The organism is Arthrospiribacter ruber (assembly GCF_019343195.1).
GTDB classification, from domain to species: Bacteria; Bacteroidota; Bacteroidia; order Cytophagales; family Cyclobacteriaceae; genus Arthrospiribacter; species Arthrospiribacter ruber.
Window position 1 is genome coordinate 519,043 of sequence record NZ_RPHB01000002.1, and the last position, 57,671, is coordinate 576,713.

Here is a 57,671-nt window from a genome sequence, read left to right on the forward strand (position 1 = left end):
ACGATTTACGAGGCCTTTCAATAATAACGCAAAGCCCAAATCTTCAATCTTAAATCTTAAATCTTAAATCTTAAATCTTTAATCTTCAAAGTCTACAATCCAAACTCCCTATCCACCACCTCCGGAATATCTTCTACATAATGACTCACATAGATCAAGGTCACGGGAGTCAACTCACAGATTCTATTTACTGTTTCCTTAAAAATCCTTCGCTGCATCATATCCATTCCTTGAGACGCTTCGTCCAGCACCAATAAATCAGGTTTTTTGATCAAAGCCCTGGCAAGCAGGATAAAGCGTTGGTTTTCTAAGGAAACTTTACTCAACAATTTATCCGAGGTATCCTCCAAACCAAAATATTGCAACCATTGCAGGGCCAACTTTTCCTGTTCAGAACTGACTTTTTTGAACAGGCCCATGGTATCAAAGAGACCTGAAAGTACCACTTTCAAACAGGTCTGATTGGCAGGAAAAAACCTACCCAGTTCTGGAGCCACGAATCCTATCCTTTTTTTAATGTCCCAGATACTTTCTCCTGTCCCTCTTTTCCTGTCAAAAAGGAATATTTCATTGGCATAAGCCTGTGGATTTTCACCCAAAATCAAGCTGAGCAAGGTAGATTTTCCGGCACCATTTTGCCCTTTCAAACTCCATCTTTCTCCTGATTCCACTTCCCAATTGACATTATGAAGAATTACCTTGTCTCCATAACGGACATGAACGTCCTTCAGCCTGATAATGGAATCATATTCCGGCAAGGGGTAAGGAAGCAATAATTTGATCAAATTGGCTTCCTCAAAGGTATTGACCTTCTCATTGTCAAATTCCAACTTACTGTTCTCTGAAGAAGGAAACACTTTGGCCATCTTTTTCTTCCCCAACACCCCTACATTTGTAATACAAGGGGGAATTTCTCCGGGATTGCTTGTCATCAATAAGTGGATGCCTGACGCAGTGATTTCTTCCAATATTCCGCCAAAATCCTCTCTGGTCTGTACATCCAGACCGGTAAGCGGCTGATCCATTAATAGTAAACTTGGGTTTTGCATCAGTGCCTTGGCAATGGCCAACCTTCTGGTTTCGCCATTGGATAGTTTGATGAGTGATTTGTCCCTCAGTTCCTCCAAGCGCATCAGTTGCAGTACCCTTTTCAATGACCAATCTCCCGTGACCTTCACTTCTATACTTTCCAGAAAGTCTTCCACAGTAGCCGCTTCCTCTGATTCCATGGAATTGAAACGCTGTTGATAATAAAAATTCTGGAGATTGGACTTGTTCCTGAAAGTATATTGCTGCGAAACTACCGCTATCAAGTCCCGAAAAGAATTGACTTTCCCCTCATCAGCCATTTGATTGCGGTAAGCATTGGAAAAAGGACGGTTTATACTTCCGGCTGTGACCATGCTTCTTCCCAGAAGCGTTTCCAAAAATGCCGTCAACTCGGCTCCTGAATTCCCCACCACGGCCCAATGTTGCCCTTCTAGCCAGGTAAAATCCAGCCCTTCAAATACCACCTTGTCCAGGTGTCTTACTGTAGCTTTTGATATGTGGATAAGGTTTGACAATACTTTTTACTACATTTTATTTTTGGAATCTATGATAATGGTGACTGGACCGTCATTTACCAAGGAAACTTTCATATCTGCTCCAAACTCCCCTGTTTCTATTTTTTTACCCAATTCTGCTTCTATGGCCAAAATAAATTTTTCATACATAGGTATGGCAAAATCAGGTTTAGCTGCCCTAATATAAGAAGGACGGTTTCCCTTTTTGGTGCTGGCATGAAGGGTGAATTGAGAAATCAGCAATACATCCCCACCACTGTCCAAGAGACTCCTGTTCATGACTTCATTTTCATCCGGAAAAATCCTGAGGTTGACAATTTTTTTGCTGAGCCAATCTATATCTTCCTGGGTATCCGAGTCCTCAATTCCCAATAGCACCATCAGGCCTTTTCCTATCTGCCCTATGGTTTTACCATCTACTTTCACGGATGATTCTGAGACTCTTTGAATGACTGCTATCATGCGTTAAAAGTCTTGCATGTCCTTGGAAGGAATTACTTCCACTTTCACTTTTTTATCTACATTGGCGTGATGGATCATGGCCTTTGCAACCTGATAATCATAGATCGGCCTGTATTTTTTAGCCAATTTGAGCCACACCAAAGGCTTGGAGACAATTTTGGCCACCTCCTCGCCCAATCTGAATTCATTTCTGTTACCCAGAAGCAAGGAAGGCTCAAACAGTCCCAAATATTCAAAAGGGACAACTTTAAGGTCTTCTTCAATCTCACCTTTGACCTGATTGTAAAAAACATTCGATTGGGGATCAGCACCCAGTGCACTGACATAAAGAAATTTTTCCGCACCTTGCTGCTGCGCCCAAATGGCAAAGTTGACCACATAGTCATGGTCAATTTCATAAAACTTTTCTTTTGATCCGGCAGATTTGATAGTGGTACCCAAAGAACAAAAAGCATGGATACTGACAGACTTTTCTTTGAGTGCCTCAATCAGTGGAAAATAAGTCCCACCCATGTCCTCTTCTCGGAGTTTGGACTCCAGGTTGAGCGTACGGATATTTTTGAAATCCACTTCAACCTGTGCCAGCTTACCGTGTTTGAGTGCAAGCTTGCGTCTTCCAAATGAAATGATCATATCATACTCCTCATGTTGAATCAGCTGATGTAAAAGCTGCATTCCGACCAGTCCGGATGTACCTGCCAAAAAAGCTATTTTTTTCATCGTGTTATTGTTTTTAAAACAACTTGGATTTTTCCCATTTTCTAAAGTCCTCCACTTCATCTTTTACCGTGTTGAATACTGCCAGAAGTACGGAAAGGTCATCTACATATCCGATCACAGGAATAAAATCCGGAATAATATCAAGTGGAGTCACAAAATAGACCAGTCCCAACACAATCAATCCCAAAGTCCTGTTGGACACTTTGAATTCCTTTCGCCTATGGGCGATGATCATTCTTTTAAAAACCAGGATAGGTTCCAATGCTTCCTGAATCTTAGGGTTATGGGATACCTGATCCAGCCTCATCCTGACCTTCTCCACCAGTTTTTTCAACTTCCCATCTTCTCCTGCGATTTCCTGTGCCTTTTGCTGATAAAGCAATTTTGCTTTGGTAAAAAAATCAATTGATCTGTCTCTAAATGTACCCATAATGTCTTTTTTGTTTAGAAAAATATCCTGATCTCGTCCTTAACTCTCGTAAGGGCTTTCTGAATGGTGTCAGACTTTTGATCCAGGGATATTTGGAAAATTTTCTTGGCCAAATCAATCCCTCGTGCCTCATCAGGCATTTCCTGCATGGCCTGATTGACCATAGTGATGACACTTTCCACTCCCCTTCTCACACTTTCCCAAGTCTCGTCCGAAAAATAAACCTGTTGGGACAGGTTATGGTTAAATTCTTCCCTTACTTCATGCAGCAACTGATGGTAAAGGTCTCTGGCAGAATACTCCGGACTGTTGACACGCCTTACCAGATTGTTGGGGGTGATCCTTTCCAACAGCAGACAAATCCTCTCCCCGGCCTGAAGCCGAATGGGCAAGAGGGTATTTGTATTTTGTGTTTTTAGGTCCACCAGCATTTTTTCTCTCTCTTTTTTGAGGAAGCTCATGATGGTAAGGTACATCCCGTAGATGACTAAGCCGGCCGGCAAGATGATTTTCAACAAATCAGCCAAGTACTCCATATTGTATTGATTTTTATTTTTTCTTGTTTGACAAAGTTATCAAGGATTATGACTAATTGAGAGTATTGAACTCAAGTAAATCATTTTTCTAAAATACCACCTTTAGGGATTTTGTGCACCACAGCATATGGAATTTAAGGCAATTAATCCCAAAACAGCTCTCACTTTCAGGTCAGAACTTATTTCTGTTTGACAATTAGAACTAAATTTGAACTCAAATACCCGAATTTACATTCAATAGTCATGCTAATTCCTATTCAAATTACACCGAAAGCACAAGAAGAAATCAGAAATATCATTTCGAACAAGAATATCCCTGCTGACTATTCACTAAGAGTAGGGGTCAGAGGAGGCGGATGTGGAGGAATGTCTTACATGCTAGGTTTTGACAAAGCAAAAGAAGGTGATCAACAATTTGAAATCGACGGGATTCCCGTGTTGATCGAAAAGAAACACTACATGTTTCTTATGGGAATGCAGGTGGATTTTTATGAAGGCAATGAAGCCAGAGGCTTCACTTTTATCAACCCTGACGTACCCAAAAGACACGACGTGGAATAATTCAGGTATTTCTGATTTTCAACTCTTCTACCATTCTTCTCTCATCGGACTTAAGTTTTAGGAGACGGATTATCCTATCAGGAGTTGGTTTGCCCAAGGAGAAAAACACCAAAGCCACTGCGAAAGAAATGGTGTATCCTGGATTATTATACACCAACAAACCACCTGCACAGATAAAAACCACTACGAATAAAACCCAAAACCTCCTCATTGTAGCCTGAGCGTACCTTGTGATTTTTTCTTCCAGGCTGGCGGAATGGTTTCTTGCTGTCTTGATGGCTTTTTGAAAATTGATATAATGCAGCCCAAGCATCACGATGACCAAAGTGAGCAAAATGGTATCCAAAATCAAAGGCAATTGGGGCGCCTGATATGAAATGGTACTGCTGGTGGTCACCAAATAGGCTAGTGCGAAAAAAGGAAGCGGAATGGCCATCATGATGAGCGCATTCCGTTCCAATCTGTCGAATGTTTTTCGGATATATGTTTTGTCCAAGATTTCTTTATTCTATAATGATTTTGATGTCTGAACTCGCAGGCTTTGAAGAACAGCACAAGATATACCCCTCAGCTATTTCTCCTGGGCTCAGGCCTGCATCTTCGATCATATCCACTTTTCCCGAAATCAACCTTCCTCTACAGGCCGTACAAAGCCCACTTTGACAGCTATACGGCATGTCTACATCTTCGTCCAGGCCTGCTTCCAGGATGGTTTTGCCAGCAGGAACCTCAAAAGTAAATGTTTCACCTTCTACCGTAACTTCCACTTCTCGGGTGAGTTCTGGTGAAAGCTTCCCTGCCTCCTTGAGTTCTTTTTCTTTTGCTTCTAGGTCGTTGTAAAAGCTTTCTTCAAATACCTGATCATTAGGAACCCCAAGAGACTCCAATGTCTGCAAAGCGGTATCCATCAGGCCTTCTGGACCACATACATAAAACCTATTGGTCAAAAGCCCTGAAGTGACGGTGCTATCCAAAACATCCTTGATTTTTGAAGCATCCAACCTGCCCTGAAGCCCTGTCCAATTGCCGGAAGGCTGACTCAGGTTGTGAATCACCATAAAGCGCCCCTCATATTTTTCTTCCAACTTCTCCAACTCTTCCCTGAAAATGATTTGCTCCTCGGACCTGCTGCAATAGAGCAAGGTGACCATAGACCCGGGTTCATTCACCAAAACAGACTTGGAAATACCCATGATCGGGGTAATGCCCGAACCGCCTGCAATCATTACAAAATGTCTCTTGTTTTGGGAATGATACTCGGAAGTAAAATTGCCCAGAGGCTTCATGATTTCGATGGTTTTTCCCGGACGAATCTGATCATTGAGGTAATTGGAGACAAGGCCACCTTTTACTCTTTTGACAGTAATCCCAGGAAAAGGATCCACAAATGGCGAAGTGCACAGACTGTAAGACCTTCTTTCTTCTTTACCGTTGATGTCCAAAATTACAGTCATGTATTGGCCTGCTTTGTAATCCAAGTAAGGCTCTGGCTGCTCAAAAAATATGGTGACAGTGTCCGGGGTTTCTTTGACAACCTCCCTGACCTTGATGGATAAGTACTGATCACCTTTGGTATTTTCTTCTTTTTTCTTCTTAAATAAATTAAACATTCCCTCTTTCCTTTACACGTTGATCCAGTAGGTAAGCTTCAAAATTAATGCACGGTTTTTAATTTGTAAGCTCTCCGGATGATAATTGTCTGTGAAGACAACAAATAAATCCGAAACTGGTTTGAACCTCCATTGAAAACGCGTATTGATGTTGACGTTATCGATTTGGCTGTTGTATTGGACAAAGGTACTCAGAAACAATTTATCGGTAAAGGATACATCCATTTTAGGACCTATTAGCCAAAGCCTGGCATCATTATAGGGCTCAGGCATGTCTATTTTGTTGTATTCTGCAAAAAGCGAAATATTGCCATATGGCTGAAAACGGTAATTGATGTTGGTATTGACAAATAGCCTCTCTCCATTAAAATATTCTCCTGCATACACAGTACTGGAATAATTGAAAAGCTTTCTGGCATCTGAAGTAAAGGTCAACCCTGCTCGGGTGTAAGAATAGTCCGTGTCAGCTGCCAGCCTTTCTCCACCTGTACGGGTAGGATCAAAAGGGAAAAAGAGGTAGGTATATTCGTTGAAAAGACGAAATTGAACTGTAGAGGTATTTTTGAAATAAAGTCTGTAGGCAAATGTCATTCTTTCATCGGTTTTTAGCCCGAAACTTTCGTCTGTATACACATCATAGGCTAGCTGGAAAGTCTGTTGAAATACCTGCTTTCCATTGTTCACCAGTCTGTACATGACGCTGGGCTCAAACCTCCAATACGAAGACCTAGGCACGAAACCAACTTCTGCATTGTAGTTTTCCCCAACGTATTCATGGTTCCATCTGGCTATCCATTTTTTGGTGTTATAACTCAGGTGACTGGCATGGGCTTTGGAATCTCCGGTCACTTCTGGACTGAAGGATTGATGGTAAAAAAACTTTCCGTTCCACTTATTGTCCGCAGAAGCAAGGTTATAATCCAATCCCAAGACCCTATTGTAAGCGGAGATTTCTCTACCAGGCTCCGTGACCACACCCGTAGTCTGTCTATTGACAAATATGCCTGCAATGCTGGATCTACTGAAAACTTTCCTCTGTGCCGTAGCTACTGTATAATTTTGTCCCGGATATCCAATGGCATTTTCGGTATCCGTCTGCATATTCAATAACCCCACCCTTGTATTGTCCCCTACATTTCCATTGAGTCTGGCACCGTAAAGTATCCTGTTGTTGGAACTTCGCCCCATGCTGTCTGTGGCAATTCCGATTCTTCTGGAGAAAAAGGGCCTTATGCTAGAAAATCCATAATCCGCAAATAGGTCTGCATTTTCCAGAAAAAACTGTCTTCTCTCAGGGAAGAACAGCTCAAACCTGTTGAGGTTTGTCTGCTGCTGATCTACTTCCACAGTAGAGAAATCAGGATTGAAAGTCAGGTCCAGGTTCATGGAAGGACTCAATGCTACTTTTGCATCAAATCCTGCGGCTAGACCTGAATTGACTCCATCCTCTGTTCTGTAATCTTTTGATGCATTTCCGGCGGTATAGGGTATGACCGCTATATTTGATCCAGGCTTTTTCAATGGTCTGTCCCAATTGAGATAACCTGAAAAGGCAATCCCTTGTATACGCTGGTTTAATGGCACGGGCACCCAGGAAGACCTCTCAAAATTTTTCCTGTCATTCCTAAGAAAGTTCACCCTCCAATAAGTCGATCCTTCTGTGAACCTCAATGTCTTGAACGGGATGGCCATCTCTACCTCCCAACGGTCATCGTATCTTTTGACGGATGAAAACCACTTATTGTCCCAGACATCCGAGACCCTATCCCCGTGGTGGACAAGACCTTCCATTTGAATATTATATGGATTTACTGAAAACATAAATCCGTTATTGCCATCATCATAAGGACCAAGCACTACAGCGAAGGCATCGTTTTCATAAAATCTAAAATCTCTCTTTAAGGATGAAACAACATATCCGCCGGGAGTTTTTTGGTACAGGGTAGCTGCTATGTACAAAAAATCATCATCGTACTTGACCCTTACTTCTGTTTTTTCGGTTGCTGCCATTCCTTCATTTGGAATCTGCTGGACAAATCCCGAAATGATCTCCGCATCATCCCACTCTCCTTTTTCCAAAACACCATCCAGATTGACAGCTTTAAGAGCATAGCCGATTTCCAGGCCAAACTCTTCTTTTGAAGACGCTTTCTCTTTGGTTTCCTTGTCTTTACCATCTTTGGCAAAGACCAATAGGGGCATTAAAAGGGCAATTAAAATCAGTAAAGAATAAATAGGTTTCATTACGGCAATGATACGCCCCCACCACATTATTGGCTAACTGAATCTGTCCTAAGGTAAAAATCAGTTGCTGATCCTGAGGATTTAATTATAAATGGAAGGCAGGTTTTTCAATGTGATGGATTAAATTAGCAGACTCAAAACAAACCCAACCTATAATGGAATTGACACACCTCACTGCTGTATCCTCTGTAGATGGCCGATATGGCCCAAAAACAACTGATTTAAGGGCCTATTTCTCCGAATTTGCCCTGATCAAATACAGGGTACATGTAGAGATCGAGTATTTTATTGCTTTGTGCGAACTGCCACTGCCTCAACTTGCAGACTTCGATCAAAGTCTTTTTGCCCAACTTAGAAATATCAGCAGTGAATTCAGCCTTGATGATGCCAGTGTCATCAAAGAGACAGAAAAAACAACTAACCACGACGTCAAAGCCGTGGAATATTTTATCAAGGAAAAATTTGACGGACTTGGACTGGAAAAGTACAAGGAGTTTATCCATTTTGGACTGACGTCACAGGACATAAATAACACCGCTACACCACTGATGCTCAAAGAAGGCTTGGAGCAGGTTATATTACCCACTTTGGCCAAGGTCTTAGATAAGCTCAAGATCCAGTCGGCTGCTTGGAAGGATATTCCTATGCTGGCCAAAACACATGGTCAACCCGCTTCTCCGACAATGTTGGGAAAGGAAATACATGTGTTTGTCAACAGATTGGAAAATCAGCTGAATTTGCTCAAGCAGGTTCCTTACTCGTCAAAATTCGGTGGCGCTACCGGTAATATGAATGCACATCATGTAGCATATCCGGAAACAGACTGGAATGCCTTTGCGGAAAGTTTTGTAAAAAACTATCTTGGGCTTGAAAGAAGCTATCCCACCACTCAAATAGAGCATTACGACAACCTTGCAGCGTGCTTTGACGGTCTGAAAAGAATCAACACCATATTGCTAGATCTATCCAAAGATGTTTGGCAATATGTGGCGATGAATTATTTCAAACAAAAAATCAAAGCAGGAGAAGTAGGATCTTCGGCAATGCCCCATAAAGTAAATCCTATAGATTTTGAAAACGCTGAAGGGAATCTCGGAATCGCGAATGCATTACTGGAGCATTTGGCTGCTAAACTCCCAATAAGCAGACTACAAAGGGACCTTACCGACAGTACGGTCCTAAGAGTAATCGGTGTGCCTTTGGCCCACATGCAGATCAGTTTTGAATCCCTTATCAAAGGTCTTGGCAAGTTGGAACTTAATCAGGCTGCCATAGATGCTGATCTGGAAGAAAACTGGGCAGTAGTGGCAGAAGCCATTCAGACCATCCTCAGAAGAGAAGGATTTCCAAAGCCTTATGAAGCACTGAAAGAACTTACCCGTACCAATAGCAAAATCACCAAAAATTCTATAAGTGAATTTGTGGAAAATCTGCATGTCTCAGATGAAGTGAAGATGGAACTGAAAAAAATCAGCCCTTTCAATTACACTGGTATTTATTGATCTTTTTTTCACCCATCCAAGGTTTTGCTAAGGGTGGGTGTTTTTTACAGATTTAACGCCATCCTGGATTTAAGGTATAAATCAAAATTTCTCCTGATTGGCATACCAAACGACTAACCAAAGATATTAGCAGGGTAATATTTCCAGCTTTTTTTCAGGTGATGTCAATATTTAGTATCATTGTTAGTTTTGATTCCATATCTGCTTAAGGGGAAAGTCAATTTTAATATCAAAAAAAGTTATGAAACCTTCGGGGCAGTATTTTAAACACCTTGAAAAAGACCTTCCGGCAGGATTGGTAGTCTTCCTGGTAGCTTTGCCACTTTGCCTTGGTATTGCTTTGGCTTCTGGCGCACCTTTGTTTTCCGGTATAATTGCAGGAATCGTCGGTGGCATTGTTGTGGGTTTTATTTCAGGATCACACACCTCGGTTTCCGGACCTGCGGCTGGGCTGACGGTCATTGTTTTGAGTGCCATTACTGAGCTGGGTTCCTTTGAATTGTTCCTTTCTGCCGTTTTTTTGGCAGGGATTATACAGGTCATTTTCGGTGTGGTCAAAGCCGGAGTGATTGGGTATTATTTCCCAACAGCCGTTATCAAGGGGATGCTGGCAGGCATAGGGCTAATCCTTATCATTAAGCAGTTGCCATATGCCTTAGGCTTGAATGGAGAAAGGAACTTTGGAGAGTATTTTCACTTATCAGAAATCTGGAAAGCTGAAATCAACTTCAGTGGATTGGTAAATGACCTTCATTTTGGAGGAATTCTAATTGCGGGAATTTCCTTAGCTATTTTGATTTTATGGGAAAGACCGGAGATGAAAAGAGGCAAAATCACCAGTTTGGTACCGGGACCTTTGCTTGTGGTTATAATAGGCATTTTGCTAAATGAGGCGTTCAGAGAGTTCGTCCCATCACTATTTTTGAATGCTGCCAGCAAGGTAGAACTACCTATTTTGGAAAAAATCTCCAACTTCCCTGATCTTTTTACTTTACCGGATTTCAGTCAGGTATTTACTTCTGGAGTTTGGGTTACAGCAATTACCATTAGTATTATAGCAAGCTTGGAAACCTTGCTAAATATGGAAGCTGCAGATAAAATTGATCCTTACAAAAGGGTTTCGCCTCCCAATAGGGAGCTTTTTGCCCAAGGTTTCGGAAATATGATAAATGGTTTGATTGGAGGCCTTCCTGTGACTGCTGTGATCGTAAGGAGTTCCGCCAATGTATCTTCAGGCGCTAGGACGAAGACCTCCACCGTATTTCATGGAATTTTATTGCTGGTGTCGGTAATATTAATTCCCAAAGTACTCAACCTTATTCCGCTTGCCTGCCTAGCGGCCATTTTGATCTTGATTGGTTATAAATTGACTCGTATCTCCCTCTTCAAAACACAGGCAAAGTTAGGCTGGGATCAGTTTTTGCCTTTTGTGATCACCATATCCGGAATTTTGATCTATGACCTGCTCATAGGAATAGGCATGGGAATGGTGGTCGCTGTCTTCTTTATCCTTTTGAGAAATTACCAGACTTCCATGCTACTGATCAAAGGTTCCGGTCCAGAAAAAAATTCCCTAACCATAAAACTTCCCGAAGAAGTGAGTTTTCTTAATAAAGGCTCCCTGATCAAAAATCTGGAGGAAATTCCTGACGGTTCTCATCTGATTATCGACGGAAGCGATTCGAGAGTGATAGATTATGATGTTCTTGAGGTGATCGAAAACTTCAAGGTCACTGCTTCTACAAAAAATATCCTAGTAGAAACCGTCAATATCAAATCGATAAAAATCTCAAGCTTAGACTGAGGGAAGAAAAATCTCCGCCATCATACATCTTGCAGAACCTCCGCCTAGCTTTTCGATGGTGGACAGGTCAGGGACTAGCACATCTGTATATCTTTTGATAGCATTCAGCTGAACATCTCCGAGGGATTCAGAGGCAGATTTTGACATTACGGTGATTTTTGCTCCATCTTTATTCTTCACTTCAAGCATGTTGCCTGCAAAATTGAATTTTTGCTTTTCTGTGATCGGTATCATCTTCTTGCCGGTCTTTTCCAAGTGTTCCTGAAGCTTGAGTTTTTCGGTTGCCACCGAAATACTGTCCAAGCACACAATAGCCAATTCTGAACCTATGTGCATCATCACATTGGTATGGTAGATGGAAGTGACAATTCCATCTATAGTCTGAGCAGCATCAAACATGACCTTTTCATAACCCATCAACCTACAGAAGTAATCCATTGGCACCTCATGAGTTCTTACAGACTTACAAGCATAAGCTACTTTGTTAACCCTATCTAGTATCAGACTTCCAGTTCCTTCCAGAAATTGCCCATCTTTTTCAAAAAAAGTAAGGTCTACAATTTCATCAACCTGAAATCCTCTTTTCATAAGCAACTCCATGATGTCCATCCTTCTTTCTTCTCTACGATTGGGAGAAAACATGGGATACAGAACAACTTTTCCGTTTTGGTGGGTACTAAACCAATTATTGGGAAAAACCGCATCAGTTTTAGCGGGCGAAACAGTATCTTCCACTACTATGATATCTACGCCCTTTTGCTCCAAAAGTGAAACAAATGCGTCAAATTCCTTTTGGGCAGCAGTGTTGACTTCCTGGGCTGATCTCGCATCCCTTTTTTGGTAAAAATTACTTTCTGCTGTTTCAGGATTGAAACCAAAATTGGCTGGCCTGACCATCAAGATGGTAGAAGTCGTCTGTTGTGGCATATTGAGGTGTTTGATAGCCTAAATTAGTTATTTTTTGTCGTAACGGTACAAAACAGGCTCGATTTGAAACCTCTTTTCACTTAAGGTAAAATAGGTTTGGCCATTAGGATGAAAAGCTATAGCCTCTCCCTGAGGTTCTGGCTTATAAGGAAGTATCACAGGATTACGCATTAGCGCATCCGGAATGCTCTCTCCAGGATTTCTTTCCCAATAAAAGACCGCAAGGTAATTTTTAATCAGGATCTTAGTTCCATCAGCAGAAATATCTCCTGCTACCGACATGGTAAAATCCAAGCTCATAACTTTCTCCAGTTCCACTTTACCTTTTTTACCGAAGGATTCTTGTGTAGTCCTGTACAGTACATTGGCACTGTCCCGCTTGGAAAGAATGAAAATATCATGTGTAATAGGATCCACCATTAGGGTTTCTGCATCTCTTGGCCCATCAGGATATACTAAAGTTAGGATTTCCGGCTGGACCTTATGTGTTTTATCTATGCCCTTTGGCTCGGGAAATCTATGAATCTGAATTTCAGGGTATACGGCATTATTGTCTCCAATTTCCCCTACATAAATATATGAAACATCCTTCTGAGGCCCAGGTCCGACAGCAATATCTTCCCAATCTCTATTTCTCACTCCATCAAGAATGATTTTGCCCCGATCTTTTCCCAAAGTATCGAGCAGAAACACATGAGGGTCTCCTCCGCTATCATTGTGGGAATACAAAATGCCGGGATGTTTCTGGGAAGCTACCAGCCCACTTGCCTCATCTATGGCTTTGTTTTCCAGTTTACCTACTGTTTTCGGTCCACTAAAAAGAGAATCCTGATACATGGGTATCAGCGGCAAATATTTTGCCTGCGGAATCCTCTGGGAAATCAAAAAAGGCAAAGACACAAAAATCAGAAATGCCTTAAATAAATAATAGTTCATGCTGTTCATGTTTAGGGTCTACGCAAAGAGCAGACCTAATATGGATAAATAGCGGTTAAGTAATGTTAAATACAAGTTAATTTGGAGTTTAAAACATCATTTCTAAAATTGTGGGTCATTACATAAGTATAAACCAAAGTTTTGGTTGATTTAAACATCTGATGAAAAAAAATGAAAAATTTAATTTGTTTGTGTCTGATCATTATAGCTACATATACGCCTCTTTTTGCCCAGGAAGAAGAAGAAAAGAAGCCCAATAACTCATGGGATATTGGATTGGAAGGAATGGCCGGATTTTCTGTTGGCCCTAAGGTAGTAGCTTTCAATGTAGGAGGCCCAAGTCTTTTGTTGAGATTAAATGATAAGTTTAAAATCGGTGTAGGTGCTATTCCATCCTTCTTTTACCTGGAAGGAAGGCCAACTGCCAGGCTAGGAGTTGGTCCTAGGATAGATTATGGAAATTTTGCATTTTTCGCTCCATTCTTCCACAGAGACATTACGGACGAGTGGCTTTGGTCGGTAGGCTTAGGTTATAAATTTCATCGAAGGTAAAATTCCATTTAGTCATTTCAATCGTCGCTTAAATCAGGTTCAGGTAAAAGCAAGGATTTATAAACTGATCTGATGGAATTATCATTCTCAGCCAATATCAATAACTGATCACCTGCCTCTATTTCTGTTTGCCCATTTGGAGTAAGGTAGTTTCCCTTTCTTCTCAACATGGCAATGATCGCATTCTTAGGGAAACCTATATCCAATATTTTCCTTCCGATCACACTATTACCTTCAGGAATATTGACTTCAATCATAGAAGTTTTCGGAGGTTCATCCAGAAAATAATCCAAAGGAGACCGGGGCTTGACTTTTTCTGGCAGTGCTACTTTTAACCAATCCGCTACTTTAGATAAGGTAGTACCTTGTATCAAAACAGATGTTACCGAAATAAAAAACACTATATTGAAAATAGTATTTGCCTTGTCAATCCCAGCAATCAAGGGATATGTTGCAAACACTATTGGAACAGCCCCCCTCAAACCTACCCATGAAATATACCATCTCCTTCTCATTTTCATTTTGAAAGGAACTAAGGAGAATAGTACACCTATAGGGCGAGACACAAATATCAGGAACAATGCGATGGCAATACCTAGTCCAATCAATGGTATGATATCTACAGGATTGACCAATAATCCCAAAGTGAGGAAAAGAACTATCTGCATCAGCCATGCCAATCCGTCATATAGCTTGAGTATGGTTCGCTTATGAATAAGGTCCTGGTTCCCCAAATAAACAGCACATAGATAAACTGCCAAAAACCCGTTCCCACCAATCAAATCAGTAAAAGAAAAAGTGATAAACATCAATGCAATCACCAATACCGGATAGAGCCCTTCAAAACCAAGATTGATTTTGTTGATAGCTACCTTGCTCAGCCAGCCAAAAGATAAACCCAAGGTACCACCGATTACCATTTGACTGATGAAAAGAATAAAGAGATCAAAATATCCAAGATCGGGATTTGTGACCAGACCAAGGAAAGCTATGGTCAGCACATAGGCCATCGGGTCGTTACTTCCACTTTCAAGTTCCAGCGTAGATCTTAGCTTATATTTCAATGCAAGGCTTTTAGACCTTAGGATAGAAAAAACTGCAGCAGCATCCGTAGAAGAAACAATGGCGCCTAATAATAACCCTTCATAAATGGTAAAATCAGTAATCCACCAGACAAATACACCAACTGAAACTGCTGTCATCAACACCCCAACCGTTGAGAGCATGATACCTTGGCCCAGTACAGGCTTGATTGACCTCCATGAAGTATCCAGTCCCCCTGAAAAAAGAATAAAATTCAGGGAAACAATGCCTATAAACTGTGCGGTGCGGGGGTTGTCAAATTCTATCCCGAAACCGTTGGTTCCAGCAGCCATTCCAATAATAAGGAACAACACCAATGTGGGCACTCCAAACTTGTAGGAAGTCTTTCCGGCAAGAATACTCACAAATAAAAGTACCGAGCCAACTAAAAGTATATTTTCGATCGTTAGGTTCATTTTTCCAAATTAGTGTAAAGTAATCCATATGAGTAATTCAATAATAGACTGAGTGAAAGAAATCATATAAATAGTCAAATATTCACGTCAGTCCAATATTAATGAATCAAGCAGAACATATCCTTATGACTTATTTTATTCGAAAATAATTCCTTATCATGGAATAAAAAACCAACTAATTCAGCTAATACCTGAAAAGAAATGAATCAAACCCAAACTTGCATAAATATACTGCATTGGAAAAGATTGTCCATTTGAAGAACTCCTGTTTTAGAACTCCTTTATTTTGCCAGCAATTTACTCTTTGATCTTGAAAAAAATAAAAACACGAATTGCAGCTTGAAAAATAGACTTTTTTGGAAATAAAGCTTGAAACCATTTAATTAATGCTATCTTGTTAAGTGGTGGAATAATTACTAAAACTCCGGAAATGACCATAAAAACGTACATAATAATCGGAAAAAAAGTCAAACTAGCCCATTACAAATGAATAAGCCAGCCTACTAATCCCCTGATAAGAATTGATTATGAAAATACTGAGAAGCTGGAGAGAACAAAAAGTTCTCCTAAAAAGAAGATTCCCTGTTTTGGAAGATCAGGATTTTGATTTCCAAGAAGGATATAGAGAAATTATGCTTGAAAAACTATCCGCTAAACTGTCAAAAACACGCTCAGAATTGGAAAAAATCTTTGCAGAGCTCCAACTTTTATGACTAAGTAAAATCTATACAATCCACCTCTCTTTTAGAACAGCCCCACAACACTTGAAATCATCGAGTAACTACAAATTTACTTGAACAAGACCATTATGTCCAGAAAAATAAAATTCGGGGAAAGCGATCAATCGCAATTTCTCCAAACAGTTAGAGAAAAGACAAATTCCTATTTCGATAAAAACAATTTATCCAAAAAAGCCAATTGGCAAATGGTCCTAAAATCCATTATCCTCATTGGACTTTTAGTGGGTCTTTACGGCCTACTGGTATTTGGCCATTTCCCCATTTTCATACACTTCCTGCTCGCAGCAGGGCTGGGGATCACCATGACACTTATCGGCTTCAATATCTGCCATGATGCACTACATGGGTCATTTTCAGATAAGAGGTGGGTAAATTCAAGCTTAGGATGGCTTTTCAACCTGATCGGTGCTAATGAGTATGTCTGGAAAATCACCCACAATCAAATCCACCATACCCTGACCAATATCGTAGACCATGATGCTGATTTGGAAGTAGCACCCGGTATCATAAGAATTAATTCTAATGAAGACTGGAAACCCATACACCAATATCAACAATTCTATTCTTTCATGCTGTATTCTTTATCTTCTCTTTCCTGGTTTTTCAAAAAAGATTATATGAAGTTTTTTGATGAGACATTAAGAGAAAAAGGGAAAAAACCTCCCAGATCAGAATACTTCAAACTATTTGGATACAAGGCACTGTATTACACTATTTTTCTTGTTATTCCCCTGATTGTAATGCCCTTTGCCTGGCATATTGTATTAGCAATTCTTTTGGTTATGCATTTGGCGGAAGGAATGGTTATGGGCAACATATTCCAATTGGCGCACCTTGTGGAGGAAACAGATATGCCTGAGCCACATTCCAACAAAAGTATCTCAGACCCTTGGGCTGTTCACCAAATGAAAACCACAGCAAATTTTGCTCGGAAAAACAGTTTCATCACTTCTATATTTGGAGGGCTAAATTACCAGATTGAGCACCATCTCTTCCCAAATATCTGCCATGTGCATTACCCTGCAATTTCCGACATAGTAAAGGAAACCGCTCAAGATTTTGGATTACCTTATCACGAAAACACCAACTTTTTCGGAGCTGTAAGGTCACATTACAATTTCCTGAAAAAAATGGGTAAAAAACCCCAAATGAAAAGGGTGTTGTCTTAATTCAAAGAGCGATTGAATTAAGAAAAAAGAGCATTATATATAAAACATAAAAGCGATCAGCAAATGCTGACCGCTTTATTACTAAAATCTGGTGTTAAACAACTTTACTCGGCTTTTTCCTTTTTGTCAACCTTAATGGTCAACTCCTCTCCTTCTCCTACATAATCAGCCGTAATCACATCACCATCTGACAATTCTCCCTTGAGGATTTCCTCGGCCAAGGCATCTTCAAGATACTTCTGGATCGCCCTGTTCAAAGGTCTTGCACCATATTGTTGGTCATAGCCCTTATCCGCAATGAAATCCTTAGCCTTATCCGTCAGCTTTATGGTATAACCTAAGTCGGTAATTCTACTGAACAGCTTATTCAAACTGATATCTATGATCTTATGAATATGTTCTTTTTCCAAAGAATTGAAAACTACCACATCATCCAGCCTGTTGAGGAATTCCGGACTAAAGGCTTTCTTCAAGGCGCTTTGAATGGTGGATTTCATCACCTCGTCCATGCTTTGTTGCTTGGCTTTGGAAGCAAATCCAATACCCGCTCCAAAGTCCTTCAGATCTCTCACCCCGATATTGGAGGTCATGATGATAATGGTATTTCTGAAATCCACTCTTCTTCCAAGACCATCAGTCAAAATCCCGTCATCAAGGACTTGAAGTAGAATATTGAATACATCCGGGTGTGCTTTTTCAATTTCGTCCAACAAGACTACAGAATAAGGCTTTCGTCTGACTTTTTCCGTCAACTGACCGCCTTCTTCATATCCCACATATCCCGGAGGTGCTCCTACCAGTCTGGACACGGAGAATTTTTCCATATACTCAGACATGTCAATACGGATCAAAGAATCTTCTTTGTCAAAAAGATAGGTTGCAAGAATCTTGGCCAATTCTGTCTTTCCCACACCAGTTGGTCCAAGAAAGATGAATGAGCCAATCGGCTTTTTGGGATCTTTCAGACCTACCCTTGTTCTCTGAATAGCCTTTGTGAGTTTTTTAATGGCCTGCTCTTGCCCAATTACCCTTCCTGAAAGTTCCTCGCTCATATTCAAAAGCTTTGCTCCTTCATTTTGGGCAATTCTTTTGGCTGGAATTCCGGTCATCATGGCGATCACTTCAGCCACATTTTCTTCTTCCACAGTGTAGCGCTTGGTCTTGCTCTCTTCCTCCCATCGGGTTTTGGCATTTTCCAGCTGCTCCAACAATTTCTTTTCTTTATCTCTAAGTTGTGCGGCCTCTTCATATTTCTGGCTTTTCACAACCCTGTTTTTCTCTACTTTGATGTCCTCTACTTCCTGCTCCAGTTTGAGGATTTCCTCAGGCACATGGATATTGTTGATATGTACCCTTGCTCCTGCTTCATCCAAAATATCAATGGCTTTGTCAGGCAAGAACCTGTCAGAGATGTATCTATCAGATAATTTTACACAAGCATCAATCGCTTCATCTGTGTAGATAACATTGTGATGATCCTCATATTTGTCTTTGATGTTGTTTAGAATCTGTATCGTTTCTTCAGGTGAAGTAGCGTCTACCATTACCATTTGGAATCTTCTTGCCAGAGCACCGTCTTTTTCTATGTACTGTCTGTATTCATCCAATGTGGTAGCTCCAATACATTGGATTTCTCCTCTGGCCAAGGCTGGCTTGAACATGTTGGATGCATCCAAAGAACCGCTTGCCCCTCCTGCACCGACAATGGTATGCAGCTCATCGATGAAAAGGATCACATTAGGTGATTTTTCCAGTTCATTCATGACCGCTTTCATTCTTTCCTCAAATTGTCCACGGTATTTGGTACCGGCCACTAGTGAAGCCAAGTCAAGCGTTACTACCCTTTTGTTGAAAAGCACTCTCGATACTTTCTTCTGTATGATCCTCAGGGCAAGACCTTCCGCTATGGCTGTCTTACCTACTCCCGGCTCACCGATCAGTATGGGGTTGTTTTTCTTTCTTCTGGAAAGAATCTGTGCTACCCTTTCAATTTCTTTTTCTCTACCAATGATAGGGTCCAATTTGTCATCTTCGGCCATTTTGGTGAGGTCTCTGCCAAAATTATCCAAAACAGGTGTTCTGGATTTTTCTCCTGATGTTTTGGATGAACTTCCGGAAGAGCTACCTGATGATGAACCGAAAAGCTTGGAACCATCCTCATCAGGATCATCTGCCTCTGCTTTGGACCTTGGTCCTGAATCTGTTTGGAATTCCAGCATCTCTTTTACCGAATCATAATTGGTGTCGAACTTGTGTAGTATCTGTGTAGCAATATTGTCTTCATCACGAAGTATGGAAAGCAACAAGTGCTCCGTACCTATCAGTTGGCTTTTGAAAATTTTTGCCTCCAGATAAGTAATCTTCAATACTTTTTCGGATTGTCTTGTCAAAGGAATATTGGCAAGATTTTTCACATTGTGATTGGCAGTGCCTTTTACAGCCCTCTCAATAGAATTGCGGAGCTCATCTAATGGAACTCCCATTTTTTTCAATATGGAAACAGCCACTCCTTCTCCTTCACGAATCATACCCAGCAAGAGGTGCTCTGTACCAATGTAATCATGCCCTAACCGTAGCGCTTCCTCTCGGCTTAGGGAGATCACCTCTTTGACCCTGTTTGAAAATTTTGCTTCCATTTATATCCTTTCTGATTTGATTTGAAATCTGTATTAATGTTACCTAATTTGTTTTAAAAACACAATCCATTTAACGAATGTTCAATCATTTTTTTTTGAAGCCCTAATTATTGAGGGTGCTTCCGGACCTTGACAAAACAACAAGTCGATAACACTCAAATTTGGTACAAAGTCTAGACCAAAAAGCTGATTGTACGGGGAAGGCCTGTAGATTTCACGGCTTTTGTAATCTTCTTTTGCCTTGATAACTCCCCTCAAATCCCTGAGACCATGATTTTCTCCTGCTTCACTCAATAGCTGCACCTGGATATTGGTCTTCAGTAATTTCAGACAAACTGTCAGTAGCTTCAAGTTTAAATCCATCAGAAAAGGCACATTTTGTCTGAATACCTGCTCGAAATAAGGAAAATAGAATTCAAAAAAAGGCGCTTTACCGTATGCGGATTGTATACCTCTCAAGTGAATATTGAGCCATTTTTGATGGTAATCTATCCTGATGTCTCTGTAAGGCTTTTGTTTATTGCCTTCATATACGGGAACGGAAAGTGTTTCGGTTTTATTGGCCAATAGCACAGAAGTTCTGTTTCTATAACTTTGTTTCCTGAAATTCTCACAATCGTCTATCACCAATACACCTTCCCCTTCTATGGCCGTAAAATACTCAATATTAGGCAGGTAATACAGTTCTGTTAAAATTCCCATTCTGTGTAATTTATTGGACAAATATCAATAAATGTCCTCTATAGGCCCTAGTCCTTCCCGCACTATTTCTATTGCCGGACCAGTGCAGTCCAACACTGTAGACGCTACGTTATTGCCATACCCTCCATCAATCACCACATCTACCAGGTCCCTATATTTTTCATAAATCAGTTCGGGGTCCGTACTGTACTCGACCACTTCATCTTCATCATGAATAGAAGTAGTCAAAATAGGGTACCCCAGTTCTTTCACCAAAAGTCTGGGAATCGAATGGTCTGGGACCCTGATACCAACGGTCTTTTTATTGCTGTTCAGGATTTTTGGAACCGAATTGTTTGCCTCCAAAATAAAGGTATAGGGTCCCGGAAGTGCCTTTTTCATAACTTTAAAAACCGGAGTACTCAGAGCACGGGTGTATTCCGATATGTTGCTCAGGTCATAGCAGATAAATGAAAAATTGTGTTTTTTGGGCTTAATCCCTTTGATCTGCGCGATCCGCTCTACGGCTCTTTGATTGTGAATATTACACCCCATACCATACACTGTATCAGTAGGATAGATGATCACTCCTCCATCTCTAAGTATTTCCACTATCCTTTCAATTTTTTTGATTTCAGGATTTTCGGGATAAAGCTTGATGAATTCTGCAGGCATAAGACTTGGATAAAAATTGAGAAAATAATGCTAAATGTAACCAAAATCCAGTTTTTGGCAATTGAAAACCATCACTTAAGATACAATTATTCAACTTAAAGAATCCCTAAAAAGTTTGATAAACTCCTCCACAATAGGGATATCTGCCTCTGCCCAATCAAGATTCAGTAGTTCAGAAGGTGATAGCCATGCCGCACTTTTATGTTCTTTTAAAGAAAGTTCTCCTCCCTTATAATGACACAGAAAAGGGATCAAAACAATTTTTTTCTTCTTGGGATACTGATGCACGTTGGGTGATAACTTTTCTAAGACATCAATATCCAAATTCAGTTCCTCTTTCACTTCCCGAATCAGGCATTCCTCCTCATTTTCAGAGGATTCCACTTTGCCACCGGGAAACTCCCATTTGAGTGAAAGATGCATTTTTTCGCTTCTTTGGGCAGCCAAAACCCTGCCTTTATGGACAATGATGGCACAGGTTACCCGTATTGGTTTTTCCATAGATTCAATTCTTGACTAGCCCCTTGAACAAAATTCTCTATTTTTGCCGTTATTCCTTTGGTTAAGCTAAAATTATGTTGGGAGATAAAAAAACCAAATTCCTGCTCATCTTTATTGTCACTTTCTCGGTACTGTTGACATCTTTATCCTTTTATTTTTATCAGGCTTTTTTCAGTCCCAATGCACTCGTGGACAAAGAACAGGGAAGAACCATTAAAATACCAAGTAATGCCACTTTTCAGATGGTGGTAGACACATTGTATCAAAATGACATCATCAACGACGTGGTATCTTTTAGCTTTGTCTCTAAAATGATGAAATACCAGGAAGCTGTCAGGCCCGGTCTCTATACCATTTCTCCAAAAACCAATAACATCAACCTGGTAAGGATGCTGAGATCAGGTCAGCAGACACCTGTAATGGTTACTTTCAACAACGTAAGGATCAAAGAGGAACTTGCCGAAAAAATCAGCCGCAATCTGGAAATCAGCGAGCAACAATTCATGGATTTGCTCACTGACTCTGTATATATCCGGAAATTCGGGTTTGAAGAAGAAACCATCATGTCCATGTTCATTCCAAACACTTATGAAGTATGGTGGAACACCTCAGCAGAAAAACTTTTTGACAGGCTTTACAATGAATACAATAAGTTTTGGACGGAAGAACGAAAAAACAAGGCAAGTCAATTGGGGTTGAACCAAACGGAAGTTTCTACCTTGGCCAGCATAGTACAAGCTGAAACCCAGATGGCTGATGAAAGGCCCAGAGTTGCTGGAGTCTACCTCAACAGGCTTAAGATCAATATGCCCTTGCAGGCAGATCCTACCTTGGTATTTGCTGTGGGAGATTTTGGTATAAAAAGGGTTCTCAATGTCCACAAAGAAGTAGACAGTCCTTACAACACTTACAAATACACAGGTTTGCCTCCCGGCCCTATCAACCTTCCTGAAATCTCCGCACTCGAAGCGGTACTCAATTATGAAGACCATACCTATCTATATTTCTGCGCCAAGGATGATTTTTCGGGCTATCATGCATTTGCTACCAGCTTCAATGAGCACCTGAGCAATGCCAGAAAATACCAGTCAGCCCTCAACCGATCCAAAATCTATTGATCATGTTTGAAGCCTCTACCCAAGTCCGAGTCAGATACGCCGAAACCGACCAAATGGCCTATGTTTACTATGGCAACTATGCCATGTATTTTGAAGTTGCAAGGGTGGAAGCCCTCAGAGCAGCTGGTTTTTCTTACAAACAAATGGAAGAGGACGGGGTTATCATGCCGGTATTGGAGCTGCATACTCAATTCATCAAACCAGGCAAATATGATGAGCTTTTGACCATCAAAACCCGAATCCCTGAAATGCCAGGAATAAGGATCAGGTTTGAATATGAAGTATTCAATGAAGCAAACGAACTGCTTACAAAAGGCTGGACTACATTGACCTTTTTGAAAAAAGACAGTCATAGACCCTGTAGACCTCCCCAATATTTACTAGATTTATTGCAACCGTATTTTGATTAATCGATTTTTCAGTGAAAAAATGGATACGCTTATTTTCCATCAAGTTTACCAGAAAGGCAAAGCTTTTGAGGAATATCCACTTTGGAAATCCTGATCAGAATGTCTATGATGTAAGTAAGATTTTCCTTGAGCAAATCAGAAAGGATGAAATCAATGAAAGAGCTGGCGCCATGGCCTTTAGCTTTACGGTAGCCATGTTTCCATTATTGCTTTTTCTACTCAACATCATTCCCTACATCGGTCTGTTTTTTAAAAATGTGACTACCCAAAACATCCTGATGTTTATCAATGAATTTATCCCAGAAAGCATCTACCAAGAAGCTGAAGCTACCATAATGGACATTGTCAGCAGGCCTCGGCAGAGTTTGCTCTCCATTGGTTTTTTCCTAGCACTTTTCCTGGCTACCAACGGGGTAGTATCCATGATGAATGCCTTCAATGCGGTATATAGGACCAAAGAAAACAGGAGTTTTTGGCAAACACGACTGATCGCAGTGAGTATTGTCACCGTATTGGTATTGGCCATTTGTGGCGCAGTAATCATCATGATATTGGGCAGTAGTGTGCTTTATGCCATTTCCGAATGGGAAATCGTTTCCAGCAACCTTTATTACTACATGTTGACGGCCTTCAGGTTTATTGTTCTCCTTTCTGTTTTTACAGTGGCCACAGCATACATATTTCGGTTTGCACCTGCTGTACATGACAAATGGAAATTTTTCTCAGTAGGCTCTGTTACAGCGGGTTTTTTGATCAATTTCGGCTTTTATCTTTTCTCTTTTTACCTGAATAATTTTGCCACATACAACAAACTTTATGGTTCCATAGGGGCGATGATTGCCGTCATGCTCTGGCTTTTTATTACCTCACTGATTATCTTAGTATGTTTCGAAATCAATGTCAGCTTGGATAAAGCTGCTGACAGAAGGTGGTTTTCCAAAGCTTTAAAAAGACAAGCGAAGTGATTTAAATCATATTTTCAGGTCATTTTCATCAGGAAAATCACCTTTGACCTCTCCTAATTTTGGGACCTCAAACAATACGTCTATGCAATCTAACAAAAGCATTTTTATAGCTACAGCAGAGCCATTCAGTGGCAAATCCATCGTCGCATTAGGCCTAGTTGACATGCTTCTGGCGCGCACCCAAAAAATAGGCTACTTCAAGCCCATCATCAATCAGGAACCAAGCGTAAAGCCGGACAGTCATATTGAAACCCTTATAGGACATTTCAATCTCCCATTACAAATAGAAAAAACCTTTTCTTATACCCGGGAGCAAGCTAATATCCTAGCACAATCGGGCATGCAAAATGAAATCATCGACACCATCATTTCCAAATTTAAAAGCCTGGAAGCTGATAATGATTTCACCATAATTGAAGGCAGTGATTTTTTGGGCGAAGGGACTGCTTTTGAATTTGATGCCAATTTGGCCATAGCAAAAAACCTAAACACACCTGTAATCATTGTAACCTCAGGCGACGGAAAGTCTATTTCACAAATTTGCAGTGCTGTCAATGTCACCATCAACAATTTTCTCCAGCGTAAAGTAAAGGTGATAGCTGTGGTAATCAACAAAGTAGACCAAGCTGATCTGGAGCAGGTAAAATCAGCCCTTATTCAACAAGTGAAACCTGAGATTCAGATCGCAGTGATTCCAAAAATAACAGCACTGAAAAGTCCCTCTTTAAGGGAAGTAAAAGAGCATTTGGGTGCTGAAATCATGTTTGGAGAAGAGCAAATGAACAACCGTGCGGACCACTTCATCTTCGGGGCAATGCAAATAGGAAACTTTCTCAATCACATTAAGCCCAATGTATTGATTGTGACTCCAGGTGACCGATCTGACATATTATTAGCTACTTTGCAGGCAAGCCTATCCAAAAATTATCCTAAAATCGCTGGAATTGTGCTTACTGGTGGCTTTGAGGTACCTGATTCAGTCATCAAACTGATTCAGGGGACCAATACCCTTATGCCTATTTTAAGAGTTGAGGAGCCTTCATTTTATGCTGCGACCAAAGTAGCCAATATCCACTCCAAATTCAATCCTTCCAATCCTGAGAAAATACATATGGCCATCAATACTTTCAGAAAGTATATGGATATGGGAAAATTGGAAAAAAACATTGCCTCCTTCAAGGCCTCAGGCATGACTCCGAGGATGTTTCAATACCAACTGGTAAGCTGGGCAAAGAGCAAAAAGAAGCACATCGTACTTCCTGAAGGAAATGACGACAGAATACTAAAAGCCGCAGACAGACTGGTGCGCCACGGAATAGTCAACATCAGCCTTTTAGGGGACAAAGACGACATTATTTCCTCCATAAACAGGCTAGGATTGAGTCTTGGTCAAGACAATTGCCAGATCATCAATCCGCAAGACTCCCCTTTTTTTGAGGATTATGCCAACACCCTCTTTGAACTTAGAAAAGGAAAAAACATGCCTATTGGGGTGGCCCGCGACTTAATGACCGATGTTGCTTACTTTGGTACCATGATGGTTCATAAAGGACATGCTGACGGAATGGTTTCGGGTGCGGCACATACTACTGCCCATACCATCAGACCGGCCCTTCAATTTATCAAAACAAAGCCAGGAATCTCACTGGTTTCATCCGTTTTCTTCATGTGCCTACCTGACCGTGTCACCATATTTGGAGACTGTGCGATCAATATCAATCCATCGGCTGCTGAACTGGCAGAGATTGCCATTTCTTCAGCAGACACCAGTGCCAAATTCGGAATTGAACCGAGGGTGGCCATGCTCTCCTACTCCTCAGGAACTTCAGGATCAGGTGAAGATGTGGAAAAAGTGAGACAAGCCACAGAAATAGTGAAAAGCAAAAGACCTGATATAATGGTAGAAGGCCCTATACAATATGATGCTGCAGTGGACCCTACAACTGGGAAGCAAAAAATGCCCGATTCGAAAGTAGCAGGAAATGCCTCTGTACTGATCTTCCCAGACCTCAACACCGGCAACAACACTTACAAAGCCGTGCAGCGAGAGACTGGAGCCATTGCCATTGGCCCAATGCTACAGGGAATGAACAAACCTGTCAACGACCTCAGTAGAGGCTGTACAGTAGATGACATCTATAATACAGTAGTCATCACTGCCATTCAGGCGGAAGAAGGGTGAAGGGAAAAATTTAGTGAATAGTGAATAGTTATTTGGTTAATGGTTTATAGTCAACAGTCAATGGTCATTGGTTTATAGTTAATGGTTAATGGTTTTAAGTCGGCTGACCCTATTCTTATTTCTTGTCTCTCGTCTCTCGCATCTCGCTTCTTGATTCTCACATCTCTCATCTCACATCTCTAAATCATGAAAATCCTCGTACTCAACTCCGGAAGCAGCTCTCTAAAATACCAACTGTTTGATATGCCCAATGAATCACCCATTTGTTCGGGTTTGGTTGACAGGATTGGATTGGATCAATCCACTTTAAAACACAAGATCTTTAAAGATGGAGGGGAGGAGGTTTTTCAAATATCCCAACCAATCAAAGACCATGAAGAAGGACTTCAACTTATCACAGACCTTTTGGTAGATGGTGAAAAAGGGGTTTTGACCAGCATGGAGGAAGTTGAGGCCATAGGTCATAGGGTGGTGCATGGAGGAGATCAGTTTGCATCCACTACGATCATCACGGATGAAGTAAAGCAAAAAATTGAATCACTCATAGAACTGGCCCCTTTGCACAATCCGCCAAATCTGTTGGGAATCAAAGTAGCAGAAAGGATTTTCCCAAAAGCCAAACAAGTGGCTGTTTTTGATACTGCCTTTCATCAGAGCATGCCTGAAAAAGCATACAGATATGCTATCCCAAATGAGTTTTATACCGAGATGGGAATCAGAGCGTATGGGTTCCATGGAAGTTCGCACCAATATGTCAGCAAAATCGCATTTGAACTTTTGAATAAGCCCGATGCAAAGATCATCACCATCCATCTTGGAAACGGAAGCAGTATGGCAGCTGTAAAAGGTGGAAAATCCATGGACAACACCATGGGACTGGGACCAATGGGGGGCTTGGTCATGGGTACCCGATGTGGAGACATTGATCCTTCCATTATTTTCTACTTACTTAATCAAAAAGGCTTCTCTCCAAAAGAAGTCAATGAGCTTCTCAATAAGAAAAGTGGACTTTTGGGAATGACCGGATCAAGTGACATGCGGGATGTAAAAAATGCAATCGAAAAAGGAAATAAAAATGCAACTTTGGCTTATGAAATTTACGCTTACCGAATCCAAAAGTATATTGGGGCTTTCACTGCTGTAATGAATGGATTGGATGCTATAGTTTTTACCGCGGGGATTGGAGAAAATGATCCTGACATGAGAGCGGCAGTATGTAAAAACATGGATTACTTCGGAATTCAGGTGGACAATACAGCCAACCAAAAGCATTCTTCAGAAATAAGGGAAATCAATCCTTCCTCTTCCAAAACGAAGGTATTTGTCATTCCTACCAATGAAGAACTGGAGATAGGGCAACAGACCTACAGAATCGTAAAGGGAGAAAAAATCTAATTACTTTTACGCCTTTTAAGTTTTTATGAATTTTTCAAAACACAGGCTGTTTTCAACTCCTTGGTACTGACCATAATTGGGAATTTGTAGGTATCCATTTTTCTGGTAAAGAGCAATGGCTTCCGGTTGATTCACCCCAGTTTCTAATATACAAAAATCATAACCCAACTCTTCCGCCCAAATTTCCAGTTCCATCAATAGGCCACTCGCTATGCCCTTTCCTCTACAATCCGGTTTGACAAACATGCGTTTGATTTCCATACGTTTTTCATCATACTTTTTTATTGCTCCGCAAGCCACAGGGCTGCCAGAAAGGTAGGCAATCACGACATGCTCGATTTTATCCAGCTTATTGAACTGATCATAAAATTCGTGATCGTCCCCGTCTCTAACGGCAAGTTCTTTGTCCAAATCTATCACAAGCTCAATAAAATCAGGATCAATCGCTTGAGTTCTACTAATTTCTATCATATTGACTTAATTATTGAGAGGGAAGCATATTTCTTTGACTTTTAATAAATTATCAAGGTATAGCCAATTCCTTTTATTCCAAAATATATCTCAAATTAGCCCTAAAAAACAAAAAGGCCATCCCAAAAGGGATGACCTATAGGTGACAAGCAACAGACCATGAAGTTAGAAGCCCAACCCTACTGCCATGGCTGTAGCCTGCACATTGAAGTCCGACACTTTACTTGCTTCACCTGTTGACAAATCAATGCTATATACACCTGTCATTCCGTCTACAGTAAGAAGAGCAAATGCCATATCTGACATACCTCCAATGTCAAAACCATTTTCGGCTGTAAATTCCACTCCAAGTGATCCGATCTCTACCAAGCCTCCATCATTAGGTGGATCTTGTCTGTATAGCATTCCATTATTGCTATCCAGCACAAAAAGAACTGTAGTCTCTGCTGTAGGAATATTGTTTGTATATGCAGCGCCATTTATGAATGGGGTACCTGGATTTAGGTTGCCATCCACTGCCACTACCGTACCCAGATCTGGATGCAATCTCAAATTTTGTCCTGTATTGCTGACCAACCTTATTCTGTCTACAGTAGGGTTGAAATCAAAACCGAAACTTTCACCTTCAAGCATCGGGGATAGCCCATCTCCTACAGCCATCAAACTACCATTGGCTGTATTGACTGTAAACATTCTGCTTTGATTAGAGATCGCGTAAAGGGTCGCATTAGCAGGTCTAAAATCCAATCCTACTATCGTCTCTCCTTCATTCAATCCATCCAATGCCACTGCATTGCTACTTGGACTCATAGGGTTAAATCTCTCCAACATGTTTCCAGAAGTAGTAGCAAAAGCTACAGGGTCGGTTTTGAATGCAATTCCCAAAACAGCATTCCCGAAAGTACCTACCCATTGGGCAGCACCTGTTTCCAGATTGATGGTGTATAACCTGGATTCTCCTTCATTCAAAGTAACTGCAAGGGCAGCACTGTTATCAGGGTTGATATCAAAATTACCCATACCCATAAAATCAACACCCAGATCTCCAACTTCCTGAAGTCCACCATCATTTGGCGGGTCTTGGATAAAGAGCTTATTTGCAGAAAAATCAATATCATACAAAGCTGTAGAGGATGCTCCGGCCACGGAATTAGTGTAGGCAACTGCTCCAATCATAGGATCATCTCCTCCACTGATCATTCCGTCTTCAGCTACTACTGTACCAAGTTCCGGATGAAGACGCAAATTTTGACCACTTGCAGTCACTAACCTGATCCTGTCTACAGTTGGGTTAAAATCCAAAGAGGCATTGTCACCATCTATGGCAGGAGAAAAAGGTCCTTCACCTAAAGCTGTTGCTTCTCCGTTGTTTTCATTGATCAAGTAAAGTCTACTGGAGCTTCCCAATCCGTAAAGTTGTCCCGTAGCTGGTCTATAATCAATACTGACTATCATTTCACCGCTTTCCAAACCTGTAATAGACTTGGAATCCATAGGTGAATCCAAGTCACGGGCATTGAACATCATAATCCTGTTGTCATCAGACAAAGCTGTAAAATTCACATCAGGTGCCATTCCCGGCATAGGATCATCATCTACTGGAGGGATTGCCGGGTTCTCATCATCATTGCAAGCAAAAGTGAAAGCTGCAACTAAAATCATCATAAGCCTTGTGGCTCTTAAGGAATTAAAATAATTTTTCATGCTTAGTTGGTTTTAGTAATGACATAAATTACGATGCAGCCTTTCAAACTGGATTTATCAAAATGAAAAAAATCTCATTTCGTCTGAAAAAAATTTCTTAAAGGGTTTAAAAAAAATGGATACAATATATTATATGTATATCCGCAATTATACCAATAACCAATTTAAATAAGGCTTAGATCAATCCGATACTTATAGATATTGGATATTCATGGATAACTTGTCCCGGTTTATCGGGATTGGCTAGAAATCATAGGTTTATTCCATTATTTAGATTCTACTTGTAAGTAAGCGAATAATCATAATATATTATTCACAAAAATCAAAAAAACTATACGTTCTAAAAAAAGTAATACAAACATAGAATTATACCTTAAATCCATTTTGCACTACTTTTGCAAGCTTTAAAATATGATCGATACAGGAAACGCAATTTTCAAAGACAATGTGCCCCCAAAAATCAGGGAAATCAGTATAGAGGCTTTAAGCTACTATCCTGAGCTCAACAATCATAGGATAGAATTTGTCATCAATGACAACATAAGGAAATCAGTAATGCAGGCTCAACCCAAGTTTGTCACCATGCTGGGATTTTCATCCAGAAGTTACTTGATCAAAATAAGCAAATGTTTCAAATTGAAAGGCAAAAGTATTCCTATCGAGCAACTGCCTGAAGACGTGCTTTTGGGTTGGATCGGCCACGAACTCGGGCATGTTATGGATTACACCCATAAAAACACTTGGTCAATGATTCTTTTTGGAATCGGTTATCTTACCTCTAAAAGTTTTATCATTTCGGCAGAAAGAGCTGCAGATACCTATGCAGTCAATCATGGCTTGGGAGAATATATCCTCAAAACCAAAGATTTCATCCTCAATCAGGCAGGCATGAGCCCTAGGTATTTGGATAAAATCAATAGGTTATATGTCCCGCCGGAAGAAGTAATGATGATGATGGAGGATATTGGAAAGGCTTAAATGCTTTCCAATATCCTAATATAAGCCTAGAGTTTTTCAATAAATTCCTCCCATTCCTTAAAGTCCTTCTCCTTCATGACGCGAGGGACTTTTACCTGTCCTCCTTTTTGCTTGGTTTCTTCTGTCCATTTTTGGAAATAAGCATCAGGAACAATTTTGACTTTTACTCCCTTCAGTGCCTTGCTCCTGGCCACCCTATAATTTTTATTATTCTCCTGTAGAATTCCATCCAGCTTTTGGGCAACTTTTTCCTCATCGAAAGCACAGTCGCCCGAATGTCCTAAGTACCAGGAATGGTAATAATCTCCGTCTTCTTCCACTGCACTTACGGTAAACTCCTTGATGTCACAGCCAAATTCCTCATCCAAGTCTTCCATAGCTTTGTTCATCTGTATCACAGAAAGGTGAGACCCTACCACATTTAGAAAATGCTTTGTTCTTCCTGTGATTTTTATTTCTGCACGGCTTTTATCCGTAAATGCGATGGTATCACCAATCATGTACCTCCAAGCGCCAGAAACTGTGGATATAATCAGAACATAATCCACTCCTTCTTCGACTTGCTCAATGGTCAATGGTTTTACATCTTGCTTTACAGAACCATTTTCATCCATATTGCCCGGTGTAAACGGGACAAACTCAAAATAAATCCCATTGTCTGTAATCAAGGCCATGGCATCTGTTTCCTTTCGGATCTGAGTGGCAACATACCCCTCTGAGGCCAGGTAAGTATCAATCACGATGATAGGTTTACCGGTGATTTTCTCAAAGCTTTTTCTGTATGGTTCAAAAGCAACACCCCCTGAAGTATACACCTGAAAGTTAGGCCAGATATCGTGTATCGTGTCTACCCCATGGTATTCAATGACTTTTTTCATCATCAGTTCGATCCAGGAAGGAATTCCTGAAATCCCACCGATATCCCAATTATGAGCCTCCTTGGCCAATGCCTCGACACGCTCATCCCAATCGTGAATAGAAGAGATTTCTTTTCCAGGTCGATAAACCCCTTCAAACCAAAAAGGAATCTGACTTGCAGATATCCCTGATATTTCCCCTTCAAAATGACCATTGACTTCCTTTAAATTGGTACTGCTTCCAAACATCAGGATTTCCTTTTCAAAAAATTCAGCAGGCAGATCAAAGTCGGCCAAAGCTTTTATTTGCTGTAGCCCTCCCTTTCGAATTGCCTTGATCATCTCATCGGTTACGGGAATATGTTTCTTTGAGCTTGTTGTGCCACTGGAGACAGCAAAATACTCAACTCTCCCCGGCCAGGTAATATCAGAAGCCCCATCAATCACCCGTTGCCACCACCTTTCTCTAAGTTGATCATAACTGTGGTAGGGAACCTTTTCAGAAAAGGCTATTCTTGGGTCATCATTTTCCAAAAGCTTTTTGAATTCGTAGTACAGACCAAAAGATGTATCCTTTGCCTCACTCAGAAGTTCCTTCAAAACTTCTTTTTGAGCATCTGCATGATCAGAGTTGGTAAAAATCCTGTCAGCAGTCTCCACTGCTTTCTTAATAATTTCTCCTATAAGTGCCATAAAATTTAAATGTTAAAAAAAGGTCTTTGTTTTTAAATTGAAAAACAGACCATTGTATTCCAATGAAATTCTTTAATATAAATGAATCAAAGACCGAACCATTGTAAAATCAAATCTTGAAATACCTAATCCTTAATTAAGTTTACCTAGGATAATTTTCATAATCCAAAATGGATTTAGACCTTTGCTTTGAATAAGATTTGTAAATAGGGCCTTATGCTCAATAACAAAAGTATTAGTTTATCGCGTTCTTTATTTGAAAAAAGTGAAGTCTTTCATTCAGATATTGGTTTAATCTGAGCTCCGCATTCAGGTTTTTTGCTTATAAAGTATTATGGCGCTGAAATTGATAAACACCTAAAGCAAAAGACCAAGAGGTATAGGAAACTTTTCTAGTTAAAAAAAATGGACAGGGTAATCACTATAATTGTAACATATAACGGATCAAAATGGATTCGTAAGTGTCTACAATGTGTATTAAATAACACTACAAAAACAGACATCATGATACTGGACAATAATTCCAGTGACAATACACTTGATGTGATTGATCCTTTTCTTGATAAAATCGAACTGATCAAGTTACCTTCTAATCTAGGCTTTGGAAAGGCTAATAACATCGGTATTCAAAAAGCATTGAATAAAGGATATTCACATGTTTTTCTTCTTAATCAAGATGCTTATGTACAACAAGATACAATCGCCAAACTATTGGCGACATCTTCCCAAAACCCCGAATATGGTATTATTAGCCCTCTTCAACTAAAAAATTCCGAAGATGAACTTGATGAGGTTTTCAGCAATCAGGTAAAAAAACATTATCAGCCGGATATTGATCAACTTAGAGAGGATTTAAGTAAAAAGAATATTTCAGAGGTTAAAGAAGTCAAGTTTGCAGGTGCTGCTTCTTGGTTTATGACCTCTGAGCTTTTAAAAAAGGCTGGATTGTTTCACCCCAAATTTTATCATTATGGAGAAGACAATAACCTTGCTGCAAGAGCTCAATACTTTGGTTTTAAAGTCGGGATTCAGGTGTCCACTTCGATAGTACACGATAGAAAGCCAAGGGTTGCATCAAAATATCTACCAACCAAACTAAGAACCTTTCCCCTCCATTTTTTACTCGATATCAGGAAGCCTTTTTTAGTTGCCTGGTTAGTAGGCTACTACCAATTGATTCATATCTGGACCAAGCTCCAAAAAATCAGTGGAAAAAAATATGAAAGCCTATTTTTAGAAACCAAAAATTGGTTCTTTGCCCATGTAAAGGAAGCAAAAATTATTAGAGCCGAACTCAAAGAAGGATATAAATAATTATAATTTTCCCTTAGAATGTGAGTAAGCACTCAGTTGATCTTTTTATCATTAATTTGCATTGAATGTGAAGTAGTTAAAAAATATTTAACTTTTTTTAGAAAGATGTGCAACCTATTTTTGAAAAGCTGTATCTACCTATTTGAAAGCCAACCAAAATGCTATTTAAGAAAACTTTTACCACAGAAAGAGATTTGCTCAAAGGCTGTCTAAAGGGCGAAAGAAAAGCCCAACAGCAGCTCTATGAGCAATATTCGGGGAAGTTTCTTGCCATTTGCATCAGGTATGTCAAAGACCGTGACCTTGCGGAAGATGTCATGATTGAAGGCTTTATGAAGATCTTTGAAAAACTTACCCAATTTGAGGAAAAAGGAAGCTTTGAAGGATGGATGAAAAGAATCATCGTCACCCAATCCCTGCTGACCTTGAGAAACAATAAAAACCTCAACATGGAAGTGACAATGGACAGCACACTTCAGGTTTCGGATGCCATATATGAACTCACACATCTCGAAACCAGTGAACTGCTCGAGCTCATCAAAGAACTTCCAGTGGGATATAGGACGGTATTTAACCTCTACGCTATTGAGGGATACAGTCATGCAGAGATTGCAGATCTTCTAGGAATTACGGAGTCTACTTCCAAGTCCCAGCTCAATCGAGCAAGAAATGTATTGAAACAAAAAATAGCCGATCAACAAATAAAAGAAAGGAGAATCAATGGCTAATAATGAAAAAAACTTTGACCAATTTTTCAAAGAAAAATTGGAAAAACATCAGGAAAAACCATCGGCACTCGCTTGGGAAAGACTGGAAAGTCAGCTGCCCAAAAAAGAAAAGTCCGGATTTTATCCATTCATGAGCATTGCAGCAGCAATCGTGTTGCTTTTAGCAGCCGGAATAGTCTTGCTCAATTGGTCCGGTGAATCTCCGGAAACAAAAGACCAGGTAGCCGAACTTCAACCAAACGAATCCAAAGACTCAGGCCATTCTGCTGATACTTCTTTAATGGAAACAGAAGAAAACACAGGAGTAATTCCTGAGCCAAAAGAGAATAATGGAACAGAGCATAAGCAGGAAAGAAAAACAACCCATCCACAAAAAGGGAATGTTTCTACTCCTTCCTTTCAAGAACCAAGTTTCGACAAAATGGTAGCAGAAACCAGGAACGGGGAAGACAAGGTCCTTCCGATATCCATAGAAGTGCCCGAAATCAAACTTCCCGAACCTAAAATCACAGAAACCATTGCCTTGAATACTGCTGTAGAAGAGGAGCCTGTATACAAAGTAACCATCAAATCCAGAGGCTTGAAAGAAGAGGCTCCTAAACAGGGACTGATAGGGGAGCTGGAAGAAAAAGTAGAAAAAATAGAGGGAATCTGGAACAAACTGGGTCAGGGATTTGCAGACCTGCAGGATGCAAAAGAAAACCTGTTTGCCAATAACAATCCCCGAAGAGAAAGAAGTAAGTAACCAACTAAAGAAAATAACACACCCATGAAAAAATACATTTTATTGTTTTGCTTGCTCGGTTTGGTACAGTTTGCATTTGGCAGCTCAAGCGACATGTATCAAGCCCAAAACGACTCTATCATTGTAGAGTTTGGCAAATCCGGCAAGATCATACTTGTCATAGACAACAAGGAGGATTTTGAAAGACTCAAAAATATGAATGTCAATCAGATCATCAGAGAACTTGATCTGGAAGTAGATGAGCAGACAGGCGAACTGGTAGTAGTAGAAGTGCAGGGCAAAAAAGGAAGCCGTGAAATTGTCCGTGTAAGGGAAGATGGCCCCGAAACAGAAGTTCACATCGGAGGCATCAAAATCTATGTGGATGAGTCAGGCAAAGACACCAAGGTAAAAGTAGAAACAGGATCAAGAAGAAGATTAGACCCCCCATTTAGGACATACTTCAACCTGGATCTGGGTATCAACAATTACTTGTCCGCTGGAGAAACCAGTACAGGCAGCAGCACAGGAGCACCTGCTGTCAAAGGTTGGGGCAGCTGGAATGTAGGCCTCAACTGGATGGCAAGCCAAAGGCTCAGCAAGGGTTTCCACTGGGATCTGGGCTTGGGAGTACAGTGGTACAATTTCAAGTTTGAAAACAGAGACATTCAGGCCATCCGTGGTGATGGGGACATTGAGTTTATCCAAAGGACAGATGTCAACGGGTTCAAGAGTAAAATTTCAGCCTCCTACTTGACAGCCATGAGTTTATTCAAACTGGACTTTGGCCAGATGAATGATCAGGGGAAAAGAGGATTTAGGATTGCAGCAGGCCCTTATGCCGGCTATAGATTGGGAGGAAGAAGCAAGTATGTATACAGAAGCCTTGAAGGCGGCGGAAGAAGAAAAGATTTTGAGACTGTCGGTACACATCTCAACAACTTCAGATATGGCATCAGGGGTGAGCTCGGCGTAGGCCGCGTCAACTTCTTTACTACCTATGACCTGAACACGCTTTTCAGAACAGGTTCCCAATACGAACTCAATCCTATTGCATTCGGAATTATTTTCTAAACCAACAAACCTAATTCTACGACAATGAAAACGAAACTGATTTTTTTCGCAGTCCTCCTTATGACATCTACCCTGGCCTTTGGTCAGGGAGATACAGAGGAAAAAGAACAAGAGGAAACCTCTAAAAAAGCCGTCACGGTATTCTCCATCTTCGACACGAGGATAGAAATTTCTAAAAACAAAGAAGGAAGAAGAGTTTTCGAATTTTACTCCAGCCCCAAGGTGTACGAGGGTGAAGAATTGGAAAAATACATCAAAAAAGCAAATACCCATAGTACTGATTTGCAATTTGATCTGGGTATCAACCAGTGGATCGGAAGCTCAGATGCACCGGAAGTCCGTGCTTGGGGAAGCTGGAACCCCGCCATCAACTTTGACTACACTTACAGACCAGGTAAAAATTTTCGCTTAAAAAGTATGATTGGAGTGAGTTGGTACAATTTTAAGTTTGAGGACAGAAACATTCAGGCCCTTAGAGGTGACGATAGGATTGTATTTGAAAACTTCACACCGGGAGGAGGTACCAAATCCAAAATCTCAGCCTCCTACCTCAATGCCGGACTTATTCCGACCTTCACAACCGGAAACGGAAAAATCAGAATAGGTGCAGGTCCATACGTCGGCACAAGATTAGGCGGCAGAGGAAAGTTTGTTTACAATAATGATCAGGGCAGAAGAACCAAAGAGTTCCAGAGAACCAATTTATATGTCAACAACTTCAGGTACGGGGCCAGATTAGAAGTCGGCGTGGCCAACGTGGATCTATTTATGAATTACGATTTGAATGAGATGTTCCAAACGGACAGGGGACCTCAGGTCAACACCATAAGTTTCGGAATCATACTTTAAAAACTTTAGCTATGAAAAATTTAACAGCACTACCCATTTTATCTCTGTTCCTTTTTGGAATGGTTTTTACCGCCAAAGCACAAATGAAAACCTTGGTGGATGTAAACAAATCCTACACGGGCATCAACCGGATCGAAGTAAATGGAGGCGCCTTGGAAATAGAATACGAAGGCAGTCCAAGCTTAGAGGAAATCAATGTAGATGCCTTTTTGGAATCAAACAACCATGAGCAGGACATTATATTTGTGACTGTAGGAGAAGTGCTTAAGATCTCCCACAAAGTCAACAATTCCAATTCTGGTTGGAGAAATATGAGAACCAAAGGACATATCAAAATCAGGGGTCCTAGAGATATGGAATTGGAAATGCGAGGTGGCTCAGGCAAAATCCTTGTAGATAATGTTACGGCAGAAAATACAGGTCTGACTGTAGGCTCCGGTACAATTGTAGCAAGAAATATATCAGGAAACCTGGCAGCTAAGGCTGGATCAGGAAATATCACCCTAAAGAATATTAAAGGAGACGTAGATGGAAGTGTAGGTTCAGGTAAAACAAAAATTGAAGATGTGATCGGTAATGTCAGCTTTTCTTCCGGTAGCGGAGGTATCAATGCCCAAAATGTGGATGGGTTGATTCATGTAAGCCTATCTTCAGGACATGCTAAACTGGAAAACATTGGTGAACTTGGACATCTCAAGCTTTCTTCTGGCAATCTGAACGCAAGCAATGCAGGACTTGGCCCTAATACCAGCCTGAGTGGTTCATCTGGAAATTTCAGGATTCAGACGCCTACCAACCTGAAGGAGTTCAATTTCTATATGAAAGCTACCTCAGGTAATATTACTGTTGGTAATTCTCGAGGAGGCAGATCTCTGACGCTTGATAATGGTGCTGCACACGACATCAAAGGAAGTATCACCTCGGGAAATATATCTATAGAAAATTGATTTCTAACCTTTATTAACTTCTGCTTAAAAGGTCAGAAAAGGACTGATAAAACCTGCCAGATCTCTTTCTGGAAAGATGAAGATTACTGCGTGAATGCTCAAAACCTAACAGATTTAATCTGACCCATTAACTTGAGTAAACAGAACTACTTTGAAAAAGCTCTCAGTCAGAGAGCTTTTTCCATTTTCATTAATCACCGATTTTTCCCGCTCTTAGATTTTAAGACTTCATTCTGTTAACATTTTCCTAGTTTATTGTTTTATAAGCATCACGAAATCACAATCCTATGACTCCTATCAAAAAAGAAAATCTGAAACAGGAAATATTTGACCTATATGACCAGTACTGCCACAATGTAATTGACAGACGCAGTTTTATGAGTAAACTCAGCGCATTTGCTGTTGGGGGATTGACTGTTTCGGCATTGATGAGTTACCTTTTACCCAATTATACAGAGCCCAAAAGATTTGATCTGGATGACCCGAGGGTAGATGCTGAGTACTTGGAATATGATTCACCAAAAGGAGCCGGAAAAATGAAAGGCCTTCTAAGTAAGCCAAAGGGAAACAAGGGCAAACTTCCTGGAATCATTGTAGTTCACGAGAATCGTGGTCTCAATCCTTATGTAGAAGACACTGCACATGAAGCTGCTACAGCTGGATTTATTGCTTTTGCCCCGGATGCTTTGACTCCATTTGGAGGCTACCCAGGCACGGACGATGAAGGCAGGGAAATGCAGGCCAAGCGTGACAGAAATGAGATCCTGGAGGATTTTATCGAAGGATATGAATTGTTGAAAAACCACCCTGAATGCAATGGAAAAGTGGGTGTGGTAGGGTTCTGTTTTGGCGCCTGGGTGTCCAACATGATGGCCGTAAGACTTCCTGACTTAGGCGCTTCGGCACCCTTTTACGGAGGTCAGGCACCAGTGGAAGATGTCCCTTCCATCAAGGCTCCATTGCAGTTACATTTTGCGGAATTAGATACAAGAGTCAATGCCGGATGGCCGGATTATGAAGCGGCTTTAAAAGAGCATGGCAAAGAATATGAGGCGCATTTTTACCCCGAAGTCAATCATGGCTTTCACAACCACTCTACCCCAAGGTATGACGAGGAAGCTGCCAACCTGGCCTGGGGAAGGACCATAGATTTTTTTAAAAAGAACCTAAAGTGAAATATGGACCAATAAATAAATGGTTTGAGTAAAATCGATATGTATGGATATTGCTTCTAAAGCGATGTTTAAATCAAGGTTAAAATGCCTTTTGGTGAGAAAACGGAAAATCAAATATCCCAATATCAATTTAGTATCTTATAATATCTAAAACCTTTAAAACCTTTCTAGTTTTCCCCTGTAAAAGCATCATATCCATTGACTTTTAGGTATTCAACCAATTTATCTGGTTGCTTACCATAGGCTGAAAGATCCAATATTTCAATTTTTCTAAAATCAACCGGATGACTTTCGCTTTGAAGAGAAATGTAACCTGAGTCCAACAGTTTTCCGCCAACTTTGACTTCCGGATCATAGGGGTTTACATTCCCCCCTCCTATTTGCGGTTTTTCATAACTCATCACAGATCTTCCTTCCAAGATGTGATGAACTATAGAATCTCCTAAAACCATAAATTCAGCAGTCACCCACTGATCTCCATGATAAGTCCTGGAATTGGAGTTGATGCAGTGAGGCTCAAATAGTTCTCCATTGATGACCACATGTGTGCCAGGGGTACATAGATTGCTGGTAGTTCTGTCATTTGTGCCATCACCTCCCAATAGCTGACCTTCTACAGAAATCGGGAAGTCCTGATCTTTAAGCATGGTCTTGGGATCTTGGGAATGCAACATGGCACCGGAATTACGGTATGCCCAACCTTCACCACCGGGAGCCTGTTCTCCCACAAACCTATACTCTACCCTAAGAACATAATATGAAAATGGATCCTTATAAAAAATATGCCCATACTGTTGATCAAAGGCCTCGTATCCATCATACCTGACTTTCATCAGCCCCTCTTCTACCCTAAAAGTATTTTTGAAATTTTCCCCCAATTCATGTTTTGAAATTTTGATGATCCAATCGTCCATATCTTCCCCATTGAAAAGTTGTTTCCACTCTGGCGCTGTTGTGGTTTCCGCTTTTTCTTGAACTTGCCTCTGGCCGCATGAGGCCAGAAAAAGGATAAATACCAAAAGATAGGAATGGGTAATCTTCATCGTTAATTTGGGTTTAGGTGTAATTAGTGATTTTTTAGAAAATTTATAAAAGCCTCCAGTCTAAATACTTCATTTCAATACTTCATGGCATTTTTATCTCCATCACCAAAGGTAAATGGTCTGAGTAATCTACTGGAATAGTTTGCACAGAGACTACTTTTATCCCGCTATTTTTGGGAACCCAGAAGTAGTCAATCCTGATTTTGGGATTTTCACTGGCATAGGTGTTCTCGGGATTATCAACCTCCACTGCTGCGTCTTGAAAATATTCCCTCATCAAGGCATAACCTCCCTCATCCGATTCAAAATTGAAATCTCCAGTGATGATAACAGGGTAATCTAAATCTTTAAAATACTCCAATATGGTTTTCACTTGAGCTGCTCTATTGATAGGACTTTCGTGGCATAGATGTGTCCCCGCAAAAGCCAATCTATTGCCACCATCAAGATCTACATGTGCTACCGCCATACTTCTGCCTTCACCTCCTTCGGGAACCGGCAAACTTACAGACTCAAACTTGGCTTTGTTTTTGGTCAAAACTGCCTCTCCATATCCGCCTTCACTGAAGTCTATTGCCTTGGCGAAATGACCGTTCATGGAGGTTGTTTCTGCCCATGTCTTGGTCAGGTCCAGTTTTTCACCGGCAAAATTTGCCGTTCTTTGTGTCATACTGTCCACTTCCTGCAAGGCAAGAAAATCAGGATCTATATCTTTGATTAAACTTGATATCTGTTCAATATTCGGAGAACCAAGCTGATAGGGATTTTCTCCATGATAAATATTGTAAGACATCAATCTGATCAGATTACCTTGGGCAAATAGCATGGGAGAAGCGAATGTAAGGAAACATAGAGTAGCCAAAATGGCTAGTATTTTCATTTGGCTGTGCTTACAATTCCTAAAACTGATTCAAATGATTTTCAAACTAGGTAAAAATCAATGAAAATGTAACATGTCTGAAAACAAAATCCAGAAATAGGTTAATTTAATATCAAGTAGTTCATGGCTGAGCACTTAGCTTTGTTCCAACAAACCCAGAATTTATGAATAAGCTTTTTTCGACATTCCTACTTATTTTATTAACAATCCAATTTTCCGGTCAGGCCCAAGAGTCAAGAACAGATTGGTGGTCTGAGGCCAGGTTTGGAATGTTTATCCATTGGGGACTTTACAGTGGCGCAGAAGGAATCTGGAAAGGTGAAAAGCACCGACATTTCAACAACTATGCAGAATGGATCAAGTACCGAAACAGGATTTCAAATGAGGAATATGGAGAATTGGCAAAACGCTTCGTTTGGGAGGATATTAATCCAGAAGAATGGGTAATACAGGCTAAAAAAGCCGGGATGCATTATATCACTATTACGGCCAAACATCATGATGGCTTCGCTCTTTGGAATACCAAAGTAGGCAACTACAGTTTCAAGAATTATGATCCGGAAAGCAGGGATATCTTGGCAGAGTTGGCCGCTGCATGCAAAAAACATGACATGAAGTTGGGCTTTTACTATTCCCATTGGGTGGACTGGGAACACCCTTATGGCTGGGACCATAATAGAGAACTGACCCAAGACCTAAGCGATGAGCAATTTGACGAATACTGGCAGGAAAAAGTCATCCCACAGCTACGGGAATTGCTGACAAATTACGGAGATGTGGCTTTGCTATGGTTTGACATGTGGCTTGGCCACGAGGAGACTATAGTTCAGGAAAAGCAATTGCGGCAGGTGATCAGTTTGGTCCGGGAATTACAACCCAATTGCCTGATCAATTCCAGATTGGGTCTTCCGGTAAGTGATCCGGACATTGACTACGAGACTATGGGAGACAATCAGTTGGGAGCTGTATATCAAAAAAATCCTTGGCAGACCCCTGGAACCATTGCCCATTCTTGGGGATATCATGCTTTGGAAAATGACTGGAAATCCAGCAATCAATTACTTCAGGCCCTGATCAACAATGTCAGCCTCAATGGTAATTTTATGCTCAATATTGGACCAAGGGCTGACGGCAGCCTTCCTTATGAATCTGTGTCCAGGTTAGATGATATGGGTAGATGGCTTGAAATCAATGGTGAATCCATTTACGGTGCAGGAGGATTGGAATTGAGGCCAAAGCAACATGATTGGGGAAAGATTTCCTTTAAAAAAGAGCAAGGAAAAGCGAAAGTTTTTCTTCACGTATTCAATTGGCCCTTGGATAAAAACCTAAGAATTACCGGAATTACTTCCAACCCGACAAAGGCCTACCTCTTGGCAGATAAGCTTCAAAAACCTTTAGATTTCACCCAATCCGGCCCATTGATTCACATTCATTTACCTTTCAGACAACCTGATCCATTTGTATCTGTAGTGGTGCTGGAGTTTCCGGACAATGTTAACCTGGCCAAAGAACTGGCAGCAGAATCCAGCTTTGGAGGGATTGCCCTTCATGCCGGAAATACTTTGGAAGAAAACCTGGAAATCAGCAGACTGGAGGCTCCAAACAGAATGGTTTCACCGGAACACCTCAATTTGAAAATGGACCAGCAAATCAGCTGGAGAGTCTACATTGCTGAAGCAGGCAATAAAAAATTAAGTATTTCATTTGCCAATCCCAGTGGAAAAGAAATAAAGGCCGAGATTCAAGCCATTGATCAAAAGCGGGAAGTCAGTTTAGCCCCCACAGGAAAAGTTGTGGTAGAGCCCAATCAAAACTATTATACAGAAGAGTTTGTGGATCTATCTTTGGGAGAAATGGAATTCAATGAAGTTGGGTATTATACCATCAAATTCAAGGTTCTGGATAAAGCTCCAGACCCTGTTCGGTTCAATAGAATTTGGATGGAGTAAAAAAACCCATGCTTCCATCTAGCCATGGAGATGGTTAGCACATATTGAATCTTTACACAAGCTTAAAAATCCAAGGTTTCCAATCCACCTACCAATCATAGGTCCCCAAAAGGAAAACTTGCTTGGCTGCATTTATCATATTGGGGATTGAAGCCCACTCATCTGGAAATCCACGTTGACCACCTCTCTCACCTCCAAGCCCAATAGCCGAAGTTCCCCCGGCAATGGCAATATTCATATTGCTGCTACCTGCATTGGACATATTTGGAGTAAATCCGAGGTATTCGCTGACAGCTTTGGCATGAGAAACTAATGGGGTATCCAAAGCATTTGGAATCTGACCACCTGGAGTGATCTGAAAGGGTTCCATTTCCAATCCTATATTGGTCTCTTTAGAAACATCTTCGAGTATATTCAACACTTTGGTTTCCATTTCGGATAAGGTCTCATTATTAAGACTTCTCATGTCCAAAGAAAACCAGGCCGTTTCCGGTTTATGGTTAAAAACTTTACCACTTTCTATGATCGAAACGTTGATCACCGTCCGGTCCTCTTTGTAATCCATATCAAAAATCCTATCTATGGCCTTTGCCATCCCTTGGTTTACATTGGGCAATCCGCCCCGAAGGGTATGGCCTGCCGGACCTGTGGCTTTGATTTTGTACCAGTGTATGCCCATTGCACCATAACTGATACTTCTACCATCCCCAAGGATATCCACAAACCCCACACTTTTATCTTTAAATTGATTGTAGACATGGTGCATGCCTTTCAGTCCGGTCTCCTCCTGCGCCACTGCTGCAAACACCAAAGTATGGGAAGGAATCTGGCCGGACTTCATAATTGCTTCCGCTGCCAGTAGCATAGACACAGTAATTGAACTGGTATTGGTGCCGGGCCCCACTACCCTATCGCCTTCAATGACGGGAAGCTTACCTGATTCTTTTTGATGCAATGCTACTGTTTCCAAATCATCCAATGTGCTGATAAAAACCAATACCTGATCTGACTTTCCAGGAATGACCCCTATTGCATTGGGCATGTCATCCACTTTCACATCAGTTAAACCTATTTCTTTCATATATGTAGCCACTTTTTCGGCTCTTTCCAATTCTTTTCCCGATGGACTGATGATTCCTCCTATTTCTCTCAGCATCTGTGCGGAACGCTGTTGTTGCTTTTCTAAAAAATCCAAGCCTTCCATTTGACCTGAAGAGATAGAAAGATTTTGGGCTAAAATCACATTGACCATACCTAGCCATCCCAAGGTTATCAAAAATGATTTGTAGAAAAGACTGTTCATAGTTTCCGTTTTTTGGTACAGTATATCAAAAACCTGCTTAACCTGCCAGATTAACTTTTTGAATGGCATAAAAACTGTTAAATTAAGATTTGGGAATGTCTTTACTCCCTTTTTACTGAACCCAACCTTAACATATAACGAAAAAACAAACCCATGAAAAATCTAATAATAATCTTGTTGATCAGTCTTTGTCTGATTTATTTTTCCCAGATCGTCCAAGCCCAGCAACTGCATGTGGATGTACAGGATAAAGGGATAGCTGTCATGTCAGGGCAAAGATTGCTTCTTTTCTATCAAACCCAAAAAGCCTTTGTTCCGGACGGTGTGGATAATGCCTTTTCAAAATCAGGTTTTATACATCCCTTAAACACGCTTTCGGGTGAAACCCTCACCAGAATCCATCCCGAAGACCATTATCACCATTACGGGATTTGGGGACCATGGACCAAAACTTCTATTGCAGGGAGATCCGTGGATTTTTGGAATCTCGGAGATCAAAAAGGCAGAGTGGAGTTTGACAGCATATTATCGGTTCAGGAAAATGGGGATTGGGTGGAGATCAATGTCAGACAGAAGCATCAGGAAATGATGTCGAGTGGTACTTATAGGGTAGCGATGTGGGAAGAATTGCTTATCCGTGTAAAATCTCCGGAAAGCAAAAAATATCAGGTAGAGTACATCAGCAAACTTTCTCCTCAAAATCAAAACATTGTGTTGGAAGCTTATCGATATGGAGGAGGGATTGGATTTAGAGCGAGAGCCGACTGGGGTGCTGACAACAGTACCATCATTACTTCTAAAGATCTCTTAAGAAATGAGGCTGACGGAAAGGATGCGGAGTGGGTTTTGATAAAAGGTGCAATCAACTCTTCAGAGGTCAAAGCTGGATTACTATTGATGAGTCATCCTGGCAATTGGACACATCCTGAACCATTAAGGGTTTGGCCAGAAGATGCTGAGGGAGGTAAGGGAAATGTATTTCTCAATTTCACTCCGACGAGAAATGAAGCCAAGACCTTGGAAGTTGGAAAAACATATACCTTGAGGTATGGAATAGTTGTTTTTGATGAAGACATGAGCGTGGAAGAGTCAAAGCATCATTTCAATAATTTTAAAAATTCTGAAGCAAAGTAAAATGTAAGGTGGTCTGTAGAGGTGGGCTTTTAGCGAAAACCATTCACTTGAAAATTCAGTCTTTGAGGCAAAAGCCCTGAAGGGGTTGAATGAAAAACTGAACCATAAAAAAACCATGTCTCCAGATGACTTACGTCATACTTTTTAAAGGAAAAAAGCTCTTCCTTTACCTCAATTCAAAGATTTTAAACTAATTTAACCTTCACACTAAGTTGCGATTTATGAAACTCTCCCTATACCTTGGAAGCTACAAAAATGTCAAAGTCTTTATCCACTGGACTTTCTCAATTCTTTTGCTTTGGATCATCATTTCCAACTGGAGGCAGGGCATACCCGCAGCAGATATAGGTTGGACGATTTTGTTTGTCCTTTTGCTTTTCGTATGCGTCGTATTGCACGAATTTGGCCATGCCTTGGCTGCACAACGGTATGGCATACAGACCAAAGACATTATTCTGTATCCAATAGGTGGAGTAGCCCGACTGGAAAAAATACCTGAAGATCCCAAACAGGAATTATGGGTAGCCATAGCAGGTCCACTTGTCAATGTGTTTATTTTTCTGGCCTTATCAGTGGTACTGACTTTTACAGGATTTAATTTGGAAAGTCTTGAGGAACTGAAAATTAATCCCTCCACCATCCTCATGTACCTGGCTTCAGCCAATTTGATATTGGCAGTGTTCAACCTGATACCGGCCTTCCCTATGGACGGAGGTAGAATCTTGAGGGCCTTTTTAGCCATCAGACTTCCCAGAGCCAAAGCCACTCAGATAGCTGGCGGAATCGGACAGTTTTTGGCGATTTTCTTTATTTTCTTCGGGCTGTTCAATAACCCCATCCTGGTTTTGATCGGTATCTTCATCTTCTTGGGGGCATCCGCAGAAGTCAGCCACACCAAGCAGGAGAGCTTCCTTAAAGGTTACAAAGTAAAAGATGCCATCATGATGAAGTTCCCTATTCTTGCTTTTGATGCGCCCCTTTCCAAAGCAGTGGAAAAACTGCTCAATTCCCAAGCTACCCATTTTGTAATTGTTAGGGATGATGTAGCTATAGGCACCCTCAGTCGTAATGAAATCATAAAAGGGCTCAAAGAAGGAGAAGAAAGTCTCAGTATTGATCAGGTGGCAGACCTATCCCCGCTCAAGTTAGAAACTGAGCAAGATCTTGATGAGGCGTGGAAAATTATGCTTAGCAAAAATGTAAAAGTGGCCTTTGTAATTGAAAATGGACACTTTTTGGGAATTCTGGACCAGGAAAATATCTCTGAATTTGTAATGGTCAAGTCAGCTTTAAGTAAATAATTTAGCTTTTCATGGCAGAATTGAAACCTACAAATATCAAATGGTATCAGGAAAACCCCGAAGTTGTTTTGGACACACTAGGTTCAAATCTTGACGGCCTTTCAGATGATCTCGCATCCAAAAGATTGGTTGATTTTGGTAAAAACAAATTACCCGACAGGGCCATTATCAGCCTTTGGAAGATTATCTGGAGCCAGCTTTTCAATCCACTGATCTTTATTTTGATCGCTGCGGGAATCGCTTCCGTATTGATTGGGGAAGCAAAAGATGCGGTATTTATTCTTTTGGTGATCCTGATCAACACAGGCATAGGAGCGTATCAGGAATATAATGCAGAAAAAAGCGCCTCTAACCTGCAAAAGCTTTTGAAAATTAAATCCAAGGTGAAGCGCGCTGGCAAAGTCAAAGAAATAGATGCCGAGGAATTGGTGCCAGGTGATATTGTCTATCTGGAATCGGGAAACAAAGTCCCGGCAGACCTGAGGCTTGTGGAAGTAGCTGGACTGGAACTGGACGAAAGCCTGCTGACAGGAGAATCCCAATCAGTCAGAAAACATGTTGAGCGTATCCCAAAGGAAACTGAAGTCGCTGACCGGAAAAATATGGCTTATGCCGGTGCAACTGTCATCTCAGGCAGGGCAAGGGGAATAGTAGTCGCTACAGGCCTTCAGACAGAAGTTGGTAAAATTGCACTCAATGTGCAGGAAGGAGAATCCGCAAAACCACCTTTGATTCTCCGCATGGAGAAATTCACAAGAAATATTGCCAACATCGTCATTGTACTCAGTGTGATTTTGGCCATAATGCTCCGCGTTCAGGGCATGGATTTTGGCTCGATTTTCTTTTTTGTAGTAGCCTTGGCAGTATCTGCTATTCCTGAGGGGCTGCCCGTATCCCTGACGGTAGCCTTGGCTGTAGCCACTAGAAGGATGGCCAAAAGAAATGTTATCGTCAGAAAACTCACCTCTGTCGAAAGTTTGGGCAGCTGCACAGTCATTGCAAGTGACAAAACCGGCACCCTTACTGTCAATCAGCAAACGGTCAAGAAAATAAAACTTATCGACGGGCAGACTTTTGATGTCACTGGAGAAGGATACAATGGAGATGGAGAAATCCATTCAATCTCAAATCCTTCCGCAGCAGTTTCCTATGGGCATTCAAGCCTACTGGACCAGATCATCAGAATTTCCCTACTGGCCAATGAAGCTTCTCTCAAACAATCTGAAAACTCCTGGGAGTACCATGGAGATGCCATGGACGTGGCCTTATTGGGTATGGGGTATAAAACGGGCAGCAATGCAACAAATGTCGTAAACCTATCAGACCGTCTTGATGTGATTCCATATGAATCAGAAAGAAAATTCTCAGGGGCATTTTATCAGGATCGGGAAAACATAAAACTCGGAGTAAAAGGAGCGGTAGAAACCATTCTGGACTTTTGCCAACTGTCAACATCTGAAAAAGACAAAATCATGGCTGAGGCCAACCAATTGGCATTGAGCGGATACCGGGTTTTGGGTTTTGCTGAAGGGTTGGCGGACAATTTTAACAGAAAAGAATATTACCCCGACACTGACATCCAAAACCTGGGATTCTTAGGCTTGGTCTGCTTTATAGACCCTCTGAGAGCGGAAGCTAAGGAAGCTGTCAAAAAATGTAAAACAGCTGGCATAGAAGTTCTGATGATCACAGGAGATCACCCTGCTACTGCATCCAATATAGCATTAGAATTGGGCCTGAAGGAAAAATCAAGAAATGTGGTCACGGGCAAAATGCTTGCAGAAACAGGCGATCCGAAAAGTCCCGAATTTGCAGAACTAGTAGCCTCCACCAGTGTATTTGCCCGCGTTTCCCCTACCCAAAAACTGGAAATTGTCGATGCATTGATACAAAAAGGGGAGTTTGTGGCAGTTACAGGAGATGGAGTCAACGACGCTCCTGCATTGAGAAGGGCCAATATTGGTGTGGCTATGGGTTCAGGAACTGATGTAGCCAAAGAAGTAGGAGCCATGATTGTGGTCGATGACAATTTCTCCTCCATCGTAGCCGGGGTGGAAGAAGGCAGGTTTGCCTACGACAACGTGCGTAAGGTCATTTATCTACTGGTTTCCACCGGAGCGGCGGAAGTGGTGATGTTTATACTTTCCATACTGGCGGGCCTACCCTTGCCGCTATTGGCAGTACAACTTCTTTGGCTGAACCTCGTCACCAATGGCATTCAGGATAAGGCCTTGGCTTTTGAAAGCGGAGAAAAAGAAACCATGCAAAAAAGGCCCCGTAAGCCTTCTGAAGGGATATTCAACCGCATCATGTCGCAACAGTTGATCCTTTCCGGATTGGTGATCGGCTTGATTGCTTTTGGGTTTTGGCTTTATTTACAACTGTACACTGATATTGAAGAAAATGCAGCCCGGAATATGGTCTTACTTCTGATGGTTTGCATGCAAAATATACACATTTTCAATTGCCGTTCTGAGTACAAATCCACCTTCAAAATACCCGTAAATAAAAACTACCTGTTGATCCTTTTTGTCCTGGCAGCACAGGGTATCCACATCCTGAGCATGCACATCCCATTTATGCAGGACATCTTAAGGATACAACCCATTTCACTCCAACAATGGTTGCTGATACTTGGATTGGCACTGCCTGTTTTGTTGATAATGGAGTTGTTTAAATTGACTAAAAGATCATAAAGACTTTACCCCCTAATAGTAATATGCATCCAAAATTTCAAACCCCTGAAGCCGCCGTATCTTTGATAAAAAGCGGTGACAGGGTTTTTCTTCATGGAAGTGCTGCTACCCCAAGTTTTCTTGTAGAGAAATTAGCAGAACGAAAAGACGAACTGAAGCATGTAGAGATTGTATCAATTTCCACTTTCGGAGAGATGCCACTGGCAAATCCTGAAATGACCGAAAGCTTTTTCTTCAATTCCCTTTTTGTTTCCCAAAATATCCGCTCAGCAGCCAACAGTTCTAATGGAGGATATATTCCTGTTTTCTTAAGCGAAATTGGCCAACTTTTTAGAAGGAAGATTTTACTGCTTGATGTAGCGATCATCCACGTATCTCCGCCGGATGCTCACGGCTATTGCTCCTTAGGGGTATCTGTGGACATTGCCAAAGCCGCAGTGGATTCTGCAAAAATAATTATAGCACAAGTCAATGAAAACATGCCAAGAACGCATGGAGATGGACACATCCATTTCAGCAAATTCGACGCTGCTGTTTATGTAAATGAGCCTCTTCATGAAATTGACTACACTTCCAAAATCGGCCAATGCGAAATCCAAATTGGTCAACATATCGCATCGCTGATAGAAGACAGGTCAACTCTTCAATTGGGTATTGGTGCCATCCCTGATGCTGTATTACAACAGCTTCATCAACATAAGGACTTGGGAATCCATACAGAAATGTTCTCCAATGGTGTCATAAGGCTTCTTGAGTCTGGCGCTATCACCAATAAATTTAAGAAAAAGCATGCTGGAAAAATTCTTACCAGCTTTGCTGCAGGAACAAACGAGCTCTACAATTTTATCCATGACAACCCTTTGTTTTCCTTTCAGGAAGCTACTTATGTAAACGATTCTGCAGTGATCAGAAAAAACCCCAAAATGGTATCCATCAACTCTTGCATTGAAATAGACTTAACGGGCCAGGTATGCGCAGACTCCATTGGAAGCTTCCAGTATTCTGGTGTAGGAGGGCAAATGGATTTTATGAGGGGCGCTGCCTTGTCGGAAGGTGGAAAACCCATTCTTGCTTTGGGCTCTGTCACTAAGAAAGGTCAAAGTAAAATTGTACCTTTCCTCAAGGAAGGTGCAGGCGTGGTGACTACCCGTGCTCATGTGCATTATGTGGTAACTGAATTCGGAGTTGCCTATCTTTATGGAAAAAACCTCCGACAGAGAGCAGAATCCCTTCGGGACATCGCTCACCCTGACCACAGAGAAAACCTTGATCAGGCTATTTTTGAGAGGTTTGGAAAAAAAATAATCTGAGAACAAAATTAAGATTTTATGAAAAATTTCCTCACAAGCATTTTTACTTTCCTCCTTACTCTGGGCGTTTTGTCTGCCCAAACCATCAAGTCCCCTGACGGTCAACTTTCTTTACACTTCAAAATCAAAGAAGGAAAAGCCATTTACGCCCTTGATTTTGGACAAAAATCTGTAATCAAGCCTAGCCATCTGGGTTTTGAGATCAAAGACCAAGAACCGCTAGCTGATGGGTTTGTACTCGTAGAAAGTCAAACAGAAAGCCATGATTCCTATTGGACACCTGTCTGGGGAGAGGAGGACCGCATCCGAAACCATTACAATGAACTTTTGGTATCCCTGCTTCAAGAATCCACAGAGCGCAAACTGAATATCAGGTTCAGGTTATTTGACACAGGCTTAGGCTTCCGGTACGAGTTTCCCCTTCAGGACAAACTGGCCCATTTTGTCATCAAAGAAGAACTCACACAATTTGCCATGGCAGGCGACCACACTGCTTTCTGGATTCCAGGAGACTATGATACCCAAGAGTATGATTATACAGAATCCAAGCTCTCAGAAATCAGGCAACAGATGGAAAATGCGGTCACAGGCAACCTTTCCCAACAGCCATTTTCTCTGACAGGAGTACAGACTTCCCTGATGATGAAAACAGATGATGGCCTCTACATCAACCTCCACGAGGCAGCGCTTATCGACTATGCAACCATGCATTTGAACCTTGACGATGAGACCTTCACCTTTCAGTCTTGGCTCAATCCCGATGCCATTGGAGACAAAGGGTATCTTCAGGCGCCATCCCAATCCCCTTGGAGAACAATCATTGTCAGTGACGATGCCCGCAAAATCCTGGAATCGCGGATTACCTACAACCTCAATGAACCCTCTAAAATTGAGGATACTTCCTGGATCAGACCCATGAAATACATCGGTGTTTGGTGGGAAATGATTACAGGAAAAAGCTCCTGGGCCTATACAGACGAACTTCCTTCAGTCAGACTGGGAGAAACGGATTATACCAAAGTAAAGCCTAACGGCCGTCACGGGGCGACAACAGAAAATGTCAAACGTTACATAGACTTTGCCGCAGAACATGGGTTTCAAGGTGTTTTGGTTGAAGGATGGAACATTGGTTGGGAAGATTGGTTTGGCAATTCCAAGGACTATGTGTTTGATTTTGTCACTCCTTATCCTGATTTTGATCTGGAAGGAATACGGAATTATGCCAAGAGCAAAGGGGTGGAAATGGTCATGCACCATGAGACCTCCTCTTCTGTGAGAAATTATGAAAGGCACTTGGACAAAGCCTACCAGTTTATGAAAGATCACGGCTATCATTCTGTCAAATCCGGCTATGTAGGTGACATTTTGCCCAGAGGGGAAAACCATTACAGTCAATGGATTGTCAACCACTTCCAATATGCCATAGAAAAAGCTGCTGACTATCAAATTATGGTCAATGCCCATGAAGCCGTCAGACCTACAGGGGTAGCAAGAACCTGGCCTAATCTTATCGCCAATGAATCGGCAAGAGGGACAGAGTTCCAGGCATTTGGAGGCAACAAGCCCAATCATGTCACGGTACTCCCATTTACCCGCCTGATAGGAGGACCAATGGATTATACTCCCGGGGTATTTGAAATGGACATCAGTAAAATCAATCCGGACAACAACTCTTGGGTCAACAGCACCTTGACCAATCAGCTCGCACTATATGTCACCATGTACAGCCCTCTGCAAATGGCTGCTGACTTACCTGAAAATTATGAGCGCTTTATGGATGCTTTCCAATTCATCAAAGATGTACCGGTAGACTGGAAAGAAAGCAAATACCTCGAGGCCGAGCCAGGCTACTACTTGACCATCGCCAGAAAGGACAAAAACAGCAACAACTGGTTTGTAGGAAGTGTCAATGGCATCCAAGAAAGAGTATCTGAAATTTCATTTAACTTCCTTGATCCGGAAAAAACCTATATTGCAACGATCTATGCAGACGGTAAAGATGCCCATTACCGGAACAATCCACAGGATTACAGCATTCGCAAGGTGGTCGTCAACGCTAAATCCAGGCTGAAACAGAAGAAAGCTTCAGCCGGAGGCTATGCCATCAGCATCATGGAAGCCAGTAAAGAAGAAACAAAAGGTATCAAAAAGCTTTGAGCATGACTAAAAACAGACTGAATCATATCATCACAGCCCTGATTTTTTTTACAGTACTTTATTCCTGTGCCCAAAAAGGGACTGAAGAAAATAAAACAGAACCAGAATTCAATGAGCCTTTCAGGCCTCAATTTCATTTTACTCCTCCCAGCAATTGGATGAACGATCCCAACGGAATGGTCTATTGGGAAGGTGAGTACCATTTGTTTTACCAATACCATCCAGACGGCAATACTTGGGGCCCTATGCATTGGGGACATGCCATTTCAGAAGACCTGGTCCACTGGGAACATCAACCCATTGCGCTTTTCCCAGATGAACATGGGACTATTTTCTCGGGTTCCGCCGTAGCAGATACCGAAAACACCTCTGGTCTGGGCACCAAAGAAAATCCTCCACTTGTAGCTATTTTCACCTATCATGATGCCGAAGGAGAAGAAGCCGGAAAAGATGATTTCCAAACCCAGGGAATCGCATTCAGCACAGACAAAGGACGTTCTTGGACAAAATATGAAGGTAACCCGGTATTAAAGAATCCGGGAATCAAGGATTTTAGAGATCCCAAGGTCGCTTGGATCAAGGATCAATGGATTATGTCACTTGCTGTAAAAGACAAGATAAGCTTTTACTCATCACCCAACTTACTGGAATGGAAGCATGAGAGTGATTTCGCTCCCGATTGGGCAGCTTATGGAGGAGTTTGGGAATGTCCCGACCTTTTCCCCCTGCCAACTACAGATGGTAAAGAAAAATGGGTTCTATTTGTCAGCATCAATCCGGGTGGTCCGCAGGGCGGCTCCGCTACGCAGTATTTCATCGGTGATTTTGATGGAAAAAACTTTACTACAGAAACTACAGAAGTGAAATGGCTGGACTGGGGAGCGGATAATTATGCCGGAGTTACCTGGTCAAATGTACCGGAAACTGACGGAAGAAAAATCTTTATTGGCTGGATGAGCAATTGGCAGTATGCCCAAGAGGTACCTACAGAAAACTGGCGTTCTGCCATGACCATTCCAAGAAGTTTGGAGCTTTTCAGTGATGGAGAAGGGTATTCATTGGCCTCAAGGCCTGTCAAAGAACTTGATAAGCTCAGGTCAGAAACAAGCAACATTTCAGGAACTGAAGCTGAGTTGACACATGAATTGGTAGAACTGGAATTTGATATCACAGAAGAAGATTTTAGAATTGAGTTCCAAAATGAGGAAAACGAAAGGTTGATTTTGGAGAAAACAGGTGAGTTTGTTGTGCTGGACAGAGGTTTGTCCGGAATCACCAATTTCAATGCTGATTTTGAAAATACCCAAACTGCCCCTATTGGAAATATTCAGGCCAAGAATCTACGCATATTCATTGATCGGTCCTCCATTGAAGTTTTTATAAATGAGGGAGAATTGGTGTTGACCTCTTTGATTTTCCCAACCAGTCATTATAGCAAAATCCAAATGCATGGATTGGGAAGTGGAAAAGCACGTCACTTAAAAAGTATTTGGTAAATGAAAGGGTAAATAATATTTTCCCGCAGCGAACACAGCGCCCCCGAAGTGATCGAAGCGTGAATAATTAGCCTCAAAAATCAATAAGAGTTCTCCAAAACCTCGACTAAATTCACTAAACTTAGAATTGATCATTTTATTTCAACAAACAATTTCCAATTCTTCCCAAAGCACAATTTGAATTCAAACATAATATCTATTTAATATCCAATATCAATGAATATCGACCATATCAGCTTCAGGAGTTTTGATATTGTTCACTAAATTTCAGAACTCACAATATTCTTTCCTCTCCTACCTATGAACAAAAACTACGTTTTATTTCTCTCCATCACAGCCGCTTTGGGAGGTTTCCTGTTCGGTTTTGATACTGCTGTAATATCCGGTGCTGAAAGAGATATCCAGGCACTTTGGCAGCTCAGTGACTGGACCCATGGACTTGCTGTAGCCATGGCGCTTTATGGGACGGTGATTGGAGCGTTATTCGGGGGAATCCCAGCGGATAAATTTGGCAGAAAAGCCTCATTGGTCTGGATAGGTGTTTTCTATTTGGTTTCGGCAATGGGTTCTGCTTTGGCCAATGATGTCAATACATTTATGTTTTTTAGGTTTTTAGGAGGACTTGGCGTAGGTGCTTCCTCTGTTGTCGCACCCATGTATATTTCTGAAATTGCCCCTGCCAAAAGACGGGGACAATTGGTAGCCCTTTATCAATTCAATATTGTGTTTGGGATATTGGTCGCCTACTTCTCCAACTATCTTATCGGTACAGCCAACCTGACAGAAGCCTGGAGATGGATGCTTGGTGTAGAAGCAATTCCTGCCCTGATTTACAGTATCCTTATCATCAAAGTACCAAAGAGTCCAAGGTGGCTGATCGCCAAAAAGCAGGATTATGAAGGTGCAAGAGAAATCCTGAGTAAAACAGATCCAGAAGGAGTGGATGAGGCCATTTCACTTGCCATTGAGGAGAGCAAGGAAATTAAAGGCAATGTAGTCTGGACTGCTTTGTTTCATCCTAGGTTCAGAAAAGTGACCTTTTTTGCCTTTCTCATTGCCTTTTTCAACCAAATGTCCGGCATCAATGCCATCATCTACTTTGCTCCAAGGATATTTGAAGCGGCTGGAATAGCCACAGAAGATGCCCTGTTTTCTACCATTGGAATAGGAGTCATCAATATTGTTTTTACGATGTCAGGGCTTTATTTGATAGATAAACTGGGCAGAAAAGTACTGATGTATATAGGTTCCATAGGGTATATCATTTCCTTGTCCCTGATGGCGTACAGCTACTTTGGAGGTATGGTCAGCAATACCCTTTTGCCTTGGTTTGTATTTGTATTTATCGCCTCTCATGCGATAGGTCAGGGTTCAGTGATCTGGGTGTTTATTTCAGAAATATTCCCCAACGAACTCAGGGCATTTGGACAGTCCTTGGGCTCTTTCACGCATTGGATATTCGCAGCGGTGATTGCCAATCTCTTCCCCTTCTTTGCAAGCAACTTTGGAGCGGGGAATATTTTCGCCTTCTTTGCCCTGATGATGATCTTGCAATTGTTGTGGGTAGCATTTAAGATGCCGGAAACCAAAGGAAAATCATTAGAAGAAATTCAAAAAGAATTACAAAAAGAACATGTCTAAAAAAGTTGTCTGTTTCGGTGAAATGTTATGGGATTGCTTCCCGGATCATGAAATACCAGGAGGTGCACCTATGAATGTAGCACTTCACCTCAAGCAATTGGGCTTGGATGTCAAAATGATTTCCAGACTGGGAAAAGATGTACGTGGAGAGAAACTCCTGGCTTTTGTGAAATCCTATGGATTGGATACGGAAGAAATACAGTGGGATGAAAACCACCCCACCGGAACGGTCACTGTGGACAACAAAGATCCCGAAAACATACAATACACCATCAATGCACCTGCTGCGTGGGATCATATAACTCTCAGCAAGACCAATTCAAAAACAGTCAATGAAGCGGATGCCTTTATATTTGGGAGTCTGGGTATCAGAAACCAAATGAGCTGGGACAGCCTTTATCACCTTGTACATGCCCCCGTTCTCAAGATTTTTGACATTAATTTAAGGTCTCCTTACTATGATTTTGAGCAGATAGAAATCCTGCTGGGATATACAGACATTTTGAAAATCAATGAGGATGAGTTGCTGATTGTGGCTGACTATTTCGACATTCCTGTCAATTCCAAAAAGGATTCAGAAATTGCCAGCAGTGTAAGCGCATACCTTTGCGAACACTTCCCCATTCAGATGGTCTGTGTTACACTGGGCAGTAAAGGAGCTTTGATCTATGAGGAAGGGAAAATATCTTCACATCCAGGATACAAAGTAAAAGTGCAGGATACCGTAGGTGCTGGTGATGCCTTTTTGAGTGGTTTTGTAAAGGCATACTTAGACGGAAAAAAGAGCGGGGAAATTCTGGATTTTGCCTGTGCTTTAGGGGCATTTGTCGCTACGCAAAAAGGAGGTACGCCTAAGTATGATTTGAATCAAGTGGATGAAGTGAGAACAGGACTGTCATAAGCAATGAACGGTCCACTATTATTTCATTCTTTCTAGCCAATGATTTACTCGCCCTTTCATCACATTCAAATCGTCCAAACTGATATTCTCTCCTGTGACATTGGCTAATAAGGCTTCGGGAATGCAGGAAGCTGCCTGCTGCATATCTTTCCCTTTGGAACTTAAGCTAATCAGTACCTTCCTTTCGTCAGCCTTTGATTTTACCCGTTTCAATAAACCCATCTGCTCCATACGCTTGAGCAGAGGCGTGATGGTATTGGTATTAAGAATAAGTTTTTCGCTGATTTGTTTAACTGATAGGCCGTCCTTTTCCCAAAGAACTAACATTACCAAATACTGAGGATAGGTAATTCCTAATGCATCTAGCTGAGGCTGATATGCTCTAATGATCAACCTGGATAGTGCATAAAAAGGAAAACAAATCTGATTTTCCAACTTAAGTTGTTCCATTACTTTGTTTTTTTTTGAGTGACTTTAAATATTGCCAGGCACCAGTAGACCAAATTGCCCACAATACCAATAG

At 41.2% G+C, this 57,671-nt stretch carries 51 protein-coding genes (1 of these 51 running past the window's edge); 28 read left to right on the plus strand and 23 right to left on the minus strand.

Translation table 11 applies throughout. From position 1 onward, the window contains the following. Nucleotides 1-92 precede the first annotated feature (92 nt). Genes EGN73_RS05165 through EGN73_RS05185 form a run of 5 tightly spaced genes read right to left on the minus strand, consistent with a single transcriptional unit; the run spans nucleotide 93 to nucleotide 3,713 of the window. Entirely contained in the window at nucleotides 93-1,565 is a 1,473-nt protein-coding gene (locus EGN73_RS05165; protein WP_219287443.1) for an ATP-binding cassette domain-containing protein, read from the minus strand. 9 nt (nucleotides 1,566-1,574) lie between these two features. Continuing rightward, nucleotides 1,575-2,027 carry a D-aminoacyl-tRNA deacylase gene (gene dtd / locus EGN73_RS05170; protein ID WP_219287445.1) on the minus strand — a complete coding sequence of 151 codons (453 nt, stop codon included), beginning with the start codon at nucleotides 2,025-2,027 and terminating at the stop codon, nucleotides 1,575-1,577. Between the two features lie 3 nt (nucleotides 2,028-2,030). Then, nucleotides 2,031-2,747 carry an NAD-dependent epimerase/dehydratase family protein gene (locus EGN73_RS05175; RefSeq protein WP_219287447.1) on the minus strand — a complete coding sequence of 239 codons (717 nt, stop codon included), beginning with the start codon at nucleotides 2,745-2,747 and terminating at the stop codon, nucleotides 2,031-2,033. A gap of 13 nt (nucleotides 2,748-2,760) precedes the next feature. Further along, on the minus strand, nucleotides 2,761-3,177 hold the full coding sequence (locus EGN73_RS05180; RefSeq protein ID WP_219287449.1) for a YkvA family protein: 417 nt from the start codon (nucleotides 3,175-3,177) through the stop codon (nucleotides 2,761-2,763). A 14-nt stretch (nucleotides 3,178-3,191) separates the two neighbouring features. After that, nucleotides 3,192-3,713, minus strand: a complete 522-nt coding sequence (locus EGN73_RS05185; RefSeq protein ID WP_219287451.1) for a DUF7935 family protein — start codon at nucleotides 3,711-3,713, stop codon at nucleotides 3,192-3,194. 243 nt (nucleotides 3,714-3,956) lie between these two features. Here EGN73_RS05185 and EGN73_RS05190 point away from each other — a divergent pair, with 243 nt between their 5' ends. Then, entirely contained in the window at nucleotides 3,957-4,274 is a 318-nt protein-coding gene (locus EGN73_RS05190; protein ID WP_219287453.1) for a HesB/IscA family protein, read from the plus strand. 1 nt (nucleotide 4,275) lies between these two features. Here EGN73_RS05190 and EGN73_RS05195 read toward each other — a convergent pair whose 3' ends face one another. From EGN73_RS05195 to EGN73_RS05205, 3 genes are read right to left on the minus strand one after another with little or no spacing between them, the layout of a single operon-like run. Next, nucleotides 4,276-4,770, minus strand: coding sequence for a hypothetical protein (locus EGN73_RS05195; RefSeq protein WP_219287455.1), 495 nt, complete (start codon nucleotides 4,768-4,770; stop codon nucleotides 4,276-4,278). A gap of 7 nt (nucleotides 4,771-4,777) precedes the next feature. Further along, nucleotides 4,778-5,884 carry a ferredoxin--NADP reductase gene (locus EGN73_RS05200; protein WP_219287457.1) on the minus strand — a complete coding sequence of 369 codons (1,107 nt, stop codon included), beginning with the start codon at nucleotides 5,882-5,884 and terminating at the stop codon, nucleotides 4,778-4,780. 12 nt (nucleotides 5,885-5,896) lie between these two features. Continuing rightward, nucleotides 5,897-8,128 (minus strand): DUF5916 domain-containing protein, encoded by a 2,232-nt coding sequence (locus EGN73_RS05205; protein WP_246611476.1) that lies wholly within the window; start codon nucleotides 8,126-8,128, stop codon nucleotides 5,897-5,899. Nucleotides 8,129-8,283: 155 nt separating this feature from the next. Here EGN73_RS05205 and purB point away from each other — a divergent pair, with 155 nt between their 5' ends. Both purB and EGN73_RS05215 read left to right on the plus strand, forming a co-directional pair. Continuing rightward, nucleotides 8,284-9,630, plus strand: a complete 1,347-nt coding sequence (gene purB, locus EGN73_RS05210; protein ID WP_219287458.1) for an adenylosuccinate lyase — start codon at nucleotides 8,284-8,286, stop codon at nucleotides 9,628-9,630. A gap of 241 nt (nucleotides 9,631-9,871) precedes the next feature. After that, nucleotides 9,872-11,434 (plus strand): SulP family inorganic anion transporter, encoded by a 1,563-nt coding sequence (locus tag EGN73_RS05215; RefSeq protein ID WP_219287459.1) that lies wholly within the window; start codon nucleotides 9,872-9,874, stop codon nucleotides 11,432-11,434. On the opposite strand, the gene ctlX is transcribed toward EGN73_RS05215, so the two are convergent. Further along, nucleotides 11,426-12,361 carry a citrulline utilization hydrolase CtlX gene (gene ctlX / locus EGN73_RS05220; protein WP_219287460.1) on the minus strand — a complete coding sequence of 312 codons (936 nt, stop codon included), beginning with the start codon at nucleotides 12,359-12,361 and terminating at the stop codon, nucleotides 11,426-11,428. The genes EGN73_RS05215 and ctlX overlap by 9 nt on opposite strands. A 27-nt stretch (nucleotides 12,362-12,388) precedes the next feature. After that, nucleotides 12,389-13,297 (minus strand): hypothetical protein, encoded by a 909-nt coding sequence (locus EGN73_RS05225; RefSeq protein WP_219287461.1) that lies wholly within the window; start codon nucleotides 13,295-13,297, stop codon nucleotides 12,389-12,391. A 171-nt stretch (nucleotides 13,298-13,468) separates the two neighbouring features. On the opposite strand from EGN73_RS05225, the gene EGN73_RS05230 reads away from it, so the two are divergent. After that, on the plus strand, nucleotides 13,469-13,849 hold the full coding sequence (locus tag EGN73_RS05230) for a hypothetical protein (protein WP_219287462.1): 381 nt from the start codon (nucleotides 13,469-13,471) through the stop codon (nucleotides 13,847-13,849). A gap of 17 nt (nucleotides 13,850-13,866) precedes the next feature. Here the strand turns inward: EGN73_RS05230 and EGN73_RS05235 are convergent, their stop codons facing one another. Then, on the minus strand, nucleotides 13,867-15,348 hold the full coding sequence (locus tag EGN73_RS05235) for a potassium/proton antiporter (RefSeq protein WP_219287463.1): 1,482 nt from the start codon (nucleotides 15,346-15,348) through the stop codon (nucleotides 13,867-13,869). Between the two features lie 527 nt (nucleotides 15,349-15,875). Between EGN73_RS05235 and EGN73_RS05240 the strand changes: the two genes are divergently transcribed. Together EGN73_RS05240 and EGN73_RS05245 are read left to right on the plus strand one after the other, a co-directional pair. Beyond that, nucleotides 15,876-16,061, plus strand: a complete 186-nt coding sequence (locus EGN73_RS05240) for a hypothetical protein (protein ID WP_219287464.1) — start codon at nucleotides 15,876-15,878, stop codon at nucleotides 16,059-16,061. A gap of 95 nt (nucleotides 16,062-16,156) precedes the next feature. After that, nucleotides 16,157-17,257 carry a fatty acid desaturase family protein gene (locus EGN73_RS05245; protein WP_219287465.1) on the plus strand — a complete coding sequence of 367 codons (1,101 nt, stop codon included), beginning with the start codon at nucleotides 16,157-16,159 and terminating at the stop codon, nucleotides 17,255-17,257. 104 nt (nucleotides 17,258-17,361) lie between these two features. Here EGN73_RS05245 and EGN73_RS05250 read toward each other — a convergent pair whose 3' ends face one another. The 4 genes from EGN73_RS05250 to EGN73_RS05265 all read right to left on the minus strand — a co-directional run bounded on the left by EGN73_RS05250 (nucleotide 17,362) and on the right by EGN73_RS05265 (nucleotide 21,750). Further along, nucleotides 17,362-19,893, minus strand: a complete 2,532-nt coding sequence (locus EGN73_RS05250; protein ID WP_219287466.1) for an ATP-dependent Clp protease ATP-binding subunit — start codon at nucleotides 19,891-19,893, stop codon at nucleotides 17,362-17,364. Nucleotides 19,894-19,974: 81 nt separating this feature from the next. Further along, the gene (locus EGN73_RS05255; RefSeq protein ID WP_219287467.1) at nucleotides 19,975-20,595 is read right to left on the minus strand and encodes a WbqC family protein; all 621 of its coding nucleotides are present in this window, start codon (nucleotides 20,593-20,595) and stop codon (nucleotides 19,975-19,977) included. Nucleotides 20,596-20,619: 24 nt separating this feature from the next. Next, complete coding sequence (locus EGN73_RS05260; RefSeq protein ID WP_219287468.1) at nucleotides 20,620-21,249, minus strand: L-threonylcarbamoyladenylate synthase; 630 nt, start codon at nucleotides 21,247-21,249, stop codon at nucleotides 20,620-20,622. A gap of 90 nt (nucleotides 21,250-21,339) precedes the next feature. Beyond that, complete coding sequence (locus EGN73_RS05265; protein WP_219287469.1) at nucleotides 21,340-21,750, minus strand: (deoxy)nucleoside triphosphate pyrophosphohydrolase; 411 nt, start codon at nucleotides 21,748-21,750, stop codon at nucleotides 21,340-21,342. Between the two features lie 74 nt (nucleotides 21,751-21,824). Between EGN73_RS05265 and mltG the strand changes: the two genes are divergently transcribed. The 5 genes from mltG (at nucleotide 21,825) to EGN73_RS05290 (ending at nucleotide 27,820) form a co-directional block, all read left to right on the plus strand. Beyond that, nucleotides 21,825-22,868: an endolytic transglycosylase MltG gene (mltG, locus tag EGN73_RS05270; protein ID WP_219287470.1), complete on the plus strand. Its 1,044-nt coding sequence runs from the start codon at nucleotides 21,825-21,827 to the stop codon at nucleotides 22,866-22,868. 2 nt (nucleotides 22,869-22,870) lie between these two features. After that, a complete protein-coding gene (locus EGN73_RS05275; RefSeq protein ID WP_219287471.1) occupies nucleotides 22,871-23,278 on the plus strand; it encodes an acyl-CoA thioesterase in 408 nt (135 codons plus the stop codon). Between the two features lie 11 nt (nucleotides 23,279-23,289). Further along, nucleotides 23,290-24,243, plus strand: coding sequence for a YihY/virulence factor BrkB family protein (locus EGN73_RS05280; RefSeq protein ID WP_219287472.1), 954 nt, complete (start codon nucleotides 23,290-23,292; stop codon nucleotides 24,241-24,243). Nucleotides 24,244-24,325: 82 nt separating this feature from the next. After that, nucleotides 24,326-26,425, plus strand: coding sequence for a phosphate acetyltransferase (pta, locus tag EGN73_RS05285; protein WP_219287473.1), 2,100 nt, complete (start codon nucleotides 24,326-24,328; stop codon nucleotides 26,423-26,425). A gap of 186 nt (nucleotides 26,426-26,611) precedes the next feature. After that, nucleotides 26,612-27,820: an acetate/propionate family kinase gene (locus EGN73_RS05290; protein ID WP_219287474.1), complete on the plus strand. Its 1,209-nt coding sequence runs from the start codon at nucleotides 26,612-26,614 to the stop codon at nucleotides 27,818-27,820. Nucleotides 27,821-27,835: 15 nt separating this feature from the next. Here EGN73_RS05290 and EGN73_RS05295 read toward each other — a convergent pair whose 3' ends face one another. Both EGN73_RS05295 and EGN73_RS05300 read right to left on the minus strand, forming a co-directional pair. Beyond that, nucleotides 27,836-28,291, minus strand: a complete 456-nt coding sequence (locus EGN73_RS05295) for a GNAT family N-acetyltransferase (protein WP_219287475.1) — start codon at nucleotides 28,289-28,291, stop codon at nucleotides 27,836-27,838. A gap of 165 nt (nucleotides 28,292-28,456) precedes the next feature. Then, nucleotides 28,457-29,995, minus strand: a complete 1,539-nt coding sequence (locus EGN73_RS05300) for a DUF4394 domain-containing protein (protein WP_219287476.1) — start codon at nucleotides 29,993-29,995, stop codon at nucleotides 28,457-28,459. Nucleotides 29,996-30,406: 411 nt separating this feature from the next. Between EGN73_RS05300 and EGN73_RS05305 the strand changes: the two genes are divergently transcribed. Continuing rightward, nucleotides 30,407-30,973: a M48 family metalloprotease gene (locus tag EGN73_RS05305; RefSeq protein ID WP_219287477.1), complete on the plus strand. Its 567-nt coding sequence runs from the start codon at nucleotides 30,407-30,409 to the stop codon at nucleotides 30,971-30,973. A 26-nt stretch (nucleotides 30,974-30,999) separates the two neighbouring features. On the opposite strand, the gene EGN73_RS05310 is transcribed toward EGN73_RS05305, so the two are convergent. Then, nucleotides 31,000-32,523, minus strand: coding sequence for a GH3 family acyl-acid amido synthetase (locus tag EGN73_RS05310; protein WP_219287478.1), 1,524 nt, complete (start codon nucleotides 32,521-32,523; stop codon nucleotides 31,000-31,002). A gap of 405 nt (nucleotides 32,524-32,928) precedes the next feature. Here EGN73_RS05310 and EGN73_RS05315 point away from each other — a divergent pair, with 405 nt between their 5' ends. From EGN73_RS05315 to EGN73_RS05345, 7 genes are all read left to right on the plus strand, one after another. Then, nucleotides 32,929-33,837, plus strand: coding sequence for a glycosyltransferase (locus EGN73_RS05315; protein WP_219287479.1), 909 nt, complete (start codon nucleotides 32,929-32,931; stop codon nucleotides 33,835-33,837). 158 nt (nucleotides 33,838-33,995) lie between these two features. Beyond that, nucleotides 33,996-34,565 carry an RNA polymerase sigma factor gene (locus tag EGN73_RS05320; protein ID WP_219287480.1) on the plus strand — a complete coding sequence of 190 codons (570 nt, stop codon included), beginning with the start codon at nucleotides 33,996-33,998 and terminating at the stop codon, nucleotides 34,563-34,565. Beyond that, nucleotides 34,558-35,310 (plus strand): hypothetical protein, encoded by a 753-nt coding sequence (locus tag EGN73_RS05325; RefSeq protein WP_219287481.1) that lies wholly within the window; start codon nucleotides 34,558-34,560, stop codon nucleotides 35,308-35,310. The genes EGN73_RS05320 and EGN73_RS05325 overlap by 8 nt, the downstream gene beginning before the upstream one ends. A gap of 24 nt (nucleotides 35,311-35,334) precedes the next feature. Further along, on the plus strand, nucleotides 35,335-36,363 hold the full coding sequence (locus EGN73_RS05330) for an outer membrane beta-barrel protein (protein ID WP_219287482.1): 1,029 nt from the start codon (nucleotides 35,335-35,337) through the stop codon (nucleotides 36,361-36,363). Nucleotides 36,364-36,387: 24 nt separating this feature from the next. Further along, nucleotides 36,388-37,212, plus strand: a complete 825-nt coding sequence (locus EGN73_RS05335) for a hypothetical protein (RefSeq protein WP_219287483.1) — start codon at nucleotides 36,388-36,390, stop codon at nucleotides 37,210-37,212. Nucleotides 37,213-37,223: 11 nt separating this feature from the next. Then, nucleotides 37,224-38,159: a DUF4097 family beta strand repeat-containing protein gene (locus tag EGN73_RS05340; RefSeq protein ID WP_219287484.1), complete on the plus strand. Its 936-nt coding sequence runs from the start codon at nucleotides 37,224-37,226 to the stop codon at nucleotides 38,157-38,159. A gap of 287 nt (nucleotides 38,160-38,446) precedes the next feature. Continuing rightward, nucleotides 38,447-39,334, plus strand: a complete 888-nt coding sequence (locus EGN73_RS05345; protein ID WP_219287485.1) for a dienelactone hydrolase family protein — start codon at nucleotides 38,447-38,449, stop codon at nucleotides 39,332-39,334. Nucleotides 39,335-39,501: 167 nt separating this feature from the next. On the opposite strand, the gene EGN73_RS05350 is transcribed toward EGN73_RS05345, so the two are convergent. Both EGN73_RS05350 and EGN73_RS05355 read right to left on the minus strand, forming a co-directional pair. Then, nucleotides 39,502-40,377, minus strand: a complete 876-nt coding sequence (locus tag EGN73_RS05350; RefSeq protein WP_219287486.1) for a 3-keto-disaccharide hydrolase — start codon at nucleotides 40,375-40,377, stop codon at nucleotides 39,502-39,504. 82 nt (nucleotides 40,378-40,459) lie between these two features. Further along, nucleotides 40,460-41,257 carry an endonuclease/exonuclease/phosphatase family protein gene (locus EGN73_RS05355; protein WP_246611477.1) on the minus strand — a complete coding sequence of 266 codons (798 nt, stop codon included), beginning with the start codon at nucleotides 41,255-41,257 and terminating at the stop codon, nucleotides 40,460-40,462. A 164-nt stretch (nucleotides 41,258-41,421) separates the two neighbouring features. On the opposite strand from EGN73_RS05355, the gene EGN73_RS05360 reads away from it, so the two are divergent. Next, nucleotides 41,422-43,209, plus strand: a complete 1,788-nt coding sequence (locus EGN73_RS05360; protein ID WP_219287487.1) for an alpha-L-fucosidase — start codon at nucleotides 41,422-41,424, stop codon at nucleotides 43,207-43,209. An 88-nt stretch (nucleotides 43,210-43,297) separates the two neighbouring features. Here the strand turns inward: EGN73_RS05360 and EGN73_RS05365 are convergent, their stop codons facing one another. Next, complete coding sequence (locus EGN73_RS05365) at nucleotides 43,298-44,512, minus strand: M20 family metallopeptidase (RefSeq protein WP_219287488.1); 1,215 nt, start codon at nucleotides 44,510-44,512, stop codon at nucleotides 43,298-43,300. 153 nt (nucleotides 44,513-44,665) lie between these two features. Between EGN73_RS05365 and EGN73_RS05370 the strand changes: the two genes are divergently transcribed. The 8 genes from EGN73_RS05370 (at nucleotide 44,666) to EGN73_RS05405 (ending at nucleotide 57,148) form a co-directional block, all read left to right on the plus strand. After that, on the plus strand, nucleotides 44,666-45,646 hold the full coding sequence (locus tag EGN73_RS05370) for a DUF6807 domain-containing protein (protein WP_219287489.1): 981 nt from the start codon (nucleotides 44,666-44,668) through the stop codon (nucleotides 45,644-45,646). A 221-nt stretch (nucleotides 45,647-45,867) separates the two neighbouring features. Further along, complete coding sequence (locus EGN73_RS05375) at nucleotides 45,868-46,947, plus strand: site-2 protease family protein (protein ID WP_219287490.1); 1,080 nt, start codon at nucleotides 45,868-45,870, stop codon at nucleotides 46,945-46,947. Between the two features lie 11 nt (nucleotides 46,948-46,958). Further along, complete coding sequence (locus EGN73_RS05380; protein ID WP_219287491.1) at nucleotides 46,959-49,643, plus strand: cation-translocating P-type ATPase; 2,685 nt, start codon at nucleotides 46,959-46,961, stop codon at nucleotides 49,641-49,643. Between the two features lie 23 nt (nucleotides 49,644-49,666). Beyond that, entirely contained in the window at nucleotides 49,667-50,953 is a 1,287-nt protein-coding gene (locus EGN73_RS05385; protein ID WP_219287492.1) for an acetyl-CoA hydrolase/transferase family protein, read from the plus strand. 18 nt (nucleotides 50,954-50,971) lie between these two features. Then, entirely contained in the window at nucleotides 50,972-53,110 is a 2,139-nt protein-coding gene (locus EGN73_RS05390; RefSeq protein ID WP_219287493.1) for a glycoside hydrolase family 97 protein, read from the plus strand. A gap of 2 nt (nucleotides 53,111-53,112) precedes the next feature. Further along, a complete protein-coding gene (locus tag EGN73_RS05395) occupies nucleotides 53,113-54,606 on the plus strand; it encodes a glycoside hydrolase family 32 protein (RefSeq protein WP_219287494.1) in 1,494 nt (497 codons plus the stop codon). Nucleotides 54,607-54,906: 300 nt separating this feature from the next. Continuing rightward, on the plus strand, nucleotides 54,907-56,247 hold the full coding sequence (locus tag EGN73_RS05400; RefSeq protein WP_219287495.1) for a sugar porter family MFS transporter: 1,341 nt from the start codon (nucleotides 54,907-54,909) through the stop codon (nucleotides 56,245-56,247). Then, the gene (locus tag EGN73_RS05405) at nucleotides 56,240-57,148 is read left to right on the plus strand and encodes a carbohydrate kinase family protein (RefSeq protein WP_219287496.1); all 909 of its coding nucleotides are present in this window, start codon (nucleotides 56,240-56,242) and stop codon (nucleotides 57,146-57,148) included. Before EGN73_RS05400 ends, EGN73_RS05405 begins: the two co-directional genes overlap by 8 nt. An 18-nt stretch (nucleotides 57,149-57,166) precedes the next feature. On the opposite strand, the gene EGN73_RS05410 is transcribed toward EGN73_RS05405, so the two are convergent. Both EGN73_RS05410 and EGN73_RS05415 read right to left on the minus strand, forming a co-directional pair. Then, nucleotides 57,167-57,598 (minus strand): MarR family winged helix-turn-helix transcriptional regulator, encoded by a 432-nt coding sequence (locus EGN73_RS05410; protein ID WP_219287497.1) that lies wholly within the window; start codon nucleotides 57,596-57,598, stop codon nucleotides 57,167-57,169. Further along, nucleotides 57,585-57,671, minus strand: partial view of a DoxX family protein gene (locus EGN73_RS05415; protein ID WP_219287498.1) — the 3' portion only. The gene runs 366 nt beyond the window's last position; 87 of the gene's 453 nt are visible here — the last part of the coding sequence; the start codon falls outside the window, past its right edge; it ends in the stop codon at nucleotides 57,585-57,587. The genes EGN73_RS05410 and EGN73_RS05415 overlap by 14 nt, the downstream gene beginning before the upstream one ends.

Bases quoted from the DNA above. Each gene is read 5' to 3' on its own strand.
- EGN73_RS05275 (WP_219287471.1), top strand. From the start codon at position 22,871: ATGTTTGAAGCCTCTACCCAAGTCCGAGTCAGATACGCCGAAACCGAC.
- EGN73_RS05245 (WP_219287465.1), top strand. From the start codon at position 16,157: ATGTCCAGAAAAATAAAATTCGGGGAAAGCGATCAATCGCAATTTCTC.
- EGN73_RS05365 (WP_219287488.1), bottom strand. From the start codon at position 44,512: ATGAACAGTCTTTTCTACAAATCATTTTTGATAACCTTGGGATGGCTA.
- purB (WP_219287458.1), top strand. From the start codon at position 8,284: ATGGAATTGACACACCTCACTGCTGTATCCTCTGTAGATGGCCGATAT.
- EGN73_RS05345 (WP_219287485.1), top strand. From the start codon at position 38,447: ATGACTCCTATCAAAAAAGAAAATCTGAAACAGGAAATATTTGACCTA.
- EGN73_RS05320 (WP_219287480.1), top strand. From the start codon at position 33,996: ATGCTATTTAAGAAAACTTTTACCACAGAAAGAGATTTGCTCAAAGGC.
- EGN73_RS05180 (WP_219287449.1), bottom strand. From the start codon at position 3,177: ATGGGTACATTTAGAGACAGATCAATTGATTTTTTTACCAAAGCAAAA.
- EGN73_RS05380 (WP_219287491.1), top strand. From the start codon at position 46,959: ATGGCAGAATTGAAACCTACAAATATCAAATGGTATCAGGAAAACCCC.
- EGN73_RS05250 (WP_219287466.1), bottom strand. From the start codon at position 19,893: ATGGAAGCAAAATTTTCAAACAGGGTCAAAGAGGTGATCTCCCTAAGC.
- mltG (WP_219287470.1), top strand. From the start codon at position 21,825: ATGTTGGGAGATAAAAAAACCAAATTCCTGCTCATCTTTATTGTCACT.
- EGN73_RS05395 (WP_219287494.1), top strand. From the start codon at position 53,113: ATGACTAAAAACAGACTGAATCATATCATCACAGCCCTGATTTTTTTT.
- EGN73_RS05390 (WP_219287493.1), top strand. From the start codon at position 50,972: ATGAAAAATTTCCTCACAAGCATTTTTACTTTCCTCCTTACTCTGGGC.
- EGN73_RS05200 (WP_219287457.1), bottom strand. From the start codon at position 5,884: ATGTTTAATTTATTTAAGAAGAAAAAAGAAGAAAATACCAAAGGTGAT.
- EGN73_RS05340 (WP_219287484.1), top strand. From the start codon at position 37,224: ATGAAAAATTTAACAGCACTACCCATTTTATCTCTGTTCCTTTTTGGA.
- EGN73_RS05305 (WP_219287477.1), top strand. From the start codon at position 30,407: ATGATCGATACAGGAAACGCAATTTTCAAAGACAATGTGCCCCCAAAA.
- EGN73_RS05255 (WP_219287467.1), bottom strand. From the start codon at position 20,595: ATGGGAATTTTAACAGAACTGTATTACCTGCCTAATATTGAGTATTTT.
- EGN73_RS05260 (WP_219287468.1), bottom strand. From the start codon at position 21,249: ATGCCTGCAGAATTCATCAAGCTTTATCCCGAAAATCCTGAAATCAAA.
- EGN73_RS05325 (WP_219287481.1), top strand. From the start codon at position 34,558: ATGGCTAATAATGAAAAAAACTTTGACCAATTTTTCAAAGAAAAATTG.
- EGN73_RS05350 (WP_219287486.1), bottom strand. From the start codon at position 40,377: ATGAAGATTACCCATTCCTATCTTTTGGTATTTATCCTTTTTCTGGCC.
- EGN73_RS05355 (WP_246611477.1), bottom strand. From the start codon at position 41,257: ATGAAAATACTAGCCATTTTGGCTACTCTATGTTTCCTTACATTCGCT.
- pta (WP_219287473.1), top strand. From the start codon at position 24,326: ATGCAATCTAACAAAAGCATTTTTATAGCTACAGCAGAGCCATTCAGT.
- EGN73_RS05215 (WP_219287459.1), top strand. From the start codon at position 9,872: ATGAAACCTTCGGGGCAGTATTTTAAACACCTTGAAAAAGACCTTCCG.
- EGN73_RS05190 (WP_219287453.1), top strand. From the start codon at position 3,957: ATGCTAATTCCTATTCAAATTACACCGAAAGCACAAGAAGAAATCAGA.
- EGN73_RS05265 (WP_219287469.1), bottom strand. From the start codon at position 21,750: ATGGAAAAACCAATACGGGTAACCTGTGCCATCATTGTCCATAAAGGC.
- EGN73_RS05335 (WP_219287483.1), top strand. From the start codon at position 36,388: ATGAAAACGAAACTGATTTTTTTCGCAGTCCTCCTTATGACATCTACC.
- EGN73_RS05235 (WP_219287463.1), bottom strand. From the start codon at position 15,348: ATGAACCTAACGATCGAAAATATACTTTTAGTTGGCTCGGTACTTTTA.
- EGN73_RS05230 (WP_219287462.1), top strand. From the start codon at position 13,469: ATGAAAAATTTAATTTGTTTGTGTCTGATCATTATAGCTACATATACG.
- EGN73_RS05240 (WP_219287464.1), top strand. From the start codon at position 15,876: ATGAAAATACTGAGAAGCTGGAGAGAACAAAAAGTTCTCCTAAAAAGA.
- EGN73_RS05310 (WP_219287478.1), bottom strand. From the start codon at position 32,523: ATGGCACTTATAGGAGAAATTATTAAGAAAGCAGTGGAGACTGCTGAC.
- EGN73_RS05205 (WP_246611476.1), bottom strand. From the start codon at position 8,128: ATGAAACCTATTTATTCTTTACTGATTTTAATTGCCCTTTTAATGCCC.
- EGN73_RS05290 (WP_219287474.1), top strand. From the start codon at position 26,612: ATGAAAATCCTCGTACTCAACTCCGGAAGCAGCTCTCTAAAATACCAA.
- EGN73_RS05375 (WP_219287490.1), top strand. From the start codon at position 45,868: ATGAAACTCTCCCTATACCTTGGAAGCTACAAAAATGTCAAAGTCTTT.
- ctlX (WP_219287460.1), bottom strand. From the start codon at position 12,361: ATGCCACAACAGACGACTTCTACCATCTTGATGGTCAGGCCAGCCAAT.
- EGN73_RS05370 (WP_219287489.1), top strand. From the start codon at position 44,666: ATGAAAAATCTAATAATAATCTTGTTGATCAGTCTTTGTCTGATTTAT.
- EGN73_RS05330 (WP_219287482.1), top strand. From the start codon at position 35,335: ATGAAAAAATACATTTTATTGTTTTGCTTGCTCGGTTTGGTACAGTTT.
- EGN73_RS05360 (WP_219287487.1), top strand. From the start codon at position 41,422: ATGAATAAGCTTTTTTCGACATTCCTACTTATTTTATTAACAATCCAA.
- EGN73_RS05400 (WP_219287495.1), top strand. From the start codon at position 54,907: ATGAACAAAAACTACGTTTTATTTCTCTCCATCACAGCCGCTTTGGGA.
- EGN73_RS05385 (WP_219287492.1), top strand. From the start codon at position 49,667: ATGCATCCAAAATTTCAAACCCCTGAAGCCGCCGTATCTTTGATAAAA.
- EGN73_RS05315 (WP_219287479.1), top strand. From the start codon at position 32,929: ATGGACAGGGTAATCACTATAATTGTAACATATAACGGATCAAAATGG.
- EGN73_RS05185 (WP_219287451.1), bottom strand. From the start codon at position 3,713: ATGGAGTACTTGGCTGATTTGTTGAAAATCATCTTGCCGGCCGGCTTA.
- EGN73_RS05225 (WP_219287461.1), bottom strand. From the start codon at position 13,297: ATGAACTATTATTTATTTAAGGCATTTCTGATTTTTGTGTCTTTGCCT.
- EGN73_RS05295 (WP_219287475.1), bottom strand. From the start codon at position 28,291: ATGATAGAAATTAGTAGAACTCAAGCGATTGATCCTGATTTTATTGAG.
- EGN73_RS05300 (WP_219287476.1), bottom strand. From the start codon at position 29,995: ATGAAAAATTATTTTAATTCCTTAAGAGCCACAAGGCTTATGATGATT.
- dtd (WP_219287445.1), bottom strand. From the start codon at position 2,027: ATGATAGCAGTCATTCAAAGAGTCTCAGAATCATCCGTGAAAGTAGAT.
- EGN73_RS05175 (WP_219287447.1), bottom strand. From the start codon at position 2,747: ATGAAAAAAATAGCTTTTTTGGCAGGTACATCCGGACTGGTCGGAATG.
- EGN73_RS05405 (WP_219287496.1), top strand. From the start codon at position 56,240: ATGTCTAAAAAAGTTGTCTGTTTCGGTGAAATGTTATGGGATTGCTTC.
- EGN73_RS05410 (WP_219287497.1), bottom strand. From the start codon at position 57,598: ATGGAACAACTTAAGTTGGAAAATCAGATTTGTTTTCCTTTTTATGCA.